We start from the raw sequence: 47,598 nt of genomic DNA on the forward strand, positions 1-47,598 counted from the left end.
ATAATCAAAAAGCTGGTGATAATTAGCGCGGTTGATGTAGACAAAGCCGTCGGCAAGTTTATGTCTAAGTGCCAACTGAGTGCAGCAACCCCGAAAACTTCAACGGCTACCAACAATATAAACTTAACAATAAAGTAGCCCGCTAGAGGTTCTTTAATTATGGCCATACTTTTCAAGACGACGGTAGAGCGCTTGCTTAGTAATACCCAATAACTCAGCGGCTTGCTGCTTGTTTCCAGAGGTATTTGCTAGCGCTTGTGTGATTAATTGCTGCTCAGCTTGCTCCAACGTAATAAGAGGCAAGGGGGCGGTTGCATTGCTGCTTAGCGATAAGGAAGATGATGCACTTAGTTGTAGTTGTTCAGTGCTGATCTCTCCTGTGCGGCTCAATAAAACGGCACGCTCTAATAAATGACTCAATTCCCTAGTATTACCTGGCCAATCATACTGTTTTAGTTGTGCTATCGCCATAGGTGTAAGTGAGCATTCACTTTTTCCATATCGGTTACCATGTGATTTGATAAAATGTCGAGCGAGTAACTCAATGTCTTCTGGGCGTGAGCGTAAAGGCGGGATCTCGATAGTAAAGGTGTTGATGCGGTAAAACAAATCTTGACGAAACTCTGCTTTGGCGATTTGTTGCTCCAATTTGGCATTAGTTGCACTAATTAGTCTGACATCGGCTATTTCGGTTTTACTTGAACCCACAGCTTCATATTCTCGAGATTCAAGGACGCGAAGTAGTTTACTCTGCTGATTAATGGGAAGTGTGCCAATTTCATCTAAGAATAAGGTGCCGAGGTTAGCCAGTTTAAATCGTCCGGCACGATCAGATTTAGCATCGGTAAACGCGCCTTTGGTATGACCGAATAGTTCACTTTCAAACAGCTGATCGGGAATGGTAGCCATATTTACCGAGATAAATGGTTGCATCGCTCGCGTTGAGTGCTGGTGGATCCACTGCGCTATCAGGCTTTTGCCAACACCGTTTTCTCCAGTAAGGAGAATATTTGCATCGGTTGGTGCCATGATCTCCAGCTGCTCCATCAGTTGCTGCATCGCATTGCTCTGCCAAAGCACGGTGCTTTTCTCTCCAGCCAGCGCATGTTGTAATGCCTGATTTTTATTACTCAGTTCACTGAGTTGGAGTTGGTGGCGAATGACTTGCTCGAAACGTTGGTTTTTCCATGGTTTTTCTAGGAAGTCCGCAGCACCAAGCTGCATTGCTTGTACAACTAACTCGGTATGTGACCATGCCGTCATTGCGACCACGGGGATGGTGTTGCCCAGCTGCTGTTGTTGACGTAAAAACCTAAGCCCTTCTTGTCCAGAGGTGGAATCTAGCTCAAAGTTCATATCGAGCAAAATCAGACTAGGCTGGCGTTGCTCGAGGAAAGTGAGTGCCTGAACCGGATTTTCGACTTCTTCTACAGCTAAGCCTAAATCTTCCAGTACAAATCTTGCTGCTAATCGGACTTCTCTGTTGTCTTCGACTAGTAATATTAGTGGCTTGGCACTCACAGTAAACTTCCTTGATGGTAAAAAATGTTATTATTCTCCGCGCAGTGCGTGCAGTGCTGGGCGGGCAATAATGTCTCTGGCAGAGGCTAGGGTCACACCAGTAACTAAAGTTATCACAGCCGCCAACGATACTAGCCAGTGCACAATACTACTGGCTGTATTAGGTACAAGCGTATCCTGAAGTGCTGAAATACTCAATAAAATACATGCAGATGCACAAACCGCGATAAGTAGGGGTCGCAAGTTATCCTTTAATATTAGAATCAATACGGTTATCGGTGTTGCGCCTATGGACATTCTCACCCCCAGCTCGAAACGGCGTAATGCAATGTTATATTTGCAGACACCATAGATCCCGATTGCAGCTAGGACTAAGGCAATGACAGACAATACCAATGTAAAGATGCTGGCGACACGATCTCGCTGTAAATGTGTTGCAAGTAGTGTTGTTGTCGACTGAAAATTATAGACTCGCATCTGTGGGTGAATATCGACCAAAAGCTGGTTTATTTCTGCTTTGCTGATACCTGCATTGGCCTTAGTTTCAATCATGATAAAAGGGTAGCCAGTTGGTATTGCGGGAATAAAAATTCTAGCAATATTTGGCTGATTAGGTAGATAAATATCATCGACTACGCCAATAACTTCAACACTGTTTTGACTGTTACGTGAATATAATTTGGCACCGAGCACTTGTCCTCTTTCTCTAAGCTGCCTTGCCAGATACTGATTGATAATAACGACGGACTCGTTGTTAATGGCTTCTTCCATCGTGAAGGCTCTACCATCAATGAGCTTGGTTCCGAAAGCGTTAAAGTAAGATGCCGTACCAGCCGTGCTTTGAAATTCAAATGAGTTTTTCTTGATCCCTGGCTCAAATTGCATCTGACGACTAGAAAAGCCAGGAACCCAATAAGAAATGGGAGGGTAGCCGCCGATCCCTGCATGCTCGACTTGTGGTAATGCCCGCAGGGAGTCTAATGCTGAGAGTAATAGCTGCCGGCGTTCCTCAAGCGTCATTTGTTGCAGTAATGTGCCAAGATTCAGTGCCACTTGGTAGGTATTTTGTTCTTTTATGCCCGTTTCACGCTGTAAATGCTGCCAGCTTGTTTGAAATACACCAAGGCAAACGGTAAGCAAAGAGAGGCAAATAAGCAGTTGAAAAGAGATGAGTAAGTTACGGGTGGTAGCAGAGATTTGTACACCAGTCCCTTTACCACTGCTTTGTAATTGGCGAATAATGTTCTGATAATTAAGCTGACGGCTGACAATCCAAGCGAGCATCAAACACAAGGCGGCACTCGTCATTAAAGCAAATACCACGGTATGCAGTTCAAGTTGTAGTGTTTGCAAACGCGCAAGAGGCCCCGCCATGCCAGATTTTAGTAACCAGATAATAGCGGTTGCGACTACAAGGGAAATCGCGGCCGCGCAGGTAAACAAGAGCCCTAACTCTGTTACTATGTGATGAAACAAATGGCTTGGTCTTGCACCTAAAGCAGCTTGAACAGCAAAGTTTCTTTGTTGCTCTACAGCTCGCGATAGTACTAAGTTACAGATATTACTTAGTGCAATTAACAACAATACAATGCTGCCAAGTAACATCATCAAGCTGACCTGTGAGGCATCGCCAACAATACGAGTTTTGAACGGGATCAATTCCAGTTTGACTCTACTATTTGCGAAATCTTGCATACCTCTGGTTTGCTGATGTAGCTGCTCATTAAACCAGTTTTCCAGAGACAGCTGTGCTGTTTGAGAGTCTGCTGACTTATGTAATTTTAGGATCTGGTAGGTTTGAATGTTGTTACGTTGCCACTGAGGAGCCGGTGAATCGTTGTAGTCATAGGTTAGCCAAACATCAGTATGCCAATTTGGTGTTGAAAGCACTGGTTCGTCAAATTGTGAGGCCGTTACACCAATAATTCTGAAACTGACGCCTTTAAAAACCACCGTTTTTTCTAAAACATCAGGGTTACCAGCGAAATATTGTTGCCACACAGAATATGAAATCATTGCAACCGGCTGCTGACTACCTAGACCTTCATCGCTGGAAAAGTAGCGACCGAGTGCCATCGGTGCATCAAGTAACTGCATGTACTCAGGGGTGATGGCACCGATATTAAATGTAGGACTACTTGGTAAGCTTTGCTCCACATCAATACTAATGTTTTGTAGTGCTATGCTTTCAATCTCGGGGAATTGGGGTTGTTTCTCATAAGACGTTAAGCTTCCAGCGTGCGGAATAAAGTTGCTTTGTTTTATTTCATTATTGTCATCGACTAGCGCGCCGCGTAACAACATCAACCGCTCCGCATCTGGATAAGGGAGTGGTGCTGCGAGTAATTGATAATTGAGGTTGTATGTCGACACCAAAGCACCTAGTGCGAGCCCAAGTGTCAGAATAATAGTGACTGTATAACTGATATGACGTTTGAGCCGTTGCCAAGCCATGTTTATTGAATGTGTTACCATATTTGCTCCAAGTACAGTGAGGTGTCACGATGGTTTATTATTAATATTTCACCTTGATTGGTACTTTAGCAACGTATGTGCCAAACGCTATTGTCATGATATTAATAGGCTTTATTGTATTTTTGCAAGGGCTAAGTCCAGAATCGGACGAGCAAAGTATTGTAATCGGACTCGACCTAGTCGCGTTTTACTGCCCCCTTTACCAGAGAAATTCATGCTAGATTATTGAAAAAAATGTTGGATAAACTTTCATCTGTCACATTAATAGTAGATAATACGCGACCTTTAATTCTCAATCGGGCAATCTCAACGCGCATTTTTGCGTAGATCGACTAGGATCACTGAGGGCCAACTTCACTGAGTAATAATATGAGCATCGAAAAGTTAAGAAATATCGCGATTATCGCGCACGTAGACCACGGTAAAACAACGCTTGTAGACAAGCTACTTGAGCAATCAGGTACACTACAGCAGCGCGGTGGTAATGAAGAGCGAGTGATGGACTCAAACGATCTTGAAAGAGAACGTGGTATCACCATCCTTGCAAAAAATACCGCAATCAAGTGGAACGACTACCGTATCAATATCGTAGATACTCCGGGACACGCCGACTTCGGTGGTGAAGTAGAACGTGTTCTTTCGATGGCTGACTCAGTATTACTACTAGTTGATGCACAAGAAGGTCCGATGCCACAAACGCGTTTCGTAACACAAAAGGCGTTTGCTCAGGGTCTTAAGCCTATTGTTGTAATCAACAAAATTGACAAGCCGGGCGCTCGTCCTGATTGGGTAATGGACCAAGTTTTTGACCTATTCGACAACTTAGGTGCAACTGACGAACAGCTAGACTTTAAAGTGATTTACGCATCAGCAATCAACGGCTGGGCAACACTTGATCTAGATGAGCCGTCTGACAACATGGAACCAATGTTCCAAGCTATCGTAGATGAAGTTGAAGCGCCTAACGCGGATCCTGAAGGTCCGTTCCAGATGCAAATTTCTCAGCTTGATTACAACTCATACGTAGGTGTTATCGGTGTTGGCCGCATCAAGCGTGGTTCAGTTAAGCCTAACCAACAGGTGACTATCGTCGGTGCTGATGGTAAAACACGTAACGGTAAAGTAGGTCAAGTACTTGGTTACTTAGGTCTTGACCGTCATGAGGTTGAGCAAGCAACTGCAGGTGATATCATCGCAATCACAGGTCTTGGCGAACTGAAAATTTCTGACACTATCTGTTGCCAGAACAATGTTGAAGCATTGCCTCCGTTATCTGTTGATGAACCAACAGTAACAATGACTTTCTCTGTAAACACGTCTCCATTCTCAGGCCAAGAAGGTAAATACGTCACCTCGCGTAATATCCTTGAGCGTCTAGAAGCTGAGCTTGTGCACAACGTTGCACTACGTGTTGAAGAAACCGATAACCCAGATAGCTTCCGTGTATCTGGTCGTGGTGAACTTCACTTGGGTATTCTTATTGAGAATATGCGTCGTGAAGGCTACGAGATTGCAGTATCTCGTCCAGAAGTAATCCTACGTGAAGTTGATGGTCAGCTAGAAGAGCCGTACGAAACAGTAACCATTGACTGTCAAGAAGAGCACCAAGGTTCTATCATGGAGCAGCTTGGTCTTCGTAAAGCAGAAATGACTGACATGTCTCCAGATGGCAAAGGTCGTGTGCGTATGGACTTCATGATGCCTGCACGTGGTCTAATTGGTTTCCAAACAGAATTTATGACGTTAACGTCTGGTTCTGGTTTGATGTACCACACGTTCTCGCATTACGGTCCACACAAAGGCGGTAACATTGGTCAGCGCAAGAATGGTGTACTAATCGCGAATGCACCAGGTAAAGCGCTAACAAACGCACTATTTAACCTACAAGAACGTGGTCGTCTATTTATCGGTCACGGTGTTGAGGTTTACGAAGGTATGATCATCGGTATTCATAGCCGTGACAACGACCTAACGGTAAATGCACTTAAAGGTAAGCAGTTAACTAACGTACGTGCAGCAGGTACTGACGAAGCACAAAACCTTGTGCCACCTATCGTGATGTCGCTAGAACAAGCGCTTGAGTTCATTGATGATGATGAGCTAGTAGAAGTAACGCCTGAAAGCATCCGTATTCGTAAGAAATTACTGACTGAAAGCGAGCGTAAACGCGCTAGCCGCCAAGCTAAGTAATCACTAATCTGAGCTCAGATTATAAAGTACAAAACGCCGCGAATAGCGGCGTTTTTGTGTGTAACTGTATAGTGTTAAAACAAACCGTACTCTTCGGTTTCTTCTGGCTCATAATGTTGTAAATGTTCTGGTCGGAAAATAGCACTAGGGTCAATCAACACGCTGTGGCGTTCACCCATTTTTACTAATCCTTTCATTAATTTCTTCGTTTGTGCATCGATCTCGAAGCCAATACTGGTCATTTCATGAAGTGACTTGATATCGCTTTCTTCACAGTGCACGTTATCTTCGACTTTGTCGACAAGCAAGCCAATATGGGGGCTTTGGCCATCCTGGGTCGTGAATACAATAATAGGCTTATGATCTAGCATAATTTGGTCGCGGGCAGACTCAAAGAGTCGCATGAGTTTATTGAATGTCGTTCTTTTCTCTCGCGCTAACATGTCTAATGCTTCTTGCTTGTTGCCTTTGGCACAAAGGGTGAGGAGTTTATCGGCTAACGCATGTAACTGTTCATGTGGGATCTCAAAGCGTTTTAGTAACGCTTTGAGATCATCATTGTCAGTTTTAAAACTATAAAACCATTGTCCAAAAGCGCACTGTTTTGGATCTTTCGCTTTTAAAAAAGGGGCATCATTAAAAATACTTGCTTCTAGAGCGTGTAGCCATTCTTTATGGTCTTCTTCTCGCTTTTTAAGCATGTCTACAAGTTCTTGGTTAGTATCATAAGAAGAACGTTTGTTGAGGATGATCCCTAAGTCGAATATGGGAGTGGGTATTCCCATATAATCTTTAACACCAAGAAAGCTCGGGTTGTCGTTAGGTAAGTCTGTTAAGTTTTCTTTGTAACGCTCAGTTAATAAAATATCGAGGATTTGCAGTGATATTGTTTTTTTTCCGACCCGAAAGTTAATTAAATCCATGTCAGCCTCGCCTATAGTCAATCTCTCCTAAGGATAGAACATTATTAGAAAAATGAGCGGTAAACTGGCAATTTCTTTTGTCCAGGTTGCAACATAAATACATCACGAATAAGTTGGTTATTTTCTAACTGATCTTGTAACGCATTCAGTAGGCAGGTACTTTGCAGCGGCAACTGACAAGCTTGAATAGCGCTGGTGAGTAAATAGGCGTTGAGAAACCCTTCAAACACCTGTTCATTTAAGGGCAGGTTAGTTTGATTGATGGTCTGTCGGAAGTGATCACACAGTTGTGCTTTGCAAATCACAGGATCAGGGACAACTTCGGTGACGAGTACCTTAGGCTGTCCTTTGAGGCGGGCAAATAGCTCGTTAGAAGAAGCAAAAGAAACCGTTGCATAGTGTGCTTCTAACCCTGAAAATTTTGCTTGATTAATAAACTTGGCTAAAGGCTGATAGGTACCAACCATGGCAAACGCCTCTATTTTATGGCGCTTAGCTCGTTTCAGTGCTTTATCTATATCGTCACTATTACGCCTAAAGCGTGTAATAACAACAGGCCGCATGCCATGTTCTGACAAGGCTTTGGTCAGGCCTTTTTCAACCGTTAAGCCAAATTCATCTGCTTGAATAAGTAAAGCAATACGTTTGAATTTTAGCTCATCTACAAAGTAGTGAATGATATCTTGGGTTTCTTTATTGTAGCTGGCGCGTAGGTTGAACACATCGAAGGTAATAGGGTTTTGTAAAAACTCAGCGCCTGTGTACGGCATCAATAAAGGGATGTGGGAGTGCTCTAGTATGGGCTTAATTGCATAAGAGGTGGGGGTGCCCATTACTCCAAATAACGCATCTACTTTGTGCTCATAAATAAGCTTGCGTGCATTGATGACGGTTTTATGCGGTTCATAACCATCGTCTAAGGCTTCGAGCGTCACAGGCAACGCGTCAGCCGGTTTATGCTGATTATAGTGATCCAAGTGTAACTCTGCACCGGCTTTTAACTGCTGACCAATCTCCTGTGCTGGTCCTGAAAGTGCCGTCGACATTCCCATTTTGACCGCTTGTTTGGCAGATAACGGAAGGCTCGAGCTCAGAATCAGGACTGCCAACAGCAGCAGTTTAATGCCGGAAATATTCATATACTTGCTGTAAGGCCTCTCTTAATTTAATAACTAATGCTTTTTTACCAGAAAGTCCTAGCATTTGCTGTACGACTTGGGTTGCATGCTGCTGTAATACTAGCCGAATAATTAATTCTGAGGAAATATTAGTTAAGCTTTTAACTAATATTGGTTGTAGTGTGACAAGTTGCCATAAAAAGGGGCATATTTGTTGTTCATTAGGTGTACTTTGTGAAAGAAAGTGCAGGTAGCTCAGTTGCTCACTACTTACTTGCTGTGATTGTAGTGTCGCCAAGACCGCTGTGACGGTACTAGTATCAAGGTGTTGATAAGTCGTACGTAACTGGTAGACAAACCCTTGCCTAAATAATGCTTGATAAGAAGCCGATATTGGCTCTTTTCTGGGCTTTAGAGCAATCAAGGCATATTCACCGCTGGCTTTATCTTGTTTAAAACCGATTTTTAAAGGTTGGTATCCTTGCTGATGCCAAAATGTCAGCAACTCGGTGGTGAGGCCAAAACTGGTACCAACTGCGCTGATATGCCTAGGCAACGAGTTCTCAACAGCGCTTAATAGTTGGCTGCCAATCCCGCGACGCTGCATATCTGGGTGTACTGCAATACGGATAATGCGAGCATGATGAGCGCTAACAAAGTGGCGATCGCCGTAGGTGGTGGCGAGCTGTTGTGACATCAGGTGCCCAGCTGGCCTGCGCTTACCATTGATAATATCCTGCGCCAATGGGTCAGGCATTCCGCCTTCTAATACCGCGAGACAAATTGCTACCAACTGATCATCGCAAAAAGCGCCGTACAGGTACAGATCTGGTGCATCTAACAGTTGTCTCAAATCATCAACACTGGTTTGATAATGCGCCAATACTAACAAAGAAAACACCTGTTCAAGCAATGTGTTATTCGTAGCCAATTCGGCTTGTGTAATTGCGCGCATTGAGTACTGATAAGAGGAGGAGGGCGGTTTGATTTTACACTCTAATGCGAATAACCGCCGAATTTGTTGCTCTAATGGATCATTGGACGCATAACGAATAGGTGATGTTAGAGTGAAATCAAGATGTTTTGGGTAGTGGGTGGCAAGGTGGCGTTTAAACCTTAAGGTATAACCGCGGCCATTTCCTTCATAACCTACTAAGGTACTCGAAAATACACAACGAAAGCCAAGCTGCGCAACTTGAATTAAAAAATGCACTGGCAGTGTGGCTGCTTCGTCTATTAACAAAATCGTATTGCTATCCAGAGATGGCGCTTGCTGTAGTAACGCATCTGGTGCTAGATAACTTAGATTGGCGAGTGTTTTGCTATTGTGCTTGACGGGCTGATTGAGTGTATTCGCACGCATCGCAAAACAACTGTGCAAAGCATGGAAATGACGGCTGCAAATAACAAATGGTTGTTCAGGCAGCTTTGCTGCTAGCAACCCTAAAAGCGCACTCTTACCGCGTCCGCGATCGGCACTGAGCAAGATAGGAGTATGGTTATTTATTAGTGCACTAGTGATGCGGGATAATACGTGTTGCTGCGCTTCGATACCGCACGTCGTCGGGCCCGATGGGTGGTAATTTTTGGGCAGTGAGCTTTCGTGTTTTTCGCTAATTTGCCAAGCTGGTTGGCGCTGCCATAGTTGCCGCCATCGGTTTAAAAAGTAGCTGTGTGTTGGCGTATACCCCTCTGAACTCCAGCGCTGAATTGCTGAGTCTATCCAGTGCTCCAGCTCGCTCAACTCAGGAAGTAGTAGCACAAACAAACCGCCCGCTTTTACGGTACCGGCAGCTGCTGCGATTTTGTTGGGGAGAATCCCACTAAAGCCATCGTAAATTAGGTGGTCAAACTCTTGTCCAAGTATTTGATGTAAGTGATCCGGCCATATTGCTTGGCTAAGTAATTGGTTATTACTGAGCACCAAACAGTCACTTGATTGCGTAAGCAGCTGTTCAGATTGTTGATAACACCAAGCTTGGCGACCAGTGACGAGCAACAGCTGCCGATGGCGGGCATCAGCAAGCTGTTTGAGTAAGGTTGGGAGGTTAGAGTGCTTGTAATCTAGCATAGGCTGTCACTAACCACTTGCTACCCACGTCATCAAAATTGACTTGAATACGTGATTGCGCTCCTGCGCCTTCGTAATTCAATACGGTGCCTGCACCAAACTTCGCATGTAGTACACGTTGTCCAAGGTTGAAGCCACTTTCTTCAAAAGTTGCATGGCTGATTGAAGGGCTGAATCTCCCCGTATTTGCAGGGCGAGAGATTTGCGTTTTAATTCGGATCTCTTCCATACAGTCTTCAGGGATTTCTCGGAGGAAACGTGATGGGCTGTGGTGCTTTTCTTGACCATATAAACGCCGACTTTCTGCATGGCTAATGTAAAGCTTATCCATGGCGCGTGTCATACCAACGTAGCAGAGGCGGCGCTCTTCTTCTAGTCGACCGGACTCTTCATTACTTTGCTGTGATGGAAACATGCCTTCCTCCACACCAACCATAAATACTAAGGGGAATTCTAGACCTTTAGCTGAGTGCAGCGTCATCATTTGCACAGCATCTTCGTGCTCGTCTGCTTGGCCTTCACCAGCTTCTAATGAGGTATAGGCTAAGAAGCCCTGTAGCGGTGAAGTGAAGTCTTCATCAATAGGCAGTTCATACTGACCACAGGCGCTGATGAGTTCTTCCAAGTTTTCCACTCGTGCGCGGCCTTTTTCGCCTTTTTCTGCTTGATACATGGCCATCAAACCTGACTGTTCAATCGCTGTCTGTGCTTGCTGCGCAAGTTCCAGTTCAGTGATTTTGTCGTCTAGTTGTTCAATTAAGTCGATAAACTTAGTGACTGCGGTGGCGGCTCGCCCTGCCAAATGTTTTTGCGCCAGCACTGCTTTTGCTGCATCCCAAAGTGACAAGGATTCATGACGTGCACAGTCGCGAATATGACTTAGGGTTTTATCACCAATCCCCCGTGCTGGAGTATTAATAACGCGCTCAAAGGCGGCATCATCGTTACGGTTACTGATAATGCGTAAGTAAGAAAGCGCATCTTTTATTTCTTGGCGTTCGAAAAAGCGCATACCACCGTAGATCCGGTACTTTAGTCCTTCTTGCAGTAGTGCTTCTTCTAATACCCGTGATTGTGCGTTATTTCTATACAGCACCGCGCTGTCGCTCAGCGCATTACCAGCTTGCAGCCATAACTTGATTTTACCCACAACAAATCTTGCTTCATCAAGCTCATTGAAAGCCGCGTAAATTGAAATGGGCTCACCTTGATTACCGTCCGTCCATAGGCTTTTTCCCATACGCTCTGCATTATTTTCAATTAGCGCATTTGATGCTTTTAGAATCGTCGCGGTAGAGCGGTAATTTTGCTCAAGGCGAATGGTCTGTGCGTTAAAGTCATCTAGGAATCGTTTGATGTTTTCAACTTTTGCACCGCGCCAACCATATATACTTTGGTCATCATCGCCTACGATCATGATGTTGTTTTCGCTTCCAGCAAGCAGGCGTAACCATAAGTATTGAATACTGTTGGTATCTTGGAATTCGTCTACCAGCATGTGGCGAAATCGCTGTTGATAATGACGCAATAAAGTCGGTTGTTGCTGTAACAGTTCATAACAGCGGAGTAAGATCTCAGCAAAATCAACCAAGCCGGCTCTGTCGCAAGCATCTTGATAAGCGCTGTAAACTTTTAACATCAGTTGTTCATTGACATCATATGCTTGAATATCTTTTGGCCTTAGCCCTTCATCTTTTCGAGCACTGATATACCAGCTTAACTGTTTAGGTGGCCATTTTTTCTCATCGATATTCATAGCTTTGAGCAAGCGGCGGATCATCCGCTGTTGATCATCGCTGTCTAAGATTTGAAACGACTCAGGCAGTTTTGCTTCACGATGATGGGCGCGTAACATTCGGTGAGCAAGGCCGTGGAAGGTACCAATCCACATACCACCAACAGGAGCACTTATCGTTGCCTCGACGCGCGCACGCATTTCTTTGGCAGCCTTGTTGGTAAAAGTTACCGCGAAAATACTAAACGGCGAGGCATGTTCAACTTGCATAAGCCAAGCAATGCGGTGAACAAGTACTCGTGTTTTACCTGACCCCGCGCCCGCGAGCACTAACATGTTTTGCAGAGGAGCTGCGACTGCATCGCGCTGTTTGTCGTTAAGGCCGTCGAGTAGTTCTGATACGTCCATTGCTTTGCCTATTTGCTCAAATGATGGCAAGTATACCGAGTCACTGGGTTAAATCCCAGCATCTCGCTAAGTAAAGCAAGGCTTAGAAAAGCAACGCTATGATTTATAAGAAAAATAAAACTGTTTTTTTATACAGTGTTTATTTGTTTTCTAACACGTCTTTCAGGCGGCTCTGCACTTCGGTCACTAACAAGTCGGGCTGAAATTTTGACAAGAAGGCATTACATCCAACTTTTTCGACCATAGCATTATTGAAACTGCCGCTCAGTGAGGTATTAAGGATGACGTAAAGATCCTTTAGACGACTATCGTTACGGATCTCATAAGTCAGGCGATACCCGTCCATAACGGGCATCTCGGCATCGGTGATAACTGCTAAGAGTTCTTTTTGTACATCAATGCCTTCATCGGCCCAGTGTTTTAGTACATTCAGCGCCTCTTGGCCATCAGTCGCTGGGATTATCTCGATTCCCAGCTGCGCTAGTGTATCGGCCACTTGTCTGCGTGCAGTAGGAGAGTCATCCGCATGTAAAATCTTGCGACCATGAAATTCATTGATAATGGCTTTATCAAGAATACCTTGTGGGATCTCGACGGTGTACTCAACAATTTCAGCTAACACCTTCTCTACATCAATGATTTCAACAATATGCTCTACACCACTGCGTTGTATTTTAGTCAATGCAGTAAGGTAGTGGTTACGACCAACGGACTTGGGGGTTGGCATAATGTCTGACCAAGTGGTGTTAATTATCTGGTCGACTTTTCCAACTAAAAAGGCCTGAACAGAGCGGTTGTATTCGGTGATGACTAGGTTGCAGTCTTTATCTCGCTCGCATGACGGCATGCAGATAGCTTGGCGCAGATCAATAACCGGGATCGACTCTCCACGGATATTGGTTACACCACATACTTTAGGATGGGCATTAGGTATCTTATTTAGATGAGGGAGTTTAACGACTTCTTTTACTTTAAAGACGTTTAGCGCAAAAAAGTGGCGACTATGAAGATGAAACAATAGTAGTTCAAGGCGATTTTCACCCACCAGTTGCGTGCGTTGATCCACTGAGGCCAATACACCAGCCATGTTAACCCCTCATTACTTCTTGTAACCTTTTCTAAGACTATATCAAAGAAGTCGATATGTCGTGTTGTTTTTTGGGTAAAATCTACAGTATGGTAGCAGTATGTATATGATAGGGAAGTAATATGCCTATATTTTTTAAGCGCTTAGTTGTTTTGATGCGAGCTCATGTCGATAAAGCAAGTTGGCAGCTGCTGTTTATGGCAACGCTTATTCACATGTCGGTGACATGGGGGCTATTATGGCTCAGTAATGAAACGGCGTTATTGCCACTAAGTACATTTTTTTATTATTACGTCGTGACGACCTCGACGGTTGGGTATGGCGACTTTAGTGCAACAACAGACTTTGGGCGTTTGGTTGTGGCTACAATACAGATCCCATTTGGCCTAGCGCTATTTGGTGTGTTGTTAGGGAAAGCTGGACAGTTTGTGACGTTTTGGGTGAGAAGAGGCATGACAGGGGAAAAAGATTTCGCACACTTGCAAAATCATATTGTAATTTTTGGTTGGCATGATGTCAGGACAAAAAAGATGGTGGATTACATTTTAGGTGATAACAAGCGGGAAGAAAGAAAGATAGTACTGGCAGTTACTGACATGATGGAACATCCATTATTAAGTTATCCAGATGTCGCTTTTGCCAGATTAACAAGTTTTACTGATGACGAGCAATTAACCCGTATTAATATTGAGCGTGCCGACAAAGTCATTATTGACGGTGACGACGATAATCAAACTTTTACCACTGCTTTAAAACTGAGCCGAGTTGTAAAACCAGAAGCACATATCACAGCCCACTTTTTAGACGATAGTAAGGCACTGTTATTAAGAGAGCATTGTTCCAACGTTGAATGTTCAGCGTCGATGTCTGCTGAAATTTTGGTGCGTGCCATGCAAGACCCTGGGTCAAGTAGAGTACAGGAAGAGTTATTATCAACACTACATGGTGACACACAATTTAGCTTGACCATTCCCGTTGAGGTCGGCAGCTTAACCTTTGAGGATATTTTTGGTTACTTCAAGCAGCATCATGACGCGACCTTATTGGGCGTTGCGCATGATCTCAATGGCTTAAATATGGACCTTAATCCGCCTTTGGATTACCGCATTAGTGGAGGTGATATTTTACATTATATCGCGCCACAGCGTGTATTGGCATCAGAGGTGAATTGGCCAGGGTTATGTTCGAAACCCCGCTGTTAATCTTCGGTGCTGTGTGTGCTTATTTGCTTCCTGTCACTTTGGTTGCAGGAAGTAAACGCACGAAAGGTCATGAGAAAAATGGGTGGCTAATCGGAATATTATTGTTTTCATGGGTCGCCTTGCTGCTTTATATCAGTATTGTCCCTAAACATGGGTGGAATAAAAATAGGAGCAAGCGTTAGCTCGCTCCTGACATGGCTAATATGGCGTGCCATTCAGCATCCACAACTGGCATGACAGATAGCCGACCTGCTTTTTTTAGCGCAATTTCCGTTAATGCTGGATTTGCCTTGATGGCTTGAAGTGTGACAGGGCGCAAATGCCTCTCATAAGCTAAAGTGACCCCGACCCAGCGCGGGTTATCTGTAGAGGACTTTGGGTCGTAGTAGTCACTGTTGAGATCAAACTGATGAGGATCTGGAGTTGCTGCCTTTATCACTCGGGCTATACCAACTACCGCGGGTACTTTGCAACTGGAATGATAAATAAACACCAAATCGCCTACCTTCACTTCATCACGCAAAAAATTACGAGCCTGATAGTTGCGGATCCCTTCCCAAAAAGTCCGCTGTTCAGGTGCATTTTTGAGATCATCAATTGAGAAAGCATCAGGTTCCGTTTTAAACAGCCAATAAGTCATATGGGTTAGTCCAATAGGTTGAGTTATGATGTATTATACTCATTTGAGCAATGTATTTGGATTGGTCAAGGTATTACGTCATTATATCTACTATTGCCAGTTCTACTAGACGTTCGGAGCGCAGCATGAGTCAAGTATTACAAAACCTATTGGATCTTCTTAGCCTCGAGGAGATCGAGCAAGGCATCTACCGTGGGCAGAGTCAAGATCTGGGCTTTCCGCAAGTATTTGGTGGTCAAGTGATGGGACAGGCATTGTCTGCGGCGAAATATACCTTGCCTGAAGGTCGGTATGTTAATTCACTCCATTCGTACTTCTTACGTCCAGGAGATGCGAGTAAGCCGATTGTTTATGATGTTGAGAATATTCGTGATGGGCGCAGTTTTAGCACACGCAGAGTTAGCGCTATTCAGTATGGCAAGCCGATTTTTTACATGACTGCGTCATTTCAAGGGGATGAGCCAGGCTTGTCTCATCAGTCCTTAATGCCAGATGTACCAGAGCCGGAGAGTTTAAAGTCATCGCTTCATTTTTATCAGGAACATACAGACTTAATTCCAGAAACGTTGCGCGCCAAATTTACGCAAGAAATGCCCTTGGATATGCGCCCAGTTAACTTCCAAAATCCTTTTCAGCCTAAAAAGCAATCACCGGTTAGGAACGTCTGGTTTAAAGCCAATGGTGAGATGCCCGACGACCGTCGAATACACAACTATTTATTGGCGTATGCGTCAGACTTTGAATTTTTGCCAACTGCATTGCAACCACACGGGCTGTCGTTTATGCAGCCGAATATGCAGGTTGCAACCATTGATCATGCGATGTGGTTTCATCGTCCATTTAGAATGGATGAGTGGATTTTGTATAGTGTGGATAGTCCGAGTGCTTCTAATGGCCGTGGTCTTGTCAGAGGGCAGTTTTTTAATCGTCAAGGTGAACTTGTGGCCTCTACTATCCAAGAAGGGGTTATGCGCCAACGTTGATTTGTAGAAAAGTGTAAATTGGCTTCAATATCATACCTTTTTTGTTTAGTGCCGCTAATGGCACTAAGCACCACTCTCCTCTTTCTTCTTTAACACCTTGTATATAAATAACTATTTTCTATAAACCTAGCTAGGTTTAATGCGTTTTGCTGCAAAAGGCAAACAGGTGGCACAAGGCTATACTTAGTAAGCCTTGTTACGACTTCACCAAATGTAGTGTGAGGTACATCTTTGACAAACAAAAATTAACATCAAAGCGCATCAAGTTTGATTACATTAGTTAGCAACAAGGCACAGATTATTCTGGGCTGTTTTTACAAGGCCTGAACCTCATTAGGAGATAAACAATGAACAAACAACTCGTGACTGTATTTGCGCTAACTTTTATTGGACTGACTGCGGGTTGCGCAACGGAAGCATCAAGAACACTCGAGAGCCCAAAAGTGGCAACATACAACCAAGCTTACAATGGCCCGAAGAGCCAGTTAGCGGTTGGTAAGTTACAAAATCGCTCCGCTTATCTCAACGGTGTTTTTAATTCTGGCGCCGATCGTCTTGGCTCTCAGGCTAAAACGATTCTTACTACGCACCTGCAACAAAGTAATCGATTTGTCGTGCTAGATAGAGAAAATATGAGTGAAATTTCTCAAGAAGCGGGCTTTTCAGGGGCAAAACAAAAGATCAAAGGCGCTAATTTTGTGGTGACTGGTGATGTATCTGAATTTGGTAGAAAAGAAGTTGGTGATAAACAATTATTCGGCATTTTGGGTAAAGGTAAATCGCAAGTTGCGTACGCCAAAGTCAACTTGAATATTGTTGATGTTAACAGTTCGGAAGTTGTGTACTCGGTACAAGGTGCTGGTGAATATAGTTTATCTAATCGTGAAGTAATAGGGTTTGGTGGTACTGCCAGTTATGACTCAACGTTAAACGGTAAAGTATTGGATTTGGCCATTCGTGAAGCGGTTAACAACTTAGTAAATGGTATTGAACAGGGCGATTGGCAGCCTTTATAAACCCATTTAGCGCAATCTAATATTCAGGTAAATTATGAAAAAAACGATATTTTTGGTGGTGTTGCTATTGGTATTGTCAGGGTGTCAAAGTACAACACCGCAATATTATTACGGCTCTTATGAGCGCAATGTCTACGCGTTTTTTCGTGGCGATATGGCGGCACTGAATGAACAAATCGCCGAATTAGAGTCTGATATAGCACGTGCTGAAGCTAACCAATTGAGTCCGGCGCCGGGAATGTATGCTCACCTTGGATATTTGCATTTACTTCAAGGTGATCAAACAAAGGGATTTAGTTATTTTGAGCAAGAGAAGCAGCTGTTTCCTGAGTCTCAGCACTATATTAACTTTCTCATGGTCAATGCACAGGGAGAATAATATGAAATGGTTCAGGTGCGCGTTGGTATTCGTTACGTTGACTTTGCTAAATGGCTGTAAAACGTCACCAAGTCAAGACTATAGCGCTTTTATTCAAAGTGATCCTAAATCCATCTTGGTATTACCGCCAATCAATAACTCAAATGAAGTTATTGCACCTTACAGTGTGATGGCAACCGTAATACAGCCTCTGGCTGATTCGGGGTACTATGTGTTTCCAGTATCGTTAGTGCAAGAGACATTTAAAAGTAATGGCCTTGCAATTGCACACGACGTTCATAATGTAGCGCCTAGCAAGCTACACGAGATATTCGCCGCAGATGCTGCTTTGTATATTGAAGTTCAAGATTATGGAACTTCTTATATTGTGATCGATAGCGACACTAAGGTTGCATTATCTGCAAAGTTAGTCGATCTACAAACTGGTCAAGTGATCTGGCAGGGACACGCTCAAGCTGCTAGTAGTGAAGATCGCGATGATAATGATAACAGTCTAGCAGGCGCTTTAATTGGTGCAGTGCTGAATCAAGTGATTGAAAGTACCTTCGATATGGGCTTCGAAGTATCACAAGAGGCATCTCAGCGCTTGCTATCTGCAGGGTCAACAAATGGTTTGCTGTATGGCCCTCGTTCGCCCAAGTACGGTCAATTAAAGGAATAACCCTTGGTTATCTGACTTAGCAGCACTTCATTATTACCAGAACACTGCTATATTCACTTGACTAGGTTTCATTGGAGAAATGGTGATGTCAGTTGTCAGCGAATTTAGACCCGGTTACTTTTGTTGGATTGAGTTGTGCTCAAGTGACTGGAAATCAGCAAAACCCTTTTATAGTCAGTTATTCGATTGGCAGATTCTAGATCAGCCGATAGGTGAAGATTGTTATTACACTATGCTGCAAAAAGGCGCCGATGATATAGCTGCGATGTATCAGATGACAGCTGAGCAGCAGAAAAACGGCGCAGTGAGTCATTGGCTTGCTTATGTTGCAGTAACCCATGTCGATAACAGTGTGGCTCGTGCTGTGGAATTAGGTGCAAAAGTGTTGGCAGGGCCCCATGATGTAGCAGGTGCTGGGCGCATGGTAATGTTGCAAGAGCCTGGGGGTGCCATTTTTGCATTATGGCAAGAAGGTGGGCATATCGGCACACAACGTCAGCTAGAAGCTAATACCCCTTATTGGTTTGAACTAGTGAGTAAAAATAGTCAGAAAAGTCGCGATTTTTATACTTCGTTATTTGATTGGCAAGTTGAAACCAAAGATATGGGGGAGATGGAATATACGCTATTTAAAGTCGATGACCACCCGGTTGCAGGGATGATAGAAATGACTGCAGAGTGGGGGGAGGATATTCCGCCACATTGGATGGTATACCTTGCTGTATTAGATTGTGACAGTAAAGCAGCGCACGCGCAAAAGCTAGGTGGTGAAATATGTGTGCCACCAACAGATGTGCCTGAAGTTGGGCGGTTTTGTGTCATTACAGATCCACAAGGGGCGGTTTTTTCTATGCTTGAGTCTGCAACGGATGATATTTGCGCATAAAATCTGACTTTTCACCCTAGTATGACTATTGTATCGATTTTTCGTGACTTATAAATTCAGGCTCGATTGATCGTGAGTTTGGTACACTCACACCAATAGTAATACTTTGAGCAATAAAATGAGGAGAAGGATATGGCATTGCATGTTTTGGTGACAGGTGCAAATCGTGGGATTGGATTAGAGTTTTGTAAGCAATATCAAGCTTTAGGCTGTGAGGTAACGGCTGTTGTTCGTAACACTTCAGAAGAGCTAGAAGCATTAGGTATCAACATAATAGAAAATATTGATGTTGCTACAGAAAATGGCGTTAAAAAGCTGCTGGCGGCACTGGGCACAAAACAAGTAGATGTGCTGGTGAACAACGCTGGGGTGTTCCACAATGAAACGCTCGCAGATATGGATTTTAAAACTCTTGAGCAACAGTTTCATGTCAATGTGATGGGGCCAATTCGGGTTACTCATGCGCTCTTAAAGAACTTCAGTGCAGGCAGTAAAGTTGCGATGATAACCAGCCGAATGGGTTCCATTGCTGATAATGGTTCTGGTGGATATATTGGTTATCGTATGTCAAAAGCGGCACTCAATGCTGCGAGCGTGAGCATGGCTCATGAACTAAAAAATCAGGTAATTTCGGTTGGACTGTTCCATCCGGGGTTTGTGCAAACGCAAATGGTTGGGTTTGCTGGAGATATTACCCCTGATGTCGCCGCTGAGCGTTTAATTAAAAGAATTGAACACTTGAACATCGAAAATAGTGGAGGCTTTTGGCACTCTAACGGTGAAACCTTACCTTGGTAAATGGGGCGCTTTGTTGCGCTCTTTTTCAGCTATCAGCCATCTAGCTGTGCTAATATAAAGTAAATACTCAGATGGTAACCTTTGATGGAATTACAACAAGATACCCCCTTGTCACTACCGCTTTTTTTGTTAGATGACAATATTGAAAATCGTGACGTTAATGTTCCAGACGCCGAAGTGTCTGTGATCTTGAGTGAGAACTTACTTGCTCACTTATGTCAGAATCCTAAAGAAGATGAAAATATCAGCTTGCATATTGATGACTATGAGCTTCTTAATATCAGTGCGAATGTCACTGCGTTGCTAGAAGCAGGCCATCAACTGCAACTGTTGCTTAACCGAGGTCCCGTACTTAGCGCTGTATTGAGCACCGAAGGTGAGGCATTATTTGTTTCTCCTCCGATGGAAATGTTACCTACATTTGACCTAGGCTTAGATGACGAGGACGAGTAAATGTCTAAACGTGTATTGTTTTGTGCGGTGATGCTCACTGTGTTATCGGGTTGTGTGGCGCTCGGCGTTTCCAAGTACGACGACATGTTTGGCCCTGAGCAGCCGCAAGCACGGATTGAGCAGCACCATCAAAGCGGTACACGTTATTTGCACACGGTGAAGCCTATTTTAGAGTCCCGCTGTGTGGTGTGTCATGGTTGTTATGATGCGCCTTGCCAGCTTAAGCTATCCTCCCCCGAAGGGATCGATAGAGGGCTTTCGAAGGAGCTTGTATACGATGGCACACGGCTGCTAGCACGAACGCCAACACGCTTGTTATTTGATGCACAAACTACAACACAATGGCGTGAACGAGGCTTCACAGCAGTACTGAATGAGCGCCAACAGTCTGACTATAGCAACCTTGCAGGTAGTGTGCTCTACAACAGTTTGCTGCTCAAAATGTCTCACCCCTTCCCGAAGCAAGGTATATTGGGTAAAGAGTTTGACTTTTCTCTTGATAGGGAGCAATCCTGTCCAACCATGGATGAGTTCTCTGCACTGGCGAAGCAACAGCCACATGCCGGTATGCCTTACGGGCTACCCGCTCTGAGCCATGATGAGTTTAAAACACTTGAACAGTGGCTAAAAAATGGCAGCAAAATGCAGCAAATAGCCGAACCAAGCGATGTTGATCAAAAAGAAGTGGCAAAATGGGAGCAATTTTTAAATCAAGATACCAATAAGCATCGCTTAGCAGCACGCTATATTTTTGAGCATTGGTATCTTGCCCACATCTATTTTCCAAAAAGTGATGATGGTTCATTTTTTCAATTGGTGCGCTCCAGCACTCCCCCTGGGCAACCGATTGCGTTAGTGAAGGCAGTGAGACCGTTTGATGATCCAAAAATAGATAGAGTCTATTATCGTTTGATGCAAGTCCGCAGCACCATTTTGTCAAAAACACACATGTCATTAGCGCTCGATGACGCTAAGCTAGCTCGTTTACACCAGCAGTTTTATGCTGCTGATTATCAAGTACAAACACTGCCTGGCTATGAACCCGAGCTTGCAGCAAACCCATTCAAAGTATTCAAAGACATTCCAGTTAAATCCCGTTATCAGTTCATGCTAGATGAAGCTGAGCTTATTGTTAAAGGGTTTATCAAAGGGCCTGTTTGCCGTGGTCAAATCGCACTGAATGTTATTAATGATCACTTTTGGGTGGCATTTGTTGACCCTGAAAAAAACAGCAATGAAGCCGTTAATCAACTGCTGTTAAAACACGACGAGGATTTGGTCTTGCCTGCGGCGGAGCAAAGTAATGCGCTGCCACTTTCTAGTTGGGCAAAATATGCAAGTAAGCAACAAGACTATTTACGTGCCAAAACAGCACTTGCGGAAACGATGTTTGCTGATGGCCAGCGCCTCAATATGGACTTAATCTGGCGCGGTGAAGGAGAAAACCCTAATGCTGCGCTAACCATCTTCCGTCATTTTGACAGTGCGACAGTTGTGAAAGGATTTATCGGTCAACCACCTAAAACTACTTGGGTACTCGATTATGCTCTGTTTGAGCGCATTCACTATTTGCTGGTGGCGGGTTTTGATGTGTATGGCAACATTGGCCATCAGCTGATAACTCGCTTATATATGGACTTCTTAAGGCTAGAGGGGGAACAAAACTTTTTAAACTTGTTGCCGCTTAGCCACCGTCAAGAAATTAAGCGTCACTGGTATCGCAAATCACATTTGAGTTTAAGCGAGTTTATTAACCGCAAGTCTCTGATAGGTGCGCCAACGGGCATAAAATACAAAACTGACGACCCCAAGCAAGAACTATATCAGCAATTGCATACGGTGCTCGAACCTGTTCTTAATAAGGATTACGACTACCGTGTTGTCGGAAAACCTCTACAAGCACTAAACAGTATGCCCGTGGAAGCAATTAATCTGTTACCTCAGGTTTCGTTTATCATTACTAAGCAAAGTGACGGTTCACATCAAGCGTTCTCATTATTACACCACAATGCGCACTTCAATATTTCAAGCTTACTCAATGAAGAGGGCCAAAGAGCATATGCTGAAGACACGGCGACAATAGTCCCAGGTTTTATTGGCGATTACCCTGAAGCAATTTGGTACTTAGAAAACAAAGCAGCGAAAGAGGACTTTGTATCATTATTTAGTCAAATGACGAGTGAACCTGACTACCTTGCGCTACGAGCGCAATATGGTATTCGTAGAACTCACCCCGAATTTTGGCGCTATAGCGACTTAATCCACAAAATTGCCGAGCAAACACGTGGTGTTGAATATGGGTTATTTGATTACAACCGTTTAGAGAATCGCTAAAAAATGGAGTCCTAGACTCCATTTTTTATAGTTACCTGAGGTTGAGAGGTTGAGAGGTTGAGAGGTTGAGAGGTTTAGAGCTGGCTTGCGGCTTTTACTGCGGCCAGTAATACGCTTTCGTCCAATCGTACTTTGTAATTAGGGTTTGCATATTGGAACTGAATTAAGCCTTTTTTATCAATTACAAATACCGCTGGTACTGGTAAAGCAACTTTGTCTTTGCCGTCTAAATCGACAAAATTTACGCCAAGCTTATTACGGTATGCAAGTGCAGTATTGTCATCTAAAAAATAAGCAAGCCCAAGTGCTTGGCTCATCTGCATCTCATTATCAGACAACAGTTGGTAATGGGGTGACGCTACGGTGCTTTTTGCTAGCGCCTCAGGTGAGTCCGGGGAAATGGCAATGATTTGGGCGCCCATCTTGATCAACTGCGACTCAATTTTCTGGATCCCTGCAAGCTGTCTTGAGCAATATGGGCACCAGCCGCCACGATAGACCACAAGTACACTGATTTTTTCCCTGTAACGTGCTGATAAATCTATCGTGTTGCCAGATTTATCTTTAAGGTGCAGTGCTGGAGCATTGATGCCAGGCAGAAGTGGACTGACTTTTTCAGGGGCTGCTGCAATATTGGTGACCTCAGCAGCGCTAAGAAAAGCTGAAAAAGCCAAGGTGAAAAAGAAAATAAGTTGACGCATAAAAGTTCCTGAGGTTTGCAATTGAATTCGACTCAGAAGACCTAAGTTATGGCGAAAATCTTTCACTACGGTATGATATCGTCCGTAATTGATTTCCATGAAGAGAGAGCACAATGTCAGCTAACATCACTAAGCTTGTGGTAATGCTAGAAATGCAACATGCCATGAATACCAAAGTACACCAACAGTGGTTTGAACAAGGGTTTGAATGGTACCGTGCAATTTGGGTTGAGTGTGCAGAAATGCTAGATCATTACGGCTGGAAATGGTGGAAGAAACAAACGCCAGATACAGAACAAGTAATTTTAGAGTTGGTTGATATTTTTCACTTTGGCTTGTCTTTGCGTATTGATGGTGAAACTGCATTTGAGCAACTTGCATCGCAGCTAGAGCAAGAGCTGGCAAAGCCAATTAAGGCGGGAGACTTCAAGGAGACACTTGAGCTACTAGCAAGTGCCGCAGTAACAAAGCGTGAGTTTGATGCGCACGCGTTTGCCGGTTGTATGCAGCAAATTGGGATGTCTATTGATGACCTATACCGCGGATATGTCGGCAAAAACACCCTTAACTTCTTCCGCCAAGACCATGGTTATAAAGATGGTTCATATATTAAAGTATGGAATGGCAAAGAAGATAACGAGCACTTAGTTGAAGTAGTAAAAAGCCTAGACACCGCACATCCAGACTTTAAAACACAAGTGTATGATGGCTTAAAAGCCCGTTACCCTGCTTAATAGATAGGTAGCAAAGTGCGATAGTCAGAGACTGAGAGGTATTCTTTGATCTCTCGATCTGGTTGCTGACTATCTGGATTGGCCACCGCGAGTAAGTGGCCAATGCCAAACTTTTTAGCGGCATTTAGCACGCTAATGCTATCGTCGACAAATAAAGTTCGAGACTTATCAAAGCCCAAGTCTTGCTCTACTTGATGCCATAACTCCTGACTTTCTTTACTTACACCGTACTCATGGGTGGACACTAACTTGTCTAGGTATTGATCAAACTGAGTGCGTTCAATCTTGAGACTTAAACTATTTGGGTGTGCGTTGGTTAACAAAATAAGCTGTTTGCCACTTTTTCTTAGTGCGTCTAAGAATTCAGGTACATCATCACGAACGGATATTAAATGTTGCACTTCACGTTTGAGTTCCATGATGGGGAGTTGGAGCTGCTCTTGCCAATAATCTAGACAATACCACTCAATTTGACCCATCACGGCTTCATAGCGTGCAAGAATATCAGCTCTGGCAGCCTCTAACGTGAGTCCTTGACGTTTGGCATGTGCTTTAGGCACAACGTCGAGAAAAAAATGATTATCAAAATGGAGGTCCAGCAATGTGCCATCCATATCTAACAACACGGTATCGATATTTGACCAATTTAGCATAGGCATTTAACTTCAAAGGCTTTATGATTAGATTATTGGTCATGATAGCAAATAATAATTTATGTCACACAAAAAGCACCCAACACCACCTGAAATTTTAGCATGCGATGTCGTTGCAAAAAGTAAACTATTTACAGTAGAAGCCCTTTCTTTATCATTTTCTAATGGTGAGCAGCGCGAATATGAAAGAGTTCGTGGTGGTGGCCGAGGTGCGGTAATGATAGTGCCAATAACAGCTGAGAATGAGCTATTATTAGTAAGAGAGTATTGTGCAGGAACACACGACTATCAGTTAGGTTTTCCCAAAGGTTTGATTGACCCTGGTGAAACTCCCATTGAGGCTGGAAACCGGGAACTAAAAGAAGAGGTTGGCTTTGGCGCAAATGCTTTTTCTGATCTCAAAGTCGTTTCTCTAGCTCCAAGCTACTTCAATGCTAAGATGCACATCCTGGTCGCCAGTGAGCTATATCCAGAACAGTTGGAAGGTGATGAACCTGAGCCTTTGGTAGTTGTGAAGTGGCCATTGGACAAGTTGGGGGAGTTGCTACATCAAGAGGACTTTACTGAAGCAAGAAGTGTTGCTGCACTATTGTTACTGAAAGCACACTTGAACTTGGAGGCGTAAATTGCAGTCGTTTTTAGAGCCTTGTATTACGCTAGCACAACGTGCTGGTGAAGCTATTATGTCAATTTATCAGGCAGATGATATTGGTAAAAAAGAGAAGTCGGATCACACTCCGGTTACCGCCGCAGACCTTGCTTCCAATGAAGTGCTCATGGCGGGGCTTGCTAAAATTGCGCCTGATATTCCAGTCATGTCAGAAGAAACCCCCATTCCTCCTCTACACGAACGTCAACACTGGCAGCGATATTGGTTACTCGACCCCATGGATGGAACTGGGGAATTTATTCTTGAAAGTGGAGACTTTGCGGTCAATATCGCTTTGATTGAGGATAACCATCCCGTGTTAGGTGTTATTTATTGGCCGTCACAAGGAGTGACCTATTATGCTAGCAAAGACAATGGAGCTTTTAAGCGTAAAGATGGTGGTGATAGCGAGCGTATTTTCGTTTCACCTAGAGAAACCCTTACTCTCGCGGTTAGTCGTAGGCAAAAGCTCGAAGCCGTAAGCCAGTATTTAAATAGCCAGTTTGATACGGTCGCGCTGGGTTCGTGTTCGTTAAAAGCCTGCATTATTGCAGAAGGTAAGGCTGATTGCTTTTTGCGTGTCGGGCCTACTGGTGAATGGGACACGGGTGCATCACAGGTGATTATTGAAGAAGCGGGAGGGTGCATTACTGACTCTGAGTTCAATCCGCTTACATATAACCAGCGAGAAACGACAGAAAACCCAGATTTTATCGTGATGGGGCATCCTGATTGGCAATGGCAAAAATTGATCAGTCCGCATAATAGGATCGTAGACTAGTTAGGTGTCGGCGCCATGTTTGTAGGAATTTTGCGCACTTAAAAGCTTTTATACGCTAAATCCCTTGCAATAAAATTTTAATCCATTATTATAGCGGCCTCTTCAAAAGGAAGTCCTTTTAAAGAATATACAGGCGCGGGATGGAGCAGCCTGGTAGCTCGTCGGGCTCATAACCCGAAGGTCGTCGGTTCAAATCCGGCTCCCGCAACCAATATTTTTTGGCTGTATTAGTCTCTTGTACAAAGACTTAAAAATAAGTACAAATTCAGGCGCAAGATAGAGCAGAATGATAAATCATTCGTCGGACTCGCTAAACCTGAAAGAGCCGAAGGTCGTCGGTATCCGACGATAATAAGTTCTAAAAATATACAGGCGCGGGATGGAGCAGCCTGGTAGCTCGTCGGGCTCATAACCCGAAGGTCGTCGGTTCAAATCCGGCTCCCGCAACCAATATTTCTTGGCTGTATTAGTCTCTTGTACAAAGACTTAAAAAATAAGTACAAATTCAGGCGCGGGATGGAGCAGCCTGGTAGCTCGTCGGGCTCATAACCCGAAGGTCGTCGGTTCAAATCCGGCTCCCGCAACCAATACTTTAGAATCTAATCGTTCAAGATTATGTTCTAAACATATGCAGTTCATATCCAATAAAACCTCCAACTTACTCTCAATCAAATACAAGATATCCTCTGTAATTTTGCTTGGTTATTTTTTGAGAAATCGATACTCATGAACATCATCCTGTCTTTTACCAATTACCTTAATCATCCGAAGCTCAGGTTATTTAGTTTTTCTAAATAAGAAATCTTTAACGCAGTTAGCATCAGATTTACTCCTTCAAATTGAGCAAGTACTAAGGTTAATTTGGTATTAGTAATACTTCTCTTATCTTGCCACTAGAAAATGAATTATTTGTCTATAAATCTCCATATAGTCTAGGCTTTAACTATCTGTTTTTGTAAGGCTGTTGATGATGAATTTACATAGTATTAGAGTTAAAAGCTCATTGCCTACCGTGATGCTGGCGATCCTGCTGCTATTTGTATTTTTTGGTCTAACAACGCTATTGAGTAAGGTGCAATCTGCACTTGAAGTACAAACTGAAAACTACTTGCGTGCTGTGTCTGTCATACTCAATGCTGACCGTGACTTCTACCAAGCTCAAGAGGCATATTTGATGTTACTCGCAGGGGAAGACAGGCGAGATGACTTTGAAGAAAACGCACAACAAGTAAAACAGCGCTATCAAAAGTATATTCAATTTATGCAGCTTCACCGTAGCGAATTAAACGCATTTTCGACGTTCGATACAAAATTTCAAAACTGGTACCGAGTGACATCTTCGAGTATCAAAGCGCCCGAAGACAACGCATTGCGGCTAGAGTCTGCGAAATTATTCAGTGCAGTTAGAGGGTTACTTGATGAGGCCGGAGAGTTTGCTGATGCAAAGTCTGCTACTAGTCGAGCACAAGTTATTTCCGAGGTGACACAACTCAAGTGGAGCTTGGGTGTGGGGGCATTCCTATTACTCTCCATTGCATGTTGGATAGCCTACTGGATCCCAAAGCAGTTAGCCAACCAAATTAATTTTGTTTCAGACAGAATCGCCGAGATAGCTTCTGGTGATGGTGATTTGACAGGTAGGATAGAGACCAAAGGTAACGATGAATTTGCAAAGCTGTCTCGCAACTTCAATCATTTTCTTGCAAGTTTACAAGCCATGGTGACCGCTGTAGTCACAGACGGGAGTGAATTATCCAAGCTATCATCAAAACTAAGTAAATATGCGACTCAAAGCCACGATTTAGTTGATTCACTTGGTAATGCTTCGCACGCTATATTAGGTGCCATTCACCAGCTAAGTCATACTAGTGAAGAGGTTTCACACGTAGCTGAAAACTCTCTCAAAGAAGCTGAATCCTCACACCGCTATGCTGCACAAGGTAAAACGGTTCTAACCGACTCAAAGCAAAAAATAATGCAGCTTGCAGATAATATGCAGGTTGCATTAGCAAGCTCTATGGCGTTACAAAAAAATTCAGAAAATATTACTCAAGTGCTTGATGTTATTCGAGGAATTGCCGAGCAAACTAATTTATTGGCACTCAACGCAGCTATTGAAGCGGCGAGGGCTGGCGAGCAAGGTCGTGGCTTTGCAGTTGTTGCTGATGAGGTGAGGTCACTAGCCACTCGAACACAAGACAGTACTAATGACATTCAAAAGATGTTAGAAGCATTTTCACATAGTGTTGAAGATTCACAGAAGACGATTGAAGATGGTAAAGAGTATGTGGATGTTGCTGTGGAAAGCTTTGCTAAGGCAACAGAGTTATTAGAGTTAATAGCGCAAAGTGCGGTAAAAGTAACGGAACTATCAGAGCAAACGGCTCATGCAACACAGCAACAAAACTGCGTATCGACTGAAATTAGCAGCAATCTAACGGACTTAAATGACAAGACATTGGATGGCGAACGACTATCTGGAGAAACGCACCAAATTTCCGATGATGTATTGCGAGTAACTTGTAAATTAGTGGAAGAGTTATCTCAATTTAAAGTTTAAAGTTAGTTTATAAGGTGTGCTAAGTAGAACACCTTATAAATGCTGTGGTTATCTCGTAAACTTGCTTGCGTAAGCTTCAGCTTGTTTCCATACGCGCAAGGTGTTACCGCCTAAAATCTTTTTGATATCAGAATCGCTGTAACCTCTATCCAAAAGGCCTTGTACAAGATTTGGGTAGGTAGATACATCTTTCAGACCAACTGGTAGTGAGTCTCCCACACCATCGTAATCAGAACCGATCCCGACGTGGTCGATACCAATTAACTTCACAACATGGTCGATGTGGTCGAGTACTTGGTCAAGGGTTGCAAACGGAAATGGATTTTTAGCTCTAAACGCAGCTCTAAAGTCAGTCGTGTCTTTACCTTTAGCTGCTTCTTGTGCTTTTTCTCGCTTATCATACCAAGCGCCAGCTTTTGCTGTTACAAAGCTTGAGCCAAAGTTTATTTGGATAACGCCACCATTTTTGGCCAAGGCTTTAAGCATGTCGTCATCCATGTTGCGTTCAAAGCCTGGCGTGTATTTACGAAGAGATGAGTGTGAAGCAACGACGGGCACTTTTGAAATTTCCATTACCTGATAAAACGCGTCATCGGAAATATGTGATACGTCAATAAGCATCCCAATCTTATTCATTTCAACAACAAGCTCTTTGCCAAATGGGCTCAAGCCTTTCCACTTACGGCGAATATCATAAGAAGAGTCAGAAATATGATTACTCTGAGAGTGAGCTAACGTGATGTAGCGAACACCGCGGTCATAAAAATGCTTTAGGTTTTTCATCTCACCTTCAATCGGTGAGCCATTTTCCATTCCCATCGCGATAGACATAATACCGTTGCTAAACTGTTGGTATATATCATCGGTATTATATGCCATTGCAAATTTGTCTGGCGCGCGATGTGCTAATGCTTCCATACCATCAATCAGTTGGTTGGCGAGCTGATAGCTTTTTCCCTTACCTTCAAATTCTAAATTAGCAGGAATATAAATAGACATAAATGGCGCGTTTAGACCACCTTTTACCGCACGAGGATAATCAAAATCACCGCCTTCGGTCGCTTGGCTAACGTCATCCCACTTATTTTTAATACGATATGGAACGTCGATGTGTGTATCAATTAGGATGTTATCGTGAGCGAGCTTAACTGCGCGTTCAGAGGCCTGATATTCAGTTGCATAAGCTGAAGAGACAGCCAGCGCTAACGCGCCAAGTGCAATGCCGAGCTTCATAGTATTGCCTTTCCTTTATAGTTATAGAAATCTGATTGTAACAAGTATACGTTCATCCTCAATATTTTACGTTTATCACTTTCTTTTACCGCTCGTCATTATCTACAACTCGAGTGCAGCGGATCTCGTTATTATTTTTTCCAGACAAAACAAGTAATGAAAATAAAGGAAAGAAAAATGAGAGCGTCACTACAAAAGAAAACACAAGCTATGTTATCACTTGCTTTATTGTTGGCTGGAGCGACTGTGCAAGCCAACACGTTTGAGGAAAATATCAATGTTGAAGCGTCAAATGTGATGGCGAGCGGCTTTGGTATCGATGCAATCTATATAGATGTAGACAATGCAGTGGCTGACTTTGGTGTGGGACTTAATTACCGTAAGGCCATTGATATTACGCCAACAAAGTCCAGCTATGTAGATACTGCGACTGCGTATTTTCGGGTAGATTACCGCATTGCTTCAAAAGAGCAGAACACGGTTGAGCAGAAAGAAATGGAATTTGGCTTGAATTTAACCTTTTCTGACTCGTTGCAAATATTTGCTGAAGTTGGTGTGCTATATGACAGCTTAGAGCTTTCTGGCCACGCTTCAACTACACAATATGATACATCAGCCTTGGGTATGCGTCTTAATTATTTAGGTGACTTTACAATTGTACCAGCTATCGAATACAGAAATAGCGATCTAACAAGTGACTTTGGATACTCTATTACGTTTGAGAAAAAGGTCTCTGAGGGCGGGATCAAGCCAAGTTATGGTTATAAGCAAATTGGTGATGAGAAGAGTGTATTTGTTAACTTACTTTATCGTTTTTAATTCCATAAAAGGTTAACAAGTTGGCCTCTTTGAGACAAGTTTTGCGGTACTATTTATTAATTTTCAGTATGATGGCCTCCAACCAGATAAAAGATAAAAAAGAGGAGGCCACCGATGCGTACATATTGGAAGTGTCAGATTTTTGTGTTCTTAGCAATGATCTCAACCAACATGTTTACTGCAATATTAATGTTTGATCTCGGTGATGAAAGATTATTTCTACTATTCCTTCGCACGATATTAGGTGCACTTAGTTTTATATTAATTAGTCACTTTGTACTTCGTAATTTTGCGAAACGCTGGGCAGTATATCGAGGTAAAGCGAGAGCGAACCTCCTTACATTGATGCTGATATCACTCATATGTGCTCCTTTGCATTTTGCGCTCGGCGTCAAACTTGTGAAGCAGGTTGTTACAATAGAAAGTACGGAAGAAGTGTCTAGTCTAAGAATTCAAGACAACGATGAGGCGCTCGGAGGGGAAAAAGTAAAAACCAGTGACTTGGCGACACTAATATTTTACATCGGCTACTTTTGGCTTTGGTCAGGTTGCTATTTGGGGATTGTTACAAGGCGGGAAAAGAGAGTGTTAGCAAAGCAACTTCAAGAACAACAGTTAGCCAATTTGATGAATCAGGTAAACCCTCACTTCCTTTTCAATTCCTTGAATACGATCCGAGCGTTGATTTATCAAGATAAAGACAAGGCCGCAGAAGTGGTAACTCAGCTCTCAGAGCTATTTCGCTACAACTTAATGCAAGATATGCGCGCACTGGTCACTTTACAAGAAGAGTGGAAAGTATGTGAGGATTTTCTTGGTATAGAACAAGTGCGACTAGGTAAGCGCTTATCGGTTACAACTCAGGGACTAGAGAGCTTTTACAATATTCATATCCCCAGTATGTCGCTGTTTACTTTGTTAGAAAATGCGGTGAAACACGGTATTGCACATCTGCCAAAAGGGGGAGAAATTGCAATTCAGGTGGTTAGAAAATCGCAAAATATTCACATCTCAGTGACTAACCCGTATGATGCCACTCGTGTTCAAACCGGCACCCAGCAGGGGCTAAAGAACATTCAAGCACGTTTAGCCTTGATGTATAACAAGAGTGCAAAGTTAACAGTCAATGATGGAGGTGGGCTTTTCCAGGCCACATTGGAGATCCCGTATGAATCAAAAAACAACAATTAATGTGATGCTGGTTGACGATGAGCCGTTAGCAAGGGTGGAATTGAATCGCTTGCTAAAAGCTCACCCGCAGGTGAAAGTCGTTGCTGAAGCCGAAAACATTATGGACGCGGCACAATTACTAGAGCTACATACGATAGATGCCTTATTTTTAGATATTGAAATGCCTGGCGGCACAGGCATTGAGTTGGCGCAGCAACTGCAAGGCGAAATACCTATTGTGTTTTGTACTGCGTATAACGAGTTTGCTGTCGACGCTTTTTCTCTCAATGCAGTTGATTACTTATTGAAACCAGTGGTGGCTAATCGACTGCAAACCGCACTCGACAAGCTTCAGGCTTTGACCGACCAAAGCGAGTCTGCTGCTCTTGAGGATGAGTTTAAACTGATGGTAAAGATCGCAGATAAAATGAAGATTATTCAGCTTGGTGATATTACACGTTTTGAGAGTATTGGTAATCACGCTGCTATTTACACCGCTCAGGGTAAAGCTTACCTTCACAGCTCGTTATCTAAAATTGAAAGTAGGCTCAATCCTAACCAGTATTTCCGCGCAAGTCGTAGTGATATTATTCGCTTGGACGCCATTGAAGAGTTAGAAGAAACGATTAATTATGGTTTACAAGCACAGCTTACCTATGGTGGTGAAGTTGAAATCTCTCGTCGCCAAGCGGTTAAGCTTAAAAAGCAGATGAGTTTGGCGCTATAGCGCCTACTCTATGCTTTGATACTCGTAATCTTCCTGGGCCTGCATGGCTTGAAACTGCTGCTTACTCACAATATTTACCGATTCGTGTAGCTCAGAGAAAACGATAAGTGCATCGCCTGATTGCAGCTGTGCTTTTACTTGTGCAACTTTGCTTTCGGTACTGACCTCAATATCCCCATAATCAGTACCTTCACGTAGTACATAGTGTTCAATGAGATTATCTAAGGTTTCAGCTGGAATTTGCTGATATGGAATGAGCATACTACTAAGCCTTACAATTAAATTGACGTAAATATTGTGGGATCACACTTTCTAACCAAAATTGGGGTTTGAGGGGGTTCTTTCCCGAGATAAACCCTACGTGTCCACCTTGCTGACTCACAGCGAGTGTCACAGCAGAATTAACCTGTGCGAATGTCGGAACCGCTTGAGCAGAAAGCATGGGATCATCTTCTGCGTGGATTATTAGAGTTGGCGTTGTGATGTCACTTAAATAAGGTTGTGCACTCGCTTGGGCATAATAATCTTCAGCGCCCGCAAAGCCATGCAATGGGGCGGTTATTTTATCGTCAAACTGCCAAAGGTCATTAATGTTACGTAGCGCCTCTTGGTCAATATTTATTTGAGATTGAATGACATCGAGTTTGCGGGAGAAGGATTTTTTCATTCGATCTAGTAAATATTTTTGATAGAGCTTAAAGCAGCTCTTTCGGATCACTTGGCAAGAAGAAGATAGATGATAAGGAGCTGAAACTGCGACTCCGGCTTCTAGGCCGCTGTGTGTTTTGCTTTCACCTAAGTATTTTGCCAGCACGTTACCACCAAGTGAAAAGCCTACAGCAAAGAGTGGGCGTTTGGGAAAGCGTGCTTTTAATGTACTGATAAAGTAACCAAGATCTGAAGTTTCACCACTATGATAGGCTCTAGGTTGACGGTTTGCTTCCCGTGAACAATTACGAAAGTGCATTAAAACGGCATCGAAACCCGTGCTTACGAGTGATTTCAGTAGTCCCTTGGCATAAAAGCTATTTATATTTCCCTCGAGACCATGTAAAACCACCACCAGTGGCGCGTTTCTATCTCCATGCTTGGCCCATGCTAGTTCTAGAAAGTCATCATCAGGCGTTTCTAGCGTTTCATAGTTTACTGGTACATGTAATCTAGGCCTAAAAAAGCGTGGCAAGATGGTTTGGGCATGGCGATTGCGCATCCACCAAGCAGGCTTGAAAGTTAAGTCACTCGTTGTCATGGTTTTCATGGCTTGATTCTTTATAGAAAGTACGTTGGCTTTTGACTATAAGTGGTAAATTAAGGATTTTATCCACGTTTCAAAACAAGTTTTCAGCAGTTTAACGTATATTTCTACAGGGGTTAAGCAAATAAAAAGCACCCGACCAGTAAACTGATAAGGTGCTTTGTGCGTCGTGCTTAATTCTTATAGTTGGGGAACTACACAGAGCCGATTTTGTACTGCTTATTCTGCAATCGTCTCTAGGTAATACTTTTAAATCTGTTTTATTGTTCGTTAGGTACTTCAGCATCCATGACTTTTTTGATGAAGAAATAGACGTAATAACAGCACAGCAAAATTACAATTCCTAAAAAGCCAAAAGACAGAAACAACACAGGGTCGGAAAAAAAGTCTCTAAAGAATACGTTCATGGCTGTGCCTCCTAATTTGTCGGTGAGTAAATAGTAGTGGAGGTATGAGGGGCTTGATATGATCAAGATCAAGTTTCAACCCCAAGCAAAACTAAACTAAGTGAAAGGCTTGATCTCGATCAGTTTTTGCGCGCTGAATAGGTTACGAGCGCACAGCTTCAATCATTGACTGGAGCAAATAATACTGTGTACTCATTGTCACTGAGGTAATGTCTAAGATTACTGCCTTGTTGTAAGGGATAAAGGTGGCTGTGTTGCAGCACCTCAAGCAACAAAGCTTGCTGACGCTTCTCCAGTTCCAGCTCCGCAGTCAACATGGCAGCTCTGAGTTGCTGATAGTCTTCATAGTGATGATGTTGTGCTTTAAGGAGGCTGCGAATGCGGCGTTGTGGTTGGAGTATGATTTCGTCAAAGTGCTTGCACGTCTCAATGAGTGTTGAGACAGCTTCAGGCTCGACTGTCAGTGCCAATTTATCTAGATAACAAAGTAGCAAGCACAAGTTAATATTTTTGCTTCCATTATCCTGTAAAGCCAATAGCCGCGCCTGCATTTCAGGACGGCTATAAAATTTACAGGAAAATAGCCAAAAGTCTTGCCGACTTAACATATTTCTCCTGTTGCATCGAAGTGATTTTGCTTTTCTTCCAACTCCTCCAGCGCCATTAGTAGCGCTTCTTCGGTGTCATTGAGTTCTGGTGTCACGGTAGCTTGTTTTGCTAATAGTTCGCTTAATTTAGCCTTATTTTCATCGGTATATAAATTGTTGTCAGCGAGTGCTGTTTCAATTTCATCAGCCTGTTCGGTGAGCTTATCTAGCTGCTTTTCTAGCTTTTCAATCGACTTTTTAAGAGGTTGAGTGGCTTTTCTAAACTCTGCCTCAAGGCGTTTTTGCTCTTTTCTATTCGCATTGGAATGCTGTTTTGGTTCAGCCTCTGTGGTGGCTGACTTGGCTTGCTCTTTATTGGCATTCATCAGCCATTGATAATAAGCCTCTAAGTCATAACCAAACTGTGAAACGCTACCATTATCAACGAGATAATATTCGTCAGCAGTGTTTTTTAGCATATGACGATCGTGAGAAACCGTGACCATTGCCCCTTCAAAACCCTGTAATGCCATCACTAACGCATGTCGCATTTCTAAATCTAAGTGGTTGGTTGGCTCATCGAGTAGCAGTAGGTTTGGTTTTTGGTAGACCAGCATTGCCAGTACCAGCCTAGCTTTTTCACCACCTGAAAATGGCGCAACAGGCTCAAGTGCTTTATCACCGTGAAAGGCAAAACCACCCAAGAAGTCCCGAATGACTTGTTCTGGTGCTTTTGGGTCTAGCCGTTGGATATGAGTGACGGCACTGGCTTCAAGGTCTAGAGACTCCAGCTGATGCTGAGCAAAATAGCCGACATTTAGTCCTTGGTGCTGAAATACTTCACCTGCTTGTGGGGTTAAGTCGCCAGCAAGTAACTTAATGAGTGTCGATTTACCAGCGCCGTTACGGCCAAGTAAGGCGATTCGACTTCCTGGGACTAGATTAAGCTTTATGTCATGCAAAATGGTAATATCACCGTAACCTGCTTTAGCTTTCTCTAATGTCATTAGTGGGTTCGGTAAGCTCGTTGGCTCTGCAAATTCAAAATTAAAGGGTGAGTCGGCATGAGCTGGTGCAAGCATTTCCATGCGTTCTAGGGCTTTTACACGACTTTGTGCTTGTTTCGCTTTACTGGCTTTGGCTTTAAAGCGAGTAATAAACTTTTCTAGGTGCGCTATAGTTTCTTGCTGCTTCTCAAAAAGCGCTTGATGTTGTGCCATACGTTCGGCTTTTTGGCGCTCAAACTGAGAGTAGTGGCCCTTGTATACGTTGATTTTTTGTTGATCAATATGCCAAATCTCACCAACAACAGCGTCTAAGAACTCGCGGTCATGAGAAATGAGTACCAGCGTACCTTGATAGCCACGCAAAAAGCGCTCTAGCCAGTATACCGCATCTAAATCTAGGTGGTTGGTAGGTTCATCCAACAGCAATAAATCGGCATCGCGGATCAAGGCTTGTGCAAGGTTTAAACGCATTCGCCATCCACCAGAGAAGTCGCTGACGGCAAATCCAATCTGCGCATTGCTAAAACCTAGGCCGTGAAGTAATTCTCCCGCTTTAGCTTCGATACTATAGCCTTTGATATTTTCTAGTTGTTGGTGAGCCTTTGCTTGGCCTTCACCATCGCCATCCTGTTCAGCTTGTTGTAGTTGTGTTCTAAGAGCATAGTATTCAGGATGCCCTTGCAATACATATTCAAGTGCGCTGATAGACAGTGCCGGAGTTTCTTGTTTTACCGATGCAATAGACCAGTCTTTTGGAATGCTAAAATCACCAGAATCGAGTTGCAACTCGCCTTTTAGTAGTGCAAAAAGAGAAGATTTACCACACCCATTGGCGCCTACTAGGCCAGCTTTATGTTGGGGGTAAAGTGTCGCATTTGCCTGTTTGAGTAGTGTTTTACTACCACGAAGTAGCTCGATATCAGTGAGTTGAATCATAATTCTAAAAGTCTGTTTAAACTGTGTGCATGATAACACGGATCGGTTCGTTGACTTCAAGCGTATCAACACAAATAAAATTAGGATAAAATAACGGCTAATTGGTACCAATTGGTCTTGATACTTGCTCAGTTTGAAAGCGTAGATGAAACGCTAACGGCGCTAAGATTTATTATTTGGAACATCTAAATAATAAATTTTTGTCAAGCTTGTATGGAGTAGGCAATTGGGCGTTAGCTGGATGCGGTAACGATGTTATCGACAAGGTTTTCTCGCTTCAAGATTGTAAGCTTAATTAAGTGAATTGGTATAACTCGGTATTCTTAGAGGTGTAGAGTTGAAAGTGAAAAAGCGCTTTATTGCGGGGGCATCGTGTCCGGAATGCCAAAAGCTAGATGTCATGATGCTTTACAAAGAGCATGATGTGGAAAAGGTGGAGTGTGTTGAGTGTGGTCATATCATGACACAACCAAAGGATGCGGTGCAGGCCTCCACACGCCAATTTGAGCAAGTCATTGGCGTGTTTACACCGGAGTAATCATTACTCCGGTCAGCATTGCTTTCATTAGTAATGCGGTGGCGGCGGCTCTTGGTGTTGCGGCATCAATCCAGGGTCTCTTCCTTCCTTCATTTTTTCAGCCAGCAATTCTATTTGCCTTTGCATTTTTGCAAGGCGTTGTTGGTGCGCCTTCAATTCTTCGTTTAATGTTTCTATAGTATCTTCTTGAAAGGCAAGCTTAGCCTCAAGCTCGGTAATTCGATTGTCGATTTCATTCATGGCTTTTCTACCTGCGCAAATTTTTCCAGCAGGCCGCTGGAGCTTTCAGTTAACAGTGCAGAGTCATTTTCTTGAAAGGCAACGTCAAACACGACCGCTGACTTCGGACGACTTCCTTCTCGTGGCTGCACGCGCCAAGTTTGTATGCGTTCACCATCGCTTACTCGCCATAAAGCCAGCTCGCGATTGGGGGAACCAGTTGCTAATAAAGACGCGTCTTGATTGAAGCGTACTGCACTGAAAATTTTCTGGCGAGCAATATACTGTAATTGTGCTTTAAGATCACCAGAAGTTAGTTGCCAAATACTGGCTTTTTTCATGCTGTCAGCTGTAAACGCAAAGCGCCCTTGTTCGTCTAGCGCAACTTTCGTGACTCGACTCGGATGATTAAAGCGATGAATGACTTGCCCTGTTCTGGTATCCCAAAAATAAGCTGCATAATCATTTCCTCCAGTTAACGCAAAGTGTCCGTTTGGGGACATGGCAATAGAGTTAATATTTTCTTGATGACCAAGGAACTCTATACGCCTACCGCTTTCTAAGTCGAGGTGGACAACAACGTTATCGCTACGAGCGTAGAGCACGTATTTGCCTGCATTGCTAATTGCGATGTCTCTGATGGTGCCTGATTCAATCTCGAAATATCCTAGGTTTTGGCCGTTCTCAAGGCTCCAAACAGCAAAGGTATTATCATTGGCTGTAACGGCAGTGGAGTTATCATTTGCCAGTGCAAGTGAGTGGATAAGGTCATCACTGGCATTAGAGTGACGCCATTGATATTTAAGGCCTTGCTCTTGATTATCCCAAAGTACGGCCCCATGCTCTATGGAGGAAACTAGGCTATAGTTGCCATCGGCAGAAAGTGCCGCTGAAAATGCGCCTCTGCTGGCGTGTTCAATGGTCAAAATAGACTTTGATATATCGGGGCCACAGCCCACTAATGCGCTAACGCCTAGCATAATTAAGCTAGCAAGGAGACTTTTCCACTTGATGTTGACGAGTTTGACCATAAATGGGGTAAATCCTCCTTAACTCCAAAGTCTACAACAGGTAAACTAAAGGCATCAAAAACAAGATATTATTTTGATACTAGCGTATTAAAAGCGTAATGTCGTTACGTAATAATGGCAAGCAAATGGATATTGGCATTCTTATTATAGAATGGTAATGTGGCTAGCACCTTTTCTTATTAATATAAAATTAACAATGACACCGAATATCAAGCCCTGTTGTGTGAGCATCAGCCTTGGTAGTAGGAAATGTCGGAGAGTGTAGAATGAAACAGACAATTAAACTGTCACTCGTTGCCGCTTCAGTATTAGCACTGGTAGCATGTAACAAACAAGCAGAAGAACAAAAACCAGTTGAAGTAAAGCTGGACACTGAATTACAACAGCAAGCGTACGGAATAGGTGCTTCTGTAGGTAACTTTTTACAAAAAGATCTAGCAGATAAAAAAGAGTTAGGCGTTGAGCTTGACCAAGAGTTATTAATGCGTGGTTTTAAAGACGCATTAGCTGGTGAAGCAAAGTTAGACGAAGCAAAGATCCGTGAAGTACTTACTGCACTTGATTCTTCAGTTCGTGAAAAGCAAGCTGCAAAAGCTGAAGCTGACGCTGAAAAGAATAAAGCAGAAGGTGAAAAGTACCTAGCTGAAAACGCGAAGAAAGAAGGCGTAAGCGTTACTGAGTCTGGTCTTCAGTATGAAGTGTTAAGTGAAGGTGAAGGTGCAAAGCCAGTTGCAACAGACATGGTTAAAGTACATTATAAAGGTACTTTGCTAGATGGTTCTGAATTTGATAGCTCGTATGCACGTAATGAACCTGCAAGCTTCCGTTTAAATCAAGTTATTGCTGGTTGGACTGAAGGTCTTCAGCTAATGACTGTAGGTTCAAAGTATAAATTTACTATTCCTTCAGAGCTTGCCTATGGCACGCGTGACCTTGGTAAGATCCCTGCTAATTCAACATTGGTATTTGAAGTTGAATTGTTAGATATCGAAGGCGAAGCTGAAGAGAAAGCAGCGGAGTAATAGAGGTACGTATTAATCTCTAAAGATCAATACGTACAATCAAAAAAGGTGAGTACTCTATGGCTCACCTTTTTTGTTGTTAGGATACCCGCACTTTAATTATTCAGTATGATTAGAATAAAGATTATCAATTAGCTCGTCTTCCAATTGGAAGCGTAGCTCTAATGTCTCACCTAATACAGACAAGTCATTATCAAACTCTGCAAGATCATGAGTTTCTTGATTTATCTCTGCGTATTTATCGTTGAAATCAAGCGCTGTGTCAGTTGTTTCTGTGATCCTTGGATACAGCGACTGTGCAAGCTTGGCACTTTCAGGCCCTTTCTCCTGACAAGCTTCGACGATGTTGTCATAAATCTCAAAGTGACCAGCTGAGAGGTAATCCATTAAAATTTGGCAGAATGATTGAATATCAACCTGCTCTGGCAGTGCTTTACCATCTCGTGTTGGTGAGCATCCTGCGACTTTATAATATAAAACCAATAGTTCCTGACGCTCTGCTAACCATGCATCAATTACACTATGGCTACCTCCCCATTTTTGTTGGGCTTGTTCTAACTGCGAAAGCATAGTGACTCTCCTTTAGCGGGTTACCTACCCCTATGGAAAGGGAAAGCGCACAAAAGGTCAACCAATTTTTTCTGAAAAAGCCGAAAAAGATCAAAAGATTATTGGTGTAATAATAGGGAATGTTAACAAATTCATGGAGATAAAAATAAAAAACCACCAAAGGAGTTCTTTGGTGGTTCAAAATAGCAGTTTAGCTTGTTGCGTAATATTGTTATTTTTATAGTGAAGGTGTTTTGTTGTTATTTTTGTAACGCCATATTTTTATACCAATCTTTTAATCGTGTTGCAATCAGTTTAATTGTATGTATCTAGATTAATTTGTTAAGCACATGAATTTGTTCCTAATAAAGTATGCCTTAATCTAGATCATAGACCCAGATTCTTGGGGATAGTTTAGATAGTGCCCATGTGTACTTAGTGATACAATTGGCATAATTGATTTTTAGTATTGGAACTGAGACGCTATGAGCGAATTAAAAAACGATCGTTATTTACGAGCGCTATTAAAACAACCAGTTGACGTCACACCAGTATGGATGATGCGTCAAGCTGGCCGTTATCTGCCAGAGTATCGTGCGACAAGAGCACAAGCTGGTGATTTCATGAGCCTTTGTAAGAATGCAGAGTTAGCTTGTGAAGTAACGCTCCAGCCACTTCGTCGTTATCCACTGGATGCGGCAATTTTGTTCAGCGATATTTTGACAATTCCAGATGCAATGGGGCTAGGGCTTTATTTTGAAACTGGCGAAGGTCCTAAATTTGAGCGTCCAATCCAATCACTAGATGATGTTAAAAAGCTACCTAAATTAGACCCAACAGACGAGCTTGGCTATGTAATGAATGCGGTGAGCACAATTCGTCGTGAGCTTAAAGGTGAAGTACCACTTATTGGTTTCTCAGGGTCTCCTTGGACGCTAGCGACGTATATGATCGAAGGTGGTAGCAGTAAAACCTTTGGTAAGATTAAGAAAATGGCCTTTGCTGAGCCACAAACATTACACTTACTACTGGATAAAGTCGCTGACTCAGTTATTGACTACCTTAATGCCCAAGTGAAAGCTGGTGCGCAATCGCTAATGATTTTCGACTCTTGGGGTGGGGTGCTAAGCCCACGTGATTACAAAGAGTTCTCACTACAATACATGCACAAGATTGTAGACGGTCTTATTCGTGAAAATGATGGTCGGAAAGTACCTGTGACATTATTTACGAAGAACGGCGGTCAATGGATTGAAGCTATTGCAGCGACAGGCTGTGATGCGGTTGGTCTTGATTGGACAATTGATATTGCTGATGCGAAGCGTCGTGTCGGTGACAAAGTCGCGTTACAAGGCAATATGGATCCGTCAATGCTACATGGAACACACGACCGTATTCGTGAAGAGGTGCAGCATATTCTAGCGGGCTTTGGTGAAGGTAACGGTCACGTATTTAACCTAGGCCATGGCATTACACCTGATGTTGACCCAGAAAACGCGGGCGTGTTTATTAATGCTGTACACGAGTTTAGCCGTCAATATCACAAGTAATTTAAGTTTGAACTTAAACTAAAATAGAAAAGAGCGCTTATTGAAGCGCTCTTTTTGTTTTTGAAATGTATTATTCAAATAAGGCGTCGATAGTGCCCTGAGCAAGTGGGTGGTACCCAGGTCGTGCTTGTTGATAAACACGATAAGCCCAGTCACGTTTGCCATTGTTAATGAGTGATTTATATAAATTCACAATAAGCTTACGGCGCCCAATACTTACTAGATGCTTTTCGAGATCTGGGTAAATAGCCTGATAGCCGTTACCTACTGCTAGCATGTACCACGCAAACGCGCGTTCTGCGTTGGTTGACTGTGTGAGCTGAAATGCTTTGTCCAATGCTTCCATGCGTTCGATGGCAAGATCTCTTGGTAAGTTATTAATAAAGTGCAGCCATTCATGTACCGTCCATGCATCGGTTGGTAGGTCTGCAAGTGTTTTTTCATCTTTTAGCCAAGCTTGAGTGAGCGCATCCACTTTTTCGAAAGCATCAGAAGTAGGATTTGGGGCGTCGCTTGGTAAACCTGGCTCATAGATCCATTCTTTGGCTTTTTCTAAGCTCACGATACCAGGATATTGCTGTAGCAAGTTTTTGTCTAAGTAAGCAACAAATTCATCGGTAGTCAGAGATTTAAAAGAGAAGGTGTTAAAGTAGGTTTTAACAAACTTGTCGAACCTGTCACGACCAAACTTTTCCTCAAGATAGATAAGGAATAGTTGCCCTTTTGTGTAAGGTACTGAGCTAAACGCATCGTCAGGATCGCGACCATTAAGCTCCAAATTCATGCGTGTATCAGGAGCCGCGATGGTTTTTAGTTGAGCGCGTAGGCTCGCCGCATCCAGCGCCTGCTCCATCACCGCACGGTCACGACCAAACACTTCTTCCATAATGCGGTTTTCAACGTAAGAGGTGAATCCTTCGTTTAGCCATAAGTCCTCCCATGTCGCATTGGTGACTAAGTTGCCAGACCAAGAATGTGCTAACTCGTGTGCGATTAGGTTTACTAAGCTTTTGTCGCCGGCCACAACGGTTGGTGTGATAAATGATAGGCGCGGATTTTCCATACCACCAAATGGGAAGCTAGGTGGCAACATGAGCAGGTCATATCTACCCCAAGCGTATTCACCGTACATGGCATTGGTTTTGTCGATCATCGCTTGCGTATCGTTAAATTCTGCGACCGAGGCATCAAGAATTTGTGGCTCTGCAAAAATTGCAGTTTGGTGTGACATTTCTTTATATTCAAGATTACCTGCACCAATAGCGATCAAATAGGGTGGTATTGCTTGCGGCATATCAAACCAATAATCGCCATCTTTGATAAATGCGCCAGTATTATCCGCACTCATTACCGCGCGTACATCTTTAGGTGTTTGCACTCGAGCTGAATAAGTGACGCGCATTGCTGGCGTATCTTGCACGGGGATCCAACTACGAGCATGAATAGCTTGAGACTGGCTATACATAAATGGGTGAGACTTACTTGCGGTTTGCTGCGGTGTTAACCACTGCAAGCCAGATGCAACAGGCAAACTGTTGTAGTAAATACGCGCTTTCTTAGCTTGCTCTTTAAAGTGAATAGTTAACTTTGCACCTTTCACATCATCGCGCTTGGCAAGATCAAACTTTGCGATATGCCAGTTGCCACTCTTGCCTTGATACATCACTTTGTCGATTTCGAGATCGCGTGTATCGAGTACTAACGTTGTAGCCTGACTGTTTTGCCAGTCTAGTGTATGTTCAACAAACCCCTCTAGTTGCTTATCATCAAAATCAACATCGAGGTCTAAATGCAGGTGAGTGGTGATGACGTCATTAAGATTGGCATAAGTGTGCTCGTCAACTGCTGCATTTACATTAGCAGTGTGGACAAGGCCAGCCATGGCAAGACTGAGTGTCAGTGCAGAAAGTTTAGTCATAATGCTGCTCTTATAAAAATAATATTCCCAATTAGAATGGCTAACATAACTAATTTCTAACTATTTAAACAGCATAAGCCGATAGGTAACGTAAAATGCTGGGCAAGATGACATTAATGCGCAAGTCAGGGCAATGCGCTACACTAGCGCCAGTTTAGTTTATATCAACAAGGTGCTGCAGTGATTAGTTTGCAGTCTTATCACACATTTTCACTACCATCAGGTTGTGAGTCACTTATTGTTATTGAAGACCCAAAGGAGCTCGTTCAGCTCAACTATGACCAAGCTTTCTTTTTACTTGGAGAGGGCAGTAATACGATTTTTCTTGAAGATTATGCTGGTGTGGTGATTAAGCTTGCGACCTCAGGTGTCAATATTGAGGCTCGGGATGACCACTACTTAATTCGTGCGGCTGCTGGTGAGAATTGGCACCAATTGGTATTAACGCTACTCGAACAAGGTATTGGCGGCCTAGAAAATCTTGCTTTGATCCCCGGCACGGTTGGTGCTGCACCAGTACAAAATATCGGCGCCTATGGTGTCGAAGTATCACAATATATCACTGCGGTTACGGGCTTTGACATCACTCAAGGACACTTTACGACACTGAGCAGTACGGAGTGTCAATTTGGCTATCGAGATTCGGTGTTTAAGCATCGTTTAAAAGACAAGTTTATTATTACCGAAGTCACGTTTGCATTGCCCATATGTTGGCAACCAAAGTTAAGTTATGGTCCTTTGCAAAACCTCAGTGGTGCTGCAACTGCAAAAGATGTGTGTGATGCAGTAATTGCAATACGAAACAGTAAGCTTCCCGATCCTTGTAAGCTTGCTAATGCTGGGAGCTTTTTTAAAAACCCGATTGTTGATAAGGCATTTGCTGTGCAATTGCAATCTATGTTTCCAGACATGCCTGTATTTAAAGTAGATGAAAATAGTGTAAAGCTCGCAGCTGGCTGGTTGATTGACAAGGCCGGCCTCAAAGGATGCCAGCGTGGCACTATCCGTGTATACGAGCAGCAAGCGCTAGTATTGGTACATGAAGGTGGCAGTAGTGGGGCGGATCTGAAGCAGCTAGTTAGCCACATTCAAAGAACCGTTTGGCAAAAGTTTGCGGTAAAGCTGGAACATGAAGTGCGACTTATCGCAAAGCAGGGGGAGTGTCAGTTGCAAAGTGTGGAATGTCATGAAAACATCTGATCATAAAAAGCAAACAATTTTAGCGGCACTAAATCAAGGCACATTTATCTCTGGACAGGAGTTAGGTGAGCAGCTTGGGATCAGTCGTGCAGCTATCGCCAAACATATTACAGCACTGCAAGACATGGGAGTGGACATCTTTCGGGTTAATGGTCGGGGGTATAAACTCAATTACAGTTTGCCATTGATCAATCAAAATAAGTTAAATAGCCTTTGGCAGCAACAGTTTCATACGGATTGCCCCATTGAGTATCATGCGATTGTTGATTCTACCAATAGCGAATTAATGCGACGTCTACAAAGTGACCTTAATATGGCTTCTGGTCATGTGTTGGTAGCTGAAATGCAGCAAGCCGGAAGAGGGCGCAGAGGTCGAACATGGCAATCACCATTTGGTGCAAACCTTTATTATAGCTACTACTGGATGTTTGATGCTGGTATGCAAGCGGCAATGGGATTATCTATTGCTGTTGGCTTAGCTGTTTATGACGCATTGAAGGTATTGTATGGGATTAATGTCGAACTAAAATGGCCAAATGACATTTATCTAAACCAACAGAAACTAGCGGGTATCTTGGTCGAGCTTGAAGGGCAGGTTGAAGGTCCTTGTCATTTGGTAATAGGAATAGGACTGAATATTTGTATGCCAGAATCAGCATCTAAGCATATTGATCAAGCGTGGACAGATCTGCAAACACACATAGGCTCAATTGATAAAAATCAGCTTGTGGTGCAGCTAACTCATTCTTTATCTGAGCGCCTCGTGCAGTATAAAGAGTCAGGACTTAAGGAAATGGTTTCCCAGTGGAACAGATTAAATGCTTTCAAAGGTGAGCTTGTAACACTAAGTACAGGTCAAAGGCAGTGGTGCGGTATTTGCGAAGGCATTGACGCACAGGGCGGAATACTGTTGAGGCAAGATGGTGAATTAAAAGCTTTTTATGGTGGCGAAGTTTCGCTAAGAAAGGTGACATCGTGAAACTGCTAATTGATGTGGGAAACACCGCTGTAAAATATGCGGTTGCTGATGAAGACAACATTCGCGTAGTAAAAGAGAATGATATTGAATGGCATAAAATAACATCCATTATTTGTTCACAGGTAGGTAAAGGAACAAATTTACAAGCAATTAATAGCCGAGCTGCTGAGTTTGCAATTCCGCTAGAGCAGGCTTATGTATCTTCAGCACGGGCTGGTGTTACCTGTGCATACCCTGCATTTCAGAACTTGGGAATTGATCGCTGGCTGACTGTACTTGCAGCTCATGCGCTTTATCCAACACAAGATGTAATTGTAATTGACTCAGGTACTGCGACCACTGTAGATGTCGTTACCGCACAGGGACAGCATCTAGGTGGTTGGATTGTACCTGGTCTCGATTTGATGACTACAAGTATCACCGCCCGAGCAGAACGCGTTTTTTGTGATGATAACACGCCTTTTTTAGCTGAATTTGCGAAAAATACACCAGAGGCAGTTAAAAATGGAGCATTAGCGGCAATGATTGGCTTAGTTCAGAGCGCAAAGCTGCAATTAGATAACAAGTCTGCGTTGGTTTTATGCACCGGGGGTTATGGAAAATTGATAAAGCAGCATGTGGATCTTGCTGTTTTTGATGACCTGTTAGTATTCAAAGGGCTCTTGGTTTGGTGGAAAAACCCACAATAATTCTAAAAATGTCATGGTTTTGGCTTAAATGTGAGCACTTGAACAATAAATTTAAACTTTTTTGCATATTCCTGTTGCATCAAGTCAGCGGTTGCTCTAATATCTCGCCCCGTACTAAAGCAGTGCCGACTTAGCTCAGTTGGTAGAGCAACTGACTTGTAATCAGTAGGTCATCCGTTCGACTCGGATAGTCGGCACCATCTTTTTACCCTATTTTATAGGATGCTTTAGGAAAGAATTTTTACGTGGAGGGGTTCCCGAGCGGCCAAAGGGATCAGACTGTAAATCTGACGGCTCTGCCTTCGCTGGTTCGAATCCAGCTCCCTCCACCACTTTATTCTTGACGGTTAGAGGTAGTTAAGAACAGGTTCCTAAAGCGGGCATCGTATAATGGCTATTACCTCAGCCTTCCAAGCTGATGATGCGGGTTCGATTCCCGCTGCCCGCTCCAGTTCGTCTGGCGTGCTGATATAGCTCAGTTGGTAGAGCGCACCCTTGGTAAGGGTGAGGTCGGCAGTTCAAATCTGCCTATCAGCACCAGTCTCCGAAGAATCTTCTCAAATACTTCCTTTGAATTGTCGAAAAAATATTTATAATAGACTGAATAATTCTAGTCCACATTCGTCGTGGATTATTTTTATATGTAATCTAGATACACAAAACTTATAGGTTTCGTCATGGCAAAAGAAAAGTTTGAACGCGTAAAACCGCACGTAAACGTAGGTACAATCGGCCACGTTGACCACGGTAAAACAACTCTAACTGCAGCAATCACTAACGTACTTGCAAAAGTATACGGTGGTG

The 47,598-nt window shown here is 43.2% G+C and carries 46 protein-coding genes and 7 tRNA genes (1 of these 53 cut by a window edge); 32 read left to right on the forward strand and 21 right to left on the reverse strand.

What is annotated here, in order from left to right; all coding sequences use genetic code 11:
• The 3 genes in view from F9Y84_RS13340 to F9Y84_RS13350 are tightly spaced (at most 30 nt apart) and all read right to left on the reverse strand, a layout consistent with a single transcriptional unit that may run on beyond the window.
• Positions 1-167: the start of a sensor histidine kinase gene (locus F9Y84_RS13340; RefSeq protein ID WP_147390088.1), read on the reverse strand. 1,129 nt of this gene lie to the left of the window's left edge; the window shows 167 of its 1,296 coding nt (coding positions 1-167); the start codon lies at positions 165-167; the stop codon falls past the left edge of the window.
• Entirely contained in the window at positions 154-1,521 is a 1,368-nt protein-coding gene (locus F9Y84_RS13345; RefSeq protein ID WP_147390089.1) for a sigma-54-dependent transcriptional regulator, read from the reverse strand. Before F9Y84_RS13345 ends, F9Y84_RS13340 begins: the two co-directional genes overlap by 14 nt.
• Before the next feature lie 30 nt (positions 1,522-1,551).
• On the reverse strand, positions 1,552-3,996 hold the full coding sequence (locus F9Y84_RS13350; RefSeq protein WP_147390090.1) for an ABC transporter permease: 2,445 nt from the start codon (positions 3,994-3,996) through the stop codon (positions 1,552-1,554).
• A 369-nt stretch (positions 3,997-4,365) separates the two neighbouring features.
• On the opposite strand from F9Y84_RS13350, the gene typA reads away from it, so the two are divergent.
• On the forward strand, positions 4,366-6,186 hold the full coding sequence (gene typA / locus F9Y84_RS13355) for a translational GTPase TypA (RefSeq protein WP_125251358.1): 1,821 nt from the start codon (positions 4,366-4,368) through the stop codon (positions 6,184-6,186).
• A gap of 74 nt (positions 6,187-6,260) precedes the next feature.
• On the opposite strand, the gene F9Y84_RS13360 is transcribed toward typA, so the two are convergent.
• The 5 genes from F9Y84_RS13360 to F9Y84_RS13380 form a co-directional block, all read right to left on the reverse strand.
• A complete protein-coding gene (locus F9Y84_RS13360; protein WP_147390091.1) occupies positions 6,261-7,109 on the reverse strand; it encodes a CZB domain-containing protein in 849 nt (282 codons plus the stop codon).
• A gap of 44 nt (positions 7,110-7,153) precedes the next feature.
• A complete protein-coding gene (locus F9Y84_RS13365) occupies positions 7,154-8,248 on the reverse strand; it encodes an ABC transporter substrate-binding protein (protein WP_147390092.1) in 1,095 nt (364 codons plus the stop codon).
• Positions 8,229-10,298: a GNAT family N-acetyltransferase gene (locus F9Y84_RS13370; protein WP_147390093.1), complete on the reverse strand. Its 2,070-nt coding sequence runs from the start codon at positions 10,296-10,298 to the stop codon at positions 8,229-8,231. The genes F9Y84_RS13365 and F9Y84_RS13370 overlap by 20 nt, the downstream gene beginning before the upstream one ends.
• On the reverse strand, positions 10,276-12,441 hold the full coding sequence (uvrD, locus tag F9Y84_RS13375; RefSeq protein WP_147390094.1) for a DNA helicase II: 2,166 nt from the start codon (positions 12,439-12,441) through the stop codon (positions 10,276-10,278). The genes F9Y84_RS13370 and uvrD overlap by 23 nt, the downstream gene beginning before the upstream one ends.
• Before the next feature lie 139 nt (positions 12,442-12,580).
• Positions 12,581-13,528 (reverse strand): chemotaxis protein CheV, encoded by a 948-nt coding sequence (locus F9Y84_RS13380; RefSeq protein WP_128731755.1) that lies wholly within the window; start codon positions 13,526-13,528, stop codon positions 12,581-12,583.
• A 122-nt stretch (positions 13,529-13,650) separates the two neighbouring features.
• On the opposite strand from F9Y84_RS13380, the gene F9Y84_RS13385 reads away from it, so the two are divergent.
• Together F9Y84_RS13385 and F9Y84_RS22210 are read left to right on the forward strand one after the other, a co-directional pair.
• The gene (locus F9Y84_RS13385) at positions 13,651-14,730 is read left to right on the forward strand and encodes a potassium channel family protein (protein WP_128731756.1); all 1,080 of its coding nucleotides are present in this window, start codon (positions 13,651-13,653) and stop codon (positions 14,728-14,730) included.
• On the forward strand, positions 14,709-14,912 hold the full coding sequence (locus tag F9Y84_RS22210; RefSeq protein WP_225740790.1) for a hypothetical protein: 204 nt from the start codon (positions 14,709-14,711) through the stop codon (positions 14,910-14,912). The genes F9Y84_RS13385 and F9Y84_RS22210 overlap by 22 nt, the downstream gene beginning before the upstream one ends.
• Here F9Y84_RS22210 and F9Y84_RS13395 read toward each other — a convergent pair.
• The gene (locus F9Y84_RS13395) at positions 14,909-15,370 is read right to left on the reverse strand and encodes an EVE domain-containing protein (protein ID WP_147390095.1); all 462 of its coding nucleotides are present in this window, start codon (positions 15,368-15,370) and stop codon (positions 14,909-14,911) included. The genes F9Y84_RS22210 and F9Y84_RS13395 overlap by 4 nt on opposite strands.
• Positions 15,371-15,495: 125 nt before the next feature.
• On the opposite strand from F9Y84_RS13395, the gene tesB reads away from it, so the two are divergent.
• From tesB to F9Y84_RS13435, 8 genes are all read left to right on the forward strand, one after another.
• Positions 15,496-16,353, forward strand: a complete 858-nt coding sequence (gene tesB / locus F9Y84_RS13400) for an acyl-CoA thioesterase II (protein WP_128731758.1) — start codon at positions 15,496-15,498, stop codon at positions 16,351-16,353.
• Between the two features lie 347 nt (positions 16,354-16,700).
• A complete protein-coding gene (locus F9Y84_RS13405) occupies positions 16,701-17,369 on the forward strand; it encodes a CsgG/HfaB family protein (protein ID WP_125251367.1) in 669 nt (222 codons plus the stop codon).
• Positions 17,370-17,403: 34 nt separating this feature from the next.
• Positions 17,404-17,748 carry a DUF4810 domain-containing protein gene (locus F9Y84_RS13410; protein WP_147390096.1) on the forward strand — a complete coding sequence of 115 codons (345 nt, stop codon included), beginning with the start codon at positions 17,404-17,406 and terminating at the stop codon, positions 17,746-17,748.
• 1 nt (position 17,749) lies between these two features.
• Positions 17,750-18,409, forward strand: coding sequence for a DUF799 domain-containing protein (locus F9Y84_RS13415; RefSeq protein ID WP_147390097.1), 660 nt, complete (start codon positions 17,750-17,752; stop codon positions 18,407-18,409).
• Between the two features lie 85 nt (positions 18,410-18,494).
• A complete protein-coding gene (locus F9Y84_RS13420; protein WP_125251370.1) occupies positions 18,495-19,295 on the forward strand; it encodes a VOC family protein in 801 nt (266 codons plus the stop codon).
• A 132-nt stretch (positions 19,296-19,427) separates the two neighbouring features.
• The gene (locus F9Y84_RS13425) at positions 19,428-20,093 is read left to right on the forward strand and encodes an SDR family oxidoreductase (protein WP_147390098.1); all 666 of its coding nucleotides are present in this window, start codon (positions 19,428-19,430) and stop codon (positions 20,091-20,093) included.
• A gap of 84 nt (positions 20,094-20,177) precedes the next feature.
• Positions 20,178-20,546, forward strand: a complete 369-nt coding sequence (locus F9Y84_RS13430) for a hypothetical protein (RefSeq protein WP_125251372.1) — start codon at positions 20,178-20,180, stop codon at positions 20,544-20,546.
• Positions 20,547-22,880: a fatty acid cis/trans isomerase gene (locus F9Y84_RS13435; RefSeq protein WP_147390099.1), complete on the forward strand. Its 2,334-nt coding sequence runs from the start codon at positions 20,547-20,549 to the stop codon at positions 22,878-22,880.
• Positions 22,881-22,954: 74 nt separating this feature from the next.
• Here the strand turns inward: F9Y84_RS13435 and F9Y84_RS13440 are convergent, their stop codons facing one another.
• Positions 22,955-23,581 (reverse strand): peroxiredoxin-like family protein, encoded by a 627-nt coding sequence (locus tag F9Y84_RS13440; RefSeq protein ID WP_147390100.1) that lies wholly within the window; start codon positions 23,579-23,581, stop codon positions 22,955-22,957.
• 113 nt (positions 23,582-23,694) lie between these two features.
• Between F9Y84_RS13440 and F9Y84_RS13445 the strand changes: the two genes are divergently transcribed.
• The gene (locus tag F9Y84_RS13445) at positions 23,695-24,315 is read left to right on the forward strand and encodes a dUTP diphosphatase (RefSeq protein WP_125251375.1); all 621 of its coding nucleotides are present in this window, start codon (positions 23,695-23,697) and stop codon (positions 24,313-24,315) included.
• Here the strand turns inward: F9Y84_RS13445 and yrfG are convergent.
• Positions 24,312-24,968: a GMP/IMP nucleotidase gene (gene yrfG / locus F9Y84_RS13450; protein WP_128730827.1), complete on the reverse strand. Its 657-nt coding sequence runs from the start codon at positions 24,966-24,968 to the stop codon at positions 24,312-24,314. The genes F9Y84_RS13445 and yrfG overlap by 4 nt on opposite strands.
• A 61-nt stretch (positions 24,969-25,029) precedes the next feature.
• Between yrfG and nudE the strand changes: the two genes are divergently transcribed.
• The 6 genes from nudE (at position 25,030) to F9Y84_RS13480 (ending at position 28,958) form a co-directional block, all read left to right on the forward strand.
• Positions 25,030-25,593, forward strand: a complete 564-nt coding sequence (nudE, locus tag F9Y84_RS13455) for an ADP compounds hydrolase NudE (protein WP_125251377.1) — start codon at positions 25,030-25,032, stop codon at positions 25,591-25,593.
• Between the two features lies 1 nt (position 25,594).
• The gene (cysQ, locus tag F9Y84_RS13460) at positions 25,595-26,398 is read left to right on the forward strand and encodes a 3'(2'),5'-bisphosphate nucleotidase CysQ (RefSeq protein ID WP_125251378.1); all 804 of its coding nucleotides are present in this window, start codon (positions 25,595-25,597) and stop codon (positions 26,396-26,398) included.
• A 134-nt stretch (positions 26,399-26,532) separates the two neighbouring features.
• Positions 26,533-26,609 (forward strand) — tRNA-Met (locus tag F9Y84_RS13465).
• 162 nt (positions 26,610-26,771) lie between these two features.
• Positions 26,772-26,848 (forward strand) — tRNA-Met (locus F9Y84_RS13470).
• 60 nt (positions 26,849-26,908) lie between these two features.
• Positions 26,909-26,985, forward strand: a tRNA-Met gene (locus F9Y84_RS13475).
• A gap of 380 nt (positions 26,986-27,365) precedes the next feature.
• The gene (locus tag F9Y84_RS13480; RefSeq protein ID WP_225740791.1) at positions 27,366-28,958 is read left to right on the forward strand and encodes a methyl-accepting chemotaxis protein; all 1,593 of its coding nucleotides are present in this window, start codon (positions 27,366-27,368) and stop codon (positions 28,956-28,958) included.
• A gap of 48 nt (positions 28,959-29,006) precedes the next feature.
• Here F9Y84_RS13480 and F9Y84_RS13485 read toward each other — a convergent pair whose 3' ends face one another.
• On the reverse strand, positions 29,007-30,191 hold the full coding sequence (locus F9Y84_RS13485; RefSeq protein ID WP_147390653.1) for a dipeptidase: 1,185 nt from the start codon (positions 30,189-30,191) through the stop codon (positions 29,007-29,009).
• Between the two features lie 177 nt (positions 30,192-30,368).
• Between F9Y84_RS13485 and F9Y84_RS13490 the strand changes: the two genes are divergently transcribed.
• From F9Y84_RS13490 to F9Y84_RS13500, 3 genes are all read left to right on the forward strand, one after another.
• Complete coding sequence (locus tag F9Y84_RS13490) at positions 30,369-31,010, forward strand: hypothetical protein (RefSeq protein ID WP_147390652.1); 642 nt, start codon at positions 30,369-30,371, stop codon at positions 31,008-31,010.
• Positions 31,011-31,124: 114 nt separating this feature from the next.
• Positions 31,125-32,201, forward strand: a complete 1,077-nt coding sequence (locus F9Y84_RS13495; RefSeq protein ID WP_147390651.1) for a sensor histidine kinase — start codon at positions 31,125-31,127, stop codon at positions 32,199-32,201.
• Positions 32,179-32,907 (forward strand): LytR/AlgR family response regulator transcription factor, encoded by a 729-nt coding sequence (locus tag F9Y84_RS13500; RefSeq protein ID WP_125254225.1) that lies wholly within the window; start codon positions 32,179-32,181, stop codon positions 32,905-32,907. The genes F9Y84_RS13495 and F9Y84_RS13500 overlap by 23 nt, the downstream gene beginning before the upstream one ends.
• Positions 32,908-32,910: 3 nt before the next feature.
• Here F9Y84_RS13500 and F9Y84_RS13505 read toward each other — a convergent pair whose 3' ends face one another.
• The 5 genes from F9Y84_RS13505 to F9Y84_RS13525 all read right to left on the reverse strand — a co-directional run bounded on the left by F9Y84_RS13505 (position 32,911) and on the right by F9Y84_RS13525 (position 37,099).
• The gene (locus F9Y84_RS13505) at positions 32,911-33,168 is read right to left on the reverse strand and encodes a YheU family protein (protein WP_125254224.1); all 258 of its coding nucleotides are present in this window, start codon (positions 33,166-33,168) and stop codon (positions 32,911-32,913) included.
• 4 nt (positions 33,169-33,172) lie between these two features.
• Positions 33,173-34,165 carry a hydrolase gene (locus F9Y84_RS13510; protein WP_147390650.1) on the reverse strand — a complete coding sequence of 331 codons (993 nt, stop codon included), beginning with the start codon at positions 34,163-34,165 and terminating at the stop codon, positions 33,173-33,175.
• Positions 34,166-34,422: 257 nt separating this feature from the next.
• Entirely contained in the window at positions 34,423-34,569 is a 147-nt protein-coding gene (locus F9Y84_RS13515) for a hypothetical protein (RefSeq protein ID WP_010374526.1), read from the reverse strand.
• 158 nt (positions 34,570-34,727) lie between these two features.
• Positions 34,728-35,177, reverse strand: coding sequence for a TIGR02444 family protein (locus tag F9Y84_RS13520; RefSeq protein WP_147390649.1), 450 nt, complete (start codon positions 35,175-35,177; stop codon positions 34,728-34,730).
• Complete coding sequence (locus F9Y84_RS13525; protein ID WP_147390648.1) at positions 35,171-37,099, reverse strand: ATP-binding cassette domain-containing protein; 1,929 nt, start codon at positions 37,097-37,099, stop codon at positions 35,171-35,173. The genes F9Y84_RS13520 and F9Y84_RS13525 overlap by 7 nt, the downstream gene beginning before the upstream one ends.
• 337 nt (positions 37,100-37,436) lie before the next feature.
• Between F9Y84_RS13525 and F9Y84_RS13530 the strand changes: the two genes are divergently transcribed.
• Positions 37,437-37,637, forward strand: coding sequence for a YheV family putative zinc ribbon protein (locus F9Y84_RS13530; RefSeq protein ID WP_147390647.1), 201 nt, complete (start codon positions 37,437-37,439; stop codon positions 37,635-37,637).
• 27 nt (positions 37,638-37,664) lie between these two features.
• Here F9Y84_RS13530 and F9Y84_RS13535 read toward each other — a convergent pair whose 3' ends face one another.
• Both F9Y84_RS13535 and F9Y84_RS13540 read right to left on the reverse strand, forming a co-directional pair.
• On the reverse strand, positions 37,665-37,877 hold the full coding sequence (locus F9Y84_RS13535; protein ID WP_125254219.1) for a SlyX family protein: 213 nt from the start codon (positions 37,875-37,877) through the stop codon (positions 37,665-37,667).
• On the reverse strand, positions 37,874-38,887 hold the full coding sequence (locus tag F9Y84_RS13540; RefSeq protein WP_147390646.1) for a WD40 repeat domain-containing protein: 1,014 nt from the start codon (positions 38,885-38,887) through the stop codon (positions 37,874-37,876). Before F9Y84_RS13540 ends, F9Y84_RS13535 begins: the two co-directional genes overlap by 4 nt.
• Before the next feature lie 266 nt (positions 38,888-39,153).
• Between F9Y84_RS13540 and fkpA the strand changes: the two genes are divergently transcribed.
• On the forward strand, positions 39,154-39,909 hold the full coding sequence (gene fkpA, locus F9Y84_RS13545; RefSeq protein ID WP_125254217.1) for an FKBP-type peptidyl-prolyl cis-trans isomerase: 756 nt from the start codon (positions 39,154-39,156) through the stop codon (positions 39,907-39,909).
• A 99-nt stretch (positions 39,910-40,008) separates the two neighbouring features.
• Here the strand turns inward: fkpA and rsd are convergent, their stop codons facing one another.
• The gene (rsd, locus tag F9Y84_RS13550) at positions 40,009-40,479 is read right to left on the reverse strand and encodes a sigma D regulator (RefSeq protein WP_147390645.1); all 471 of its coding nucleotides are present in this window, start codon (positions 40,477-40,479) and stop codon (positions 40,009-40,011) included.
• A gap of 464 nt (positions 40,480-40,943) precedes the next feature.
• Here rsd and hemE point away from each other — a divergent pair, with 464 nt between their 5' ends.
• Entirely contained in the window at positions 40,944-42,008 is a 1,065-nt protein-coding gene (gene hemE, locus F9Y84_RS13555; RefSeq protein ID WP_125254215.1) for a uroporphyrinogen decarboxylase, read from the forward strand.
• Positions 42,009-42,078: 70 nt separating this feature from the next.
• Here the strand turns inward: hemE and F9Y84_RS13560 are convergent, their stop codons facing one another.
• Positions 42,079-43,926, reverse strand: a complete 1,848-nt coding sequence (locus tag F9Y84_RS13560; RefSeq protein ID WP_147390644.1) for a M1 family metallopeptidase — start codon at positions 43,924-43,926, stop codon at positions 42,079-42,081.
• Between the two features lie 180 nt (positions 43,927-44,106).
• Between F9Y84_RS13560 and murB the strand changes: the two genes are divergently transcribed.
• The 8 genes from murB to F9Y84_RS13600 form a co-directional block, all read left to right on the forward strand.
• A complete protein-coding gene (gene murB, locus F9Y84_RS13565) occupies positions 44,107-45,126 on the forward strand; it encodes a UDP-N-acetylmuramate dehydrogenase (protein ID WP_147390643.1) in 1,020 nt (339 codons plus the stop codon).
• Positions 45,113-46,105, forward strand: a complete 993-nt coding sequence (gene birA, locus F9Y84_RS13570) for a bifunctional biotin--[acetyl-CoA-carboxylase] ligase/biotin operon repressor BirA (RefSeq protein ID WP_147390642.1) — start codon at positions 45,113-45,115, stop codon at positions 46,103-46,105. The genes murB and birA overlap by 14 nt, the downstream gene beginning before the upstream one ends.
• Complete coding sequence (locus F9Y84_RS13575; RefSeq protein ID WP_147390641.1) at positions 46,102-46,794, forward strand: type III pantothenate kinase; 693 nt, start codon at positions 46,102-46,104, stop codon at positions 46,792-46,794. Before birA ends, F9Y84_RS13575 begins: the two co-directional genes overlap by 4 nt.
• A 124-nt stretch (positions 46,795-46,918) precedes the next feature.
• A tRNA-Thr gene (locus tag F9Y84_RS13580) sits at positions 46,919-46,994 on the forward strand.
• A gap of 47 nt (positions 46,995-47,041) precedes the next feature.
• A tRNA-Tyr gene (locus F9Y84_RS13585) sits at positions 47,042-47,126 on the forward strand.
• Between the two features lie 44 nt (positions 47,127-47,170).
• A tRNA-Gly gene (locus tag F9Y84_RS13590) sits at positions 47,171-47,245 on the forward strand.
• A gap of 13 nt (positions 47,246-47,258) precedes the next feature.
• Positions 47,259-47,334 (forward strand) — tRNA-Thr (locus F9Y84_RS13595).
• Between the two features lie 137 nt (positions 47,335-47,471).
• Positions 47,472-47,598 (forward strand): GTP-binding protein (locus F9Y84_RS13600; protein ID WP_033023824.1); only part of this gene is annotated, 127 nt, incomplete at its 3' end.

This window comes from Pseudoalteromonas peptidolytica (assembly GCF_012641745.1).
In the GTDB taxonomy this organism is placed as follows: Bacteria; Pseudomonadota; Gammaproteobacteria; order Enterobacterales; family Alteromonadaceae; genus Pseudoalteromonas; species Pseudoalteromonas peptidolytica.

Excerpts from the sequence above, each read along its gene's own strand:
- F9Y84_RS13350 (WP_147390090.1), bottom strand. The coding sequence starts at position 3,996 with ATGGTAACACATTCAATAAACATGGCTTGGCAACGGCTCAAACGTCAT.
- typA (WP_125251358.1), top strand. The coding sequence starts at position 4,366 with ATGAGCATCGAAAAGTTAAGAAATATCGCGATTATCGCGCACGTAGAC.
- F9Y84_RS13360 (WP_147390091.1), bottom strand. The coding sequence starts at position 7,109 with ATGGATTTAATTAACTTTCGGGTCGGAAAAAAAACAATATCACTGCAA.
- F9Y84_RS13365 (WP_147390092.1), bottom strand. The coding sequence starts at position 8,248 with ATGAATATTTCCGGCATTAAACTGCTGCTGTTGGCAGTCCTGATTCTG.
- F9Y84_RS13370 (WP_147390093.1), bottom strand. The coding sequence starts at position 10,298 with ATGCTAGATTACAAGCACTCTAACCTCCCAACCTTACTCAAACAGCTT.
- uvrD (WP_147390094.1), bottom strand. The coding sequence starts at position 12,441 with ATGGACGTATCAGAACTACTCGACGGCCTTAACGACAAACAGCGCGAT.
- F9Y84_RS13380 (WP_128731755.1), bottom strand. The coding sequence starts at position 13,528 with ATGGCTGGTGTATTGGCCTCAGTGGATCAACGCACGCAACTGGTGGGT.
- F9Y84_RS13385 (WP_128731756.1), top strand. The coding sequence starts at position 13,651 with ATGCCTATATTTTTTAAGCGCTTAGTTGTTTTGATGCGAGCTCATGTC.
- F9Y84_RS22210 (WP_225740790.1), top strand. The coding sequence starts at position 14,709 with ATGTTCGAAACCCCGCTGTTAATCTTCGGTGCTGTGTGTGCTTATTTG.
- F9Y84_RS13395 (WP_147390095.1), bottom strand. The coding sequence starts at position 15,370 with ATGACTTATTGGCTGTTTAAAACGGAACCTGATGCTTTCTCAATTGAT.
- tesB (WP_128731758.1), top strand. The coding sequence starts at position 15,496 with ATGAGTCAAGTATTACAAAACCTATTGGATCTTCTTAGCCTCGAGGAG.
- F9Y84_RS13405 (WP_125251367.1), top strand. The coding sequence starts at position 16,701 with ATGAACAAACAACTCGTGACTGTATTTGCGCTAACTTTTATTGGACTG.
- F9Y84_RS13410 (WP_147390096.1), top strand. The coding sequence starts at position 17,404 with ATGAAAAAAACGATATTTTTGGTGGTGTTGCTATTGGTATTGTCAGGG.
- F9Y84_RS13415 (WP_147390097.1), top strand. The coding sequence starts at position 17,750 with ATGAAATGGTTCAGGTGCGCGTTGGTATTCGTTACGTTGACTTTGCTA.
- F9Y84_RS13420 (WP_125251370.1), top strand. The coding sequence starts at position 18,495 with ATGTCAGTTGTCAGCGAATTTAGACCCGGTTACTTTTGTTGGATTGAG.
- F9Y84_RS13425 (WP_147390098.1), top strand. The coding sequence starts at position 19,428 with ATGGCATTGCATGTTTTGGTGACAGGTGCAAATCGTGGGATTGGATTA.
- F9Y84_RS13430 (WP_125251372.1), top strand. The coding sequence starts at position 20,178 with ATGGAATTACAACAAGATACCCCCTTGTCACTACCGCTTTTTTTGTTA.
- F9Y84_RS13435 (WP_147390099.1), top strand. The coding sequence starts at position 20,547 with ATGTCTAAACGTGTATTGTTTTGTGCGGTGATGCTCACTGTGTTATCG.
- F9Y84_RS13440 (WP_147390100.1), bottom strand. The coding sequence starts at position 23,581 with ATGCGTCAACTTATTTTCTTTTTCACCTTGGCTTTTTCAGCTTTTCTT.
- F9Y84_RS13445 (WP_125251375.1), top strand. The coding sequence starts at position 23,695 with ATGTCAGCTAACATCACTAAGCTTGTGGTAATGCTAGAAATGCAACAT.
- yrfG (WP_128730827.1), bottom strand. The coding sequence starts at position 24,968 with ATGCTAAATTGGTCAAATATCGATACCGTGTTGTTAGATATGGATGGC.
- nudE (WP_125251377.1), top strand. The coding sequence starts at position 25,030 with ATGTCACACAAAAAGCACCCAACACCACCTGAAATTTTAGCATGCGAT.
- F9Y84_RS13480 (WP_225740791.1), top strand. The coding sequence starts at position 27,366 with ATGATGAATTTACATAGTATTAGAGTTAAAAGCTCATTGCCTACCGTG.
- F9Y84_RS13485 (WP_147390653.1), bottom strand. The coding sequence starts at position 30,191 with ATGAAGCTCGGCATTGCACTTGGCGCGTTAGCGCTGGCTGTCTCTTCA.
- F9Y84_RS13490 (WP_147390652.1), top strand. The coding sequence starts at position 30,369 with ATGAGAGCGTCACTACAAAAGAAAACACAAGCTATGTTATCACTTGCT.
- F9Y84_RS13495 (WP_147390651.1), top strand. The coding sequence starts at position 31,125 with ATGCGTACATATTGGAAGTGTCAGATTTTTGTGTTCTTAGCAATGATC.
- F9Y84_RS13500 (WP_125254225.1), top strand. The coding sequence starts at position 32,179 with ATGAATCAAAAAACAACAATTAATGTGATGCTGGTTGACGATGAGCCG.
- F9Y84_RS13505 (WP_125254224.1), bottom strand. The coding sequence starts at position 33,168 with ATGCTCATTCCATATCAGCAAATTCCAGCTGAAACCTTAGATAATCTC.
- F9Y84_RS13510 (WP_147390650.1), bottom strand. The coding sequence starts at position 34,165 with ATGAAAACCATGACAACGAGTGACTTAACTTTCAAGCCTGCTTGGTGG.
- F9Y84_RS13515 (WP_010374526.1), bottom strand. The coding sequence starts at position 34,569 with ATGAACGTATTCTTTAGAGACTTTTTTTCCGACCCTGTGTTGTTTCTG.
- F9Y84_RS13520 (WP_147390649.1), bottom strand. The coding sequence starts at position 35,177 with ATGTTAAGTCGGCAAGACTTTTGGCTATTTTCCTGTAAATTTTATAGC.
- F9Y84_RS13525 (WP_147390648.1), bottom strand. The coding sequence starts at position 37,099 with ATGATTCAACTCACTGATATCGAGCTACTTCGTGGTAGTAAAACACTA.
- F9Y84_RS13535 (WP_125254219.1), bottom strand. The coding sequence starts at position 37,877 with ATGAATGAAATCGACAATCGAATTACCGAGCTTGAGGCTAAGCTTGCC.
- F9Y84_RS13540 (WP_147390646.1), bottom strand. The coding sequence starts at position 38,887 with ATGGTCAAACTCGTCAACATCAAGTGGAAAAGTCTCCTTGCTAGCTTA.
- fkpA (WP_125254217.1), top strand. The coding sequence starts at position 39,154 with ATGAAACAGACAATTAAACTGTCACTCGTTGCCGCTTCAGTATTAGCA.
- rsd (WP_147390645.1), bottom strand. The coding sequence starts at position 40,479 with ATGCTTTCGCAGTTAGAACAAGCCCAACAAAAATGGGGAGGTAGCCAT.
- hemE (WP_125254215.1), top strand. The coding sequence starts at position 40,944 with ATGAGCGAATTAAAAAACGATCGTTATTTACGAGCGCTATTAAAACAA.
- F9Y84_RS13560 (WP_147390644.1), bottom strand. The coding sequence starts at position 43,926 with ATGACTAAACTTTCTGCACTGACACTCAGTCTTGCCATGGCTGGCCTT.
- birA (WP_147390642.1), top strand. The coding sequence starts at position 45,113 with ATGAAAACATCTGATCATAAAAAGCAAACAATTTTAGCGGCACTAAAT.